This window comes from Gottfriedia sp. NPDC057991, from assembly GCF_042886615.1.
Lineage (GTDB): Bacteria > Bacillota > Bacilli > Bacillales > Bacillaceae_G > Gottfriedia.
This window is the reverse complement of the sequence record NZ_JBHVQN010000004.1, coordinates 328,240-385,910: the sequence shown is the minus strand read 5'-3', so window position 1 is coordinate 385,910 and position 57,671 is coordinate 328,240. Positions and strand designations below refer to the sequence as shown.

Below are 57,671 nucleotides of genomic sequence, written 5' to 3'. Positions count from 1 at the left end.
TTATATGTGAGTAGCGAGATTGAGAAAGCCAATTATCCTCGCTACTATCGTGTTATGTCAGAAAAATTAGCAAAAGCACAACGCATTCTTTCTAAGCGTAAAAAAGGTTCTGCACGCTGGAATAAGCAATGTCTAGTAGTGGCTAAGTTTCATGAGAAAGTAGCGAACCAACGCAAAAATTTCCTTCACCATAAGTCAAATGAATTAGCTTCTAACTTTGATGCTGTCGTGATAGAGGACTTGAACATGAAAGGAATGTCTCAAGCCCTTCACTTTGGTAAAAGCGTTCACGACAATGCTTGGGGCATGTTCACTGCTTTCTTAGCGTACAAACTAAAAGAACAAGGAAAACAGCTTGTGAAAATTGATAAGTGGTTTCCTTCCACTAAGAAGTGTTCTTGTTGTGGTTCAGAAAAACTGATGCAACTATCTGAACGCACCTACCATTGTTCATGCGGCTATGCGACAGATCGTGACTACAATTCAGCAGTCAATATCAAAAATGAAGGCATTCGTCTATTAGTATTAGCATAGAAACAAAAACTCATGGAACATGAGGGTTAGCTCGGTCAGTTTTCGTTGGCTAGTAAAAGCAACAATAAGTCGAGAAGCCCCCACTTCAAGTAGACCGGAAGGTTAACTAAGCGGTGGGTAGTTCACTTTGGGATTGTATTCGGATATGATCATGATTGGTGCTCGAAATTGAGTAATGAGGAGGGAAATGATGGGTATAGTGTTACTGTTTTTTATCCTAGGAAAACTTTTGCTAGTTCAGTCTATGTTACATAGTCGAATTACTTTGTTAGGATTATTATTTAGTATTTTTATTGTTGTTTTGCTATATTTACTTCCAATCTTTTTAGAATTCAATAAAAGAGAACGATCTATTGGTTATAGTTTTACTTCATTAGTGGTAGGAACTATATTTTTAATCTGTACTGTTTATGAAAGATATGCTGTTTTTGTATTTTCTAGTCTTGATCAAACTGCAGCAATCTCCAATTCAATATCCTCTTTTTTTATGATAGGGGACTTACTTTTCATTTTTGACTTTCTATTACTATTGTATCTCTTACTATTCAAAGTACTTAAAATAAGGGCAACACAATTAATTTTTGGAAAAGAAATCAGGACAAATAAAAGAGCAATAAAAAGGAATGTATATACATATTCACCTCTTAAAAACATTACGCTTAATGAAGATTAAGGAATAACTGATTGTAATGATGAAAGCGTACGGAAAACCTCACTTTTGAAGTGAGGTTTTTTTTGCGCTTTCAATATGTTCATCATTTTACTAAGGAGCAGTAAATTGGGCAATTGAAACGGTAACATTGCCCAAGTCCTCAACATATTTTGTTGTTGAGAGTCTGCATTTTAGTAGATTCAAATTAAGGAATCGTATTTATTTTATTTAAGTGCGGTATGTTTTATTCGCTTTCAAATTTTATGTCGGAGGTTATAAAAATGTATGATTTTCAAAGAGATCTTCAACAATTAAACGTTGGTCAGTTTCAATCTAGTCAATTAGTTCCATGGGATTATAATCAGTATGACAATTACGATGTTAGAATGTGCTTTGGTTTCTTTCCATTTTTTAGTTGTTTTGGTTGTGGAGGCTGCGGCGGTTGTGGAGGCTGCTTCCGTTGCGGAGGTTTCCGTTGTGGAGGCTGCGGTCGCTGTCACCGTTAATTGTAATGTTTCATAAAAACTATTTGTCCATTTAGACAATCAGCCCCTACTAATCTTTGTAGGGGCTATCAACAGTCGATGTTTGGCAAAATTGAGCATGATGAACAGGGAAGAAAACATTAATTTATAGATTTTTATAAGTTTTTGGCAACGGTTTACTAGTTATGTTATGACATAAGGAATACATAAAATACATAGGATTATGAAGAAAGTATTTATGTTATTCAATGAACAACTCACTGTATCGAAGGGGTTGAAAAGGATGTCAAAATTGAATCCATCTGCATGTTTAAAGGTTAATCGAGATACTTTTTTTGTACCTGATTCGAATGGAGGTGTCTATTTTAGGAATAACTTAAGCTCATTTCGAATGGAAGGTGCATCTGTTTACCAGTGGATTGAAAAGTTACTTCCTATGTTTAACGGTGAACACTCATTAGATAATTTAACAAATGGTTTGCCTGACGAATACCGGGAAAGAGTATATGAAATAGGTGAGATTTTATATAAAAATGGCTTTGCACGGAATGTAAGTAAGGATCATCCACATCAATTATCTAAAGATATTTTAAATAAGTATGCAAGTCAAATTGAGTTTTTAAATTGTTTTGGAGATTCTGGTTCATATCGCTTTCAAACCTATCGGCAATCCAAGATATTGGCAATTGGCTCTGGAACAATTGTCACTTCACTAGTTTCAGCATTATTAGAATCGGGATTAGCGAAATTCCATCTTTTAATAACGAATACGGAAAATACTGATAAAAAACGAATAAAAGAAATTGTAGACAACGCACGGAGGACGGATCGTGAAGTCGAAGTTGAATTAATGAAGAGAGAGAAGCTTTCCTTACAAGAGATTGTATCGACTTTTGATTCGATTTTATATGTATCAGAAGATGACCGTGTTTATGAGCTTAAAATGCTTAATGAGATTTGTAAAAGAGAGAAAAAGAGATTTATCCCAGCAATTTCTTCACAAAAGATCTGCATGACCGGACCACTAGTGACTTCAAATTCGGAAGCTTGCTTCGAGTCAGCGTGGAGAAGCGTGCATCAAAACATACTCCGTGAAGAAGAAACCAACCAACCATTGTCTTCGATTACTTCAGCAATGTTGGCAAATATAATGGTGTTCGAGTTATTTAAGGATATTACAAAATCACGCGAAACAGTAAAGAATAATCAAGTTTATATTATTAATCAAGAGACGCTAGAGGGCAGTTGGCACATATTCTCTCCTCATCCACTAGTGACTGGGAAAGCCAAAGCTAAAATAGTTCATAATTTTGAGGAAAAGTTAGAACAAAACAAACCTGGGGGAGATCAAAGTAAGTTAATAACTTACTTAGGTCAGTTCAATTCACAAGAAACTGGATTATTTCACGTTTGGGATGAGGGTGAACTAAATCAACTTCCATTAGCTCAGTGTCGGATACAAGTAGTAGATCCTCTTACAGAAGGCCCAGTAAAACTACTAACGAGTACGATTTGTACTGAATTAACTCATGAAGAAGCAAGAAGAGAGGCGGGACTTACTGGAGTTGAAATGTATGTATCTCAAATAGCCAGTCAACTTATTATGAATTCAGAGTCCGATGTTGTAGAGAGTATGGAACCTGGGGAATACATCGCAATAGCTACTGGTCAAACTTTTTCAGAAAGTATTTGTAGAGCCCTACAAAAATATTTATCTGAAGAGCTTAATAAACAAACGAGTGATCATAAAAGTCATATTCAGGAAATAAAAGCGTTAAAAATTGAAGATGATTGTGCTCAATTTTATTTACAAACATTAAATACAATACATGAATCTCCAAAAATAGCATTAGGGAAAGAGATTTGTGGATTTCCAGTAGTTTGGATTGGTACACAAAAAGGCTGGTATAGAAGTGTTGGTTTAAATATAACTATGGCCCTACAAGATGCACTAAAACAAGTACTTAAAGAGTCACAAAATAAGACTCAATTACTTGCATCAACAGCTATTCAAAGTTCATTAGTTTTAGTGGAAGAAAAGCAAATACCCGAAATTATTATTCCTCAATCTAATCGTGCTCATCATACTGATTTATTAGTCTCGGCTATAGATATTTTAAAACAGAAAAATATGGAATTACTAACATTGGAGTTTATGCTTGAATCGATTAATGTAGATGAACTAGCGGGAGTTTATGGTGTCTTGTTAAGAGAGGTGAGCTCAATTTGAATTCAACGGTTACCATTTTTGGAGAGGGATTATTAAGTAAGTACACATCTGAAATCCTTTTAAATAAATATAAGATCGTTCAACAGAAAGATTTAGAGTCGAAGGTTTCTGAGGATACTAGTTTAATACTTATTTTAGATGACGCATGGAACCCTAAGATTTATGAAAAAGCAGATGAAATCTTGAGAATGGGAACTGTTCCATGGCTACGTGCTTGTGTTTCATTTGGGGAAGGTGTAATCGGCCCATTAGTACATCCAGGGCAAAAAGGATGCATAAAGTGTGCCGATTTTAGACGTTTAATGGCTGGTAGAGAGCGCAAAGAAATGCTAGAAATAGATTATCAGTTATTAGAAGGTGATGGAATATCAGATGATGTATGGGGTACAAGAACGGGACTTTTACAAATGGCTTACTTAATTGCAGCTGAAGTAGATAAATTTATGAACGGTAAAGAAACTCGTCTAGAGGAACGAATTTTTTTATTAAATATGAAAACATTCAAGAGCTCAAATCACTTTTTTTTACCGAATCCTTTATGTCCAATTTGTGGTGAATTAGAAGATGATACTTCTGATTCAGCGATTATTTCACTTGAGCCTAGTATGAAAGTTTCTCCAACTAGTTATCGTAGTCGCTCAATGGATGAATTAAAAAAAGTGTTAGTTAATGACTATTTAGGTCAAAAGACAGGTTTTTTAAATGGAAAGGCATATGATCTAACCACGCCATTTGCAGATGTAGTTGTAAACCTACCGTTACTTCAAGGGGATGAAGGAACTGCAGGACGTACACTCTCATATGAATCTAGTGAATTAACGGCCATTTTGGAAGGGTTAGAAAGGTATTGTGGCCTTACTCCAAGAGGAAAAAGAACGGTAGTACATGATAGTTATAACAACGTAAAAGATTATGCAATTAATCCTGAAATTGTCGGTACTCATTCGAAAGAGCAATATGCTCTGCCGCGTTTTCCATTTAAGGCGTTTAATCCTAAACGGAAGATTGATTGGGTATGGGGCTATTCATTTTTGAAGGAGGAGCCGATTCTTGTACCAGAGTTGCTTTCATACTATAGTCTAGGATGCGGACACGGTTATGTGTATGAAACTTCCAATGGATGTGCATTAGGGGGCAGCCTAGAAGAAGCTATATTCTACGGTATTTTGGAAATTGTTGAACGGGATTCATTTTTAATGACTTGGTATGCTCAGTTGTCTCTTCCTCGACTTGATCCAAAATCAGCAAAGGACCAAGAACTCGATTTAATGATTGAGCGAATGCGCTTGGTTGGAGGATATGATCTGCATCTATTTAATTCGACAATGGAGAATGGAATTCCAAGTATTGTTGCCATTGCAAAAAATCGAAAAGAAAATGGTTTAAATCTCATTTGTGCAGCAGGCGCTCATCTTGATCCGGTTCGGGCGGTTAAAAGCGCAGTGCATGAGTTAGCTGGGATGATGTTAACATTGGATAAAAAGTTTGAAGAAAATTATGCTAAAAATATGAAAATGCTTTTAGACAATACTCTCGTTAAACAAATGGATGATCATGGGATGTTATATGGTTTACGTCAAGCAGAGGAGCGTCTGAAATTTTTATTAGATGATAACCGCCCATTAAAGACTTTTGAGGAAGAATTTAAATGGAATACAAACCATCTGGATTTGACGAATGATTTAAAGGATATTCTACAAGTATTTAAAAAATTAAATCTTGATGTGATCGTAGTCGATCAAACTACACCTGAAATCAAAAGAAATGGTTTATCTTGTGTAAAAGTCTTAATTCCAGGGATGTTGCCTATGACATTCGGCAACCATCTAAAACGATTGAATGGACTTGATCGAGTGTTAAAAGTTCCTGTTAAATTGGGCTATACGAAGAAACCGCTAAAGCCGGAGCAGCTCAATCCATATCCGCACCCGTTCCCATAGGTGGTGTTTTAGGAGGTTTTTGGATGAGTTTACAAACATTTCTACACAATCTTCATTTTGATATTGAAAAGGCAAATCAATCGGGTTGGGAAGTAGATTGGGAGGATGCGCCACTAACTTATAAGATTTATAAAGATTTACCTACTATTCCACTTTCTCTTAATGTTCCATTATCCTTAAAAGAAAAAAAGGATGCAATTGAGCCGAATTTAGACGAAATAGGCTATTTTCTATGGTATGTATATGGATTAACTCAAGTTGCTCAAACAGCAATTACTTCCGGTTCCAACGAAATGGTTAATATGATGTCTTTAAACCGAAGATTCATCCCCTCTGGTGGAGGATTATATCCGAATGAATTGTATTTATATCTTAAGTCCGATCGAGTCTCTTCGGGGATTTATCATTACGATGTTGCTAGACATTGCTTAGTTTTATTAAGAGAAGGAAATTTTGATTCTTATGTATCAAGGGCTTTAGGAAATAGATGTGATCTTCCAAAGTGTTTTGGTACTATTTTTATTTCAACAATGTTTTGGAAAAATTTCTTTAAGTACAATAATTTTTCTTATCGTCTTCAAGGGTTAGATTGCGGCGTGTTAATTGGACAGATTTTAGAGATGGCTAAACGCTTTGGATTTAAAGCAGGAGTGTATTACCAGTTTCTAGATCAAGCAATCAACCATTTAATCGGCATACACGAACGAGAGGAAAGCGTGTACGGTGTAATTCCGCTTTCTATTGAAGAATCTGCCTTGATTCCACATGATAATGTAAAGAGTAAAAATTACAATTCAATCGATCTAAGTAAAGAGTTACAAGCAGTTTCACATAAATATTTAGTAAAATCGAAAAAGATTAGAGAGTTCCCGATGCTAATTAAACTGAATAAAGTATCGATGATCGAATCGACCCAAACATTTAGAAAAGTTGATGAAACCGTTGAAGCTTTAGATAAACGGCATCGAATAATATTACCTAAGGTGGAGCGGCTATCCTATGATTCAGCCACCATATGTAAAGAACGCTTTTCACCTGAACTTGACTTTGTTCTACGCTCTATTAGTCAAAAAAACCTAGCGACACTACTTAAAGAGGCGACAGCATCCTTCTCATATTTAAATGATTTAGATGGATCCTTTGAAACTAACAATAACCGACCCAAATTATATTTATGTTTGTATAATGTTGAAGGGATTAACAATGGTGCTTATTATTATGATGATCATACCCATACGCTAGTGCAAACTAAATTAGGCGATCAACGAATGCAGCTCCAAACAGGAATGAGTGCCCCCACCGTTAATTTATTCCAAGTGCCAATCTGTATACATGTCGTGGGGAATAAGGAACATATAAAATCGACACATAGTTATAGAGGCTACCGGATTCAACAGATGGAAGCTGGCATTATGGTTCAGCGTTTACTAATAGCCGCATCAGCATTAGGATTGGGTGGGCATCCACTACTTGGATATAATGTAAAATTATGCGATGAGTTATACCAATTAGAAGAAATAGGAAAAACAAGTTTAATTCAAATTCCAATAGGTCATTATCGGAATCGACCTTGGTTAAAAGGAAATTTGCATAGTTGATCAATACAATTTTTATGATCGCCATTTAACAGTTTTTAGAACTTAAAAAGTTCAAAACTAAAAACAAGGATACTTTTGAGTATTCTTGTTTTTTTGTTCCAGTTATAACATATTTAAGATAATTGAATCCACAAAACCCAATGGTGGCACAGGTTAAATGCTCAATCGATATCTATTCGACATACAAAAGTCTCGAAAATTAGAACGAATAGTTCTTTTGAACTAAAATTTTATAGTATAATTAAATTAGATATTATTTAAATATAAAATAAAAAACCTTCCAAAAGAAGGTTTTTTTATTTTTGAAAATATTTAGCGTAAATATCCCCAAAGAATAATTGGCGTAATTAAGAAAGTATAAAGCAAAAACTGAAGTATAATAATCGGTGCAATTCCTTTAAAATTTTCAGCCCAAAACTTAGCAATACCAGCAGTTATATCAACTTATAATAAGGGGCCAAAACAAATTATCCATTTCATATTTTTGTTTTCCTGTATATAGATTCTTAGATGTATTAGTCTTTTTAGACAAAATTCTTCCTAAAAATTATTTGAAAAATAGGTTTTATTTCTACCAATAAAATTATATTAACACAATTTTAAAATTGTTATAAATACAATTTATTAAAATAACATATAATTAAAAAAAATGTCAGATTATAAAACTTTTTGTATAATTAAATCGTCTAATTTTAGTAAAACAAATTTAACTATTTTTATGGTTAGCTTTAAACGTTGATTATTAGTAGTTTGATTAAAAGAATTCGTGACGATACTAGAGTGAAAATAACTTTATTAATCATCCACCAAATTCCTACGACAACAACCAATTAAAAAAACGATAAAAAAGTATAGAAATTATAGGAGGAGAAAACCATTGTCCAGAAGTATGAAAAATCGTAGAAAAAAACCTATTATAGGGATTGCTATTTCTTTAGTTTTAGTAGGCGGTGTTGCAGGTACTCTTTATGAACAAAATAAAGAACCTAAATCGATTGTTATTAAGAAGAATGACAAAGTTAAAAATGACATTGTACTTAATTTTCCAGATTATTATGAAACTACAAAAGAAGATGAATCTGGATTATTAGAAGTGTTAAACGCTGATTCAAATTTAGTCTTAGTTAATAAAGATCGAAAGTTACCAGATGGTTATGAACCAAACGACCTTATCTACCCATCAATTCCTTTAAATGGGGCAGTAAAAGAAAAAACTAGAATGAGAAGTGAAGCTGGACATGCATTAGAGAAGTTATTTGCTGGTGCATCTGCGGATGGTTTTACATTAACAGCAATTTCTGGATACCGTTCGTACGATCGACAAGTTTCTTTATACAATAATTATATTTCTGTCCACGGTGAGGCATGGACTAAAGCATACAGTGCATATCCAGGAACGAGTGAGCATCAGACTGGACTAGCGATGGATGTTTCATCACCTGCATTTGGTAATGCGTTAGAAGTAGGGTTTGCCAAAACGCCTGAAGGAACATGGTTAGCAGAGCACGCACATGAATACGGCTTTATTATTCGTTACCCAGAAGATAAATTAGATATAACAAATTATCACTATGAACCATGGCATATTCGATACGTTGGAAAAGAATACGCTACTTATTTATATACGAATCATCTTGCACTTGAAGAAGCGATGCCAGCTAAAAAATAATAATAACAAAAAGGCATGTCTCATACTAATGAGACATGCCTTTTACTATCTACTGATTTATTAATGTATTCGCCATACTTAGTGCTTTACGGGTTTGTTTGCGATTAAAATAATAGTTAAACAATTCTTTTTCCGAATGATTGATTAGATAAGCGAATCCTAGTTTTTTAAAAAATGGTAATGAATGTTCCGCCAAATATTGGTGATATTCTTGTTCTTTTCCTAAGATTAAAAAGTCTAATAAGATGAATAAGTTGATAAAAAGTTTGTCATTTTTTTTGGAAGCAATATCAAACCCTTTACCTACATACTGTAGTAATTCACCTTTAGGTAATAGTTCTCCATAATAGGAACTTCGTATATATCCTTCTAGGGAAAGTAAATATGGTATAGAATTAGAATCCTTCAATTTCATAGACTCAAAATAGTATTTTTTTGCTAGCTCATAATTTTTTCTTCGGTAATATTCAAAGGCTAAATTATGATATACCCTTGCTTTTCGGTCTGATGATCTACAAATTTCACAGCTTTGGATTAAGTTTTCAAATCCTTTAATCGTCTCTGAAAATTCTTCATTATCCTTAACTTGTATTAACATAAGCATTTCGGAGTCGATTACTCGAAGATAGGAATTAATACTTTTGAAATACTGACGGGCTTTATCAGCATAAAAGTAAGCCATAACAGGTAAATCGTTCGAATGGTAAGCAGAAGCTAAATGATAATAATATTCCTCATTTGCATATTCTTCCTTATTAATTTTCTTTAAAACTTGAATGGCAAGTAAAGGTTCATGGTTCGTTAAGTGATAAATACCTTGCACATGTCTAAAAAGATTTATTTCATAAGGTGACAATTTGTGCTTTATTTTTTTTATTTTATCAATGAGCTCTTTTGCTTCATTCATTAAATTACGCATTAATAAATATCTGACGCGTAGTAATTGATATTGATTAATATAATTTGAAATTTGAATTAACTCTTCTTGCTCAAGTTCTAAGTTGATCTCTTCTATTTCGTCAAATAGCTGCATGACAATAGACTGCTGCCAACTATTTATACGCATTTTAATATTTTTTAATTTTAAAATCTCATTTTCGATTTTTATTCCAAGTCGATCCGATAGTAGGGCTATAATTTCATTTGCATATTCAGTTTGAGATCTTTCTATTTTACTAATATGCGTACTAGAACAAATTCCTTTCCCTAGCTGTTCTTGTGTCATCTGAGATTTCTCTCGATAATATTTTATGATTTTCCCCTCATACATAACAAATTTCTCCCTTTTGTAAACCTTTTTATTAATAGTTTGAGTAGTAGAAAACCATTGATTCCCCCAAGTTAATAATAAAAATTTCTATTGAACTTTAATGACTTTCTTTCCAAACACAATCTATACATCAATAAATTTAGTAAAATATGAGACTTTAATTCTAAAAAGGAAAATTAATTATGATAATTAATGTTAAAAAAAGGATTTCAAATGAAAATTCGGACTGAAATAACCCCCATTTACCAAGAAAAATAGCTAAATTACAATCAAATTATTAGATTTGTCTAACTATTCTAACTCTAATTTTACATCATTTTTTTAATTGGAGGAATGAAATAGGGTTAGTTAATTTAATCATTTTTTCATGCAGTAAACTATTTTTTACTTAATTTAACTTAAGCTAGTAGAAGGAGCGCATCGAAATGAAGATTAGAAATAAGAAAATGCTAAACGTAATGGTAACAAGTGTATTAACTACAAGCTTTTTTACATCTTATTTAATGCCACAAAAAAAATCCTATGCAACTTCGAACTCTGTAGAATCAATCTTAAAGGGACTGACAGATGAGCAAAGACAATCGATTAAGCGTTTGAACCCTCAAGAAGGCTTTATTATTGATCCTAGTTTACTATCATTAAAGGATAAGACAGCGCATGTCATCGTTGAACTAAAAACATCGCCACTAGAGGAGAACCAACTATCAAAATCAAAAGCTTTACCAAAAGAAAAAAAGCAAAAAGTAAGAGGCGAACAAGCGTTTTTTAAACAGCGATTAACTGAACTTTTCAATGAGAAGGCATCCAAACAAAAATCAAGCCAAGCATCAAGCAAAACTTTCAACCAACAAGCCTTCCAATTTGATATTAAACAAACATATGAGAATGTATTTAATGGAATGGCAATGACAATTCCTACGAATCAAATTAATACACTTCTACAAACAGGTGTTGTTAAACGAATTTGGAAAGATAATGAGGTCCGCTTGCCAAAAAATGAGTTATCGACATTAGATAAATCTGCAGGAAAAGCAATACCACCAGCTCTTCCGCATATTGGCGTTGATCGATTACACAGTGAAGACATAAAAGGACAGGGCATAAAAGTAGGTGTTCTTGATACAGGGATTGACTATAATCACCCTGATTTAAAAGATTCATATAAAGGTGGATATGATTTTGTAGACAATGACGCTGATCCAATGGAATCAACTCCTGCAGATCAAAAAGCATCAGAAATGCCCGAATCTATAGATGGAATTCCGTTTGTAACTGAACATGGAACACATGTTGCAGGTACAATTGCATCTAATCCAAATAATAATGTGGAATATGCGATGACTGGTGTAGCTCCAAAGGTAGATTTATATGCTTATCGAGTATTAGGTCCATATGGATCAGGTTCAGATTCAAGTGTTATTGCAGGGATAGAGAGAGCCGTAGAAGACGGAATGGATGTTATTAATCTATCTTTAGGTAATGGAAATAACAATTCTCTTGATGCAACATCTGTTGCAATTAATAATGCAGCTTTACAGGGTGTAGTACCAGTTATAGCAGGAGGAAATGCTGGACCTACGTCAGGTACAATTGGATCACCGGGGGCATCTCCCCTAGCAATTACTGTAGGTGCAAGCGATGTACCAACTGATATTCCAACAGTAAAAACAAGTTTAGGTGATGTTTCAGTCCAAAGTACATTAATGGGACATGGATTAGGTAAGGATTACTTAAATGTGATAGATAAGGATTATCATGTTGCTGATGTTGGAAACGGTTACGAGGAAGATTATGCTGGGAAAGATTTAAATGGAAAAGTGGCTTTAATTGCCCGTGGAGATATATCGTTTGACGAAAAAATTAGACGTGCACATGAAAAAGGCGCAGTAGCTGTCTTAATTTACAATAATGTAGACGGTGAAATTCCATATTTCTTAGGTGAAAACTATAGCTATGTTCCTTCATTTAAAATGTTGCGAGCAGATGGAGCAAAACTTGTGGATCGTTTAAAAGCGAATCCAACGGAAACTATTAAACTATCAGATTTCCATTCAAATATGACTAGTGGCGACGTATTAGCTGATTTTAGTTCTCGTGGACCGGTGAGTAATAATTTTGATATTAAGCCAGATGTTGTTGCACCTGGTGTATCAATACTTTCAACGGTACCTGAATATATTAACAGCCCTGGAGATGGAGTAGATTATTCTCATAGCTATGCAAGTTTAAGTGGAACATCGATGGCAACACCACATGTTGCTGGGGGTGTAGCTTTACTACTACAATCACACCCAGATTATACAGTAGCCGATGTTAAAGCAGCTCTTATGAATACAGCTGATCCATTAAAAGGAAGAACATACAACGTAAACGAAGTTGGAGCTGGACGCGTGGATGCTTATGAAGCAATTCATAATACAACATTGATTGAAGTGCAAAACAAAACAATTACACTTGATCAAGATGGCTTCCGAAAACAAATTGATGATATATCAGGATCACTACCGTTTGGAAGTATTGCACAATCAAGCGGGGATCAAACTAGAAAAACTTCGATTAATATTAAAAATATGAGTAAGAAACTAGAAACGTATCATACAAGTGTAGAATTTTTAACAATTGATGGTGTATCAAAGGATGCTAGTAAAAGTGGTGTTAAATTAGAATTACCATCTACAATTGAAGTAAATGGAAATGAAAATAAAAATATTGATGCAAACTTAAAGATCCCAAAAAATGCCGATTTAGGTATTTATGAAGGTTATATTCACATTGAAAATGAATCGAACACTGAGGAATATCAAATTCCTTTCCACGTACGCTACTCAACTAGTGGTTTCGAAAATGTGACATTTTATAAACATGCTGTAACGAACGATCTAAGTAACTTCCATCCATATATAGAGCCGTTTGTACCTGTTTCATTTAAAATGAATAGTGGAATGAAATCGATGGATGTAATCGTTAGTGACTTAAACGGCAAACCAATTGGATATTATGGAACGTATACTGGTATGGAAAATCTTAGTCTTGATACTGAGTACTATATCATATTCGGTTTCACTGGTTCAGTAAAACTTTTTACAGGTGATCCGAATAATCCTTTATCTCGTGAATATGAAGACTTAAAAGAAGGTAAGTATATTGTTTCATATATTGGTACAGGTGTAGACGGAAAAACGTATAAAGTCGATAATGACATGGTTATCGATAATACACCTCCGAAAGTAGTTTTTGATAAGAAAACAGGAGTAAATGAAATATCAAATGATGATTTAACAACGGAAAATAGCCCTGTGGATGGCAAGGATTACAATGCTTATTGGGTACATGGTAATGTTTATGATGATACGATTGATTATTTGAAGAGCAGAGGACATGACATTACACAAGAGGCAAATACAGTATATGCGTATCAAGATTCTTATTGGCCGACTGCACAGTTTTTCCCTACAACTGATGGGGATTTCAAATTTGGCGTATTGCCAGAAGAATATGCAAATTATCCGACGAATATAAGAATTTATACTTATGATCACGGAACTGCTGGAAATCCGACTTTCCCAGAATTTACGATTATTAACAAAGGTGATAAGTATGCAACTGTAAATACAAATACAAATGGGTTAAGTCTTGGTTCTGAGTTTGTTAATACATTTAGGGTGAAAAACGCGAAAGATTTAACAAGCGCTAATGTTACAATCGATCTTCCACATTATTATAAAGTTGATAGCGTTAAAGCATCAAAACAGTTAGAAGACTTAGCGATAAAAAATAATTGGACGATTCGTGTTGCTAAGCCAAGCATAAAAGAAGATTATTGGTCAGATATCATTACATTTGCTGTAGACATTACCGACAAAAAGACGAAATTACCAGTTTCAATTAATGGCGATATGAATTTACTAGATATAAATTTAAAAGTCATTGATGATCTAAATTATTTGGTAGAAAGCGGATTCTATTCTCAAGAATCATCTTACCAAACAAATGATGGAACTAAGTTTACTTTACCTACCTATGCTGATAAATTTAAATTCATTTCTCAGCACTCAATGTTGGAAGGCTATTACCATGGTGAAGCAGTAAATTTAGATAATTATGATCTGGATTATTCAAAGATTGGTACAAAGGCTTATGTTGTTGATAAAAAAGGTAAAAAATATAATGCATCAATTCAAGAAAATGGATGGATGACAATTACTGATATTCCTGCAACTGCAGATGATTATACCTTAGTCATTAATATTCCTGGGCATTTCTTATACACTAAAAAAATCAAATTAAGTAAAACGATTGATGGAAAAGTACAAGGAATGTATTACGACTTGTATCCTGATACTGCTGCTGCCGGTGATGTAAATAGAGATAATGTAATCGATATTTATGATGCGAAACTAGTTGCAAATAGTGCAGGGGAAACAGGAGTTAACCTAAAAGCAGATCTTAATAAAGATGGTGTTGTGGATATTGTAGACTTCAACTATGTTGTAAAGAATTTCATGTCGATCAATCCGTATTTTCCAACTTCAATTAAACCAGTTGAAAAAGCAGGTAAATTAACGTTAGATGAATTGAAAAAGAGCTTTAACTAAAATAAGAGGGTGCCTTATATGGCATCCTCTTTTTTACTTCCAAGATTCAATTGCATTTATTAGTAATGACGCAAATACTTTTGCACCATTCGGTTTTAAATGAACACCATCTGGAGAAAAATATGAATTATGATTGGCGCTAGCACTATACCAGTCTACAACCCTAGTATTTGGATATTTACTTGAACCTTCCCTTACAGTTTTATTAACAAATGATTCCCAAGGTCTTGGTACACGTGTGTTAACAAATAAAATTTTTCGATCTTTTCCAATTAACTCTATAAGAGAAGACATTTGTTTTACGGTAAACGGACCGTTTGTACCTAGCTCTATGACAACAATATTCCCAAGCGAATTTGTGTTTTTTGCTTGTTGAATAATTGCAGATGCTTCAGTAAATTGTCTTCCAATTTTAGCATTTACCGAAAGAGATGAATATGTTTTTTCGAGTTCAGGAATTGAATTAATAACGATAGAATCTCCTATAATAAATACACTATTTTTTGAAACAACCGGCTTATTCGTTTCAGCAGGTTTATTATTATTATCATTATTATTTGGAGTTTGATTGTTATTTACACCTGGCTTAGGAACTTCATTTGTTTGACCATTATTATTTTGCTTACTTGTATTGTCAGTAACTGGTTTTTCATCTTTATTTTCTGTTTTTACTTCATTCTTTACTGTTTTTTCGTCATCATTTTGCTGAATTGGTTTAGTTACCTGTTTATCGTGATCAACTATAGTTGTTGAAGGAGGTTTTTTAGTATCGTTTTCAACCGTTTCAGATGATTGCTTTGATACCGATTGAACCGATTCAATTTCTGAGCTTGCTTTTACACCTTTAGCATCAGGAAGAACAGATAGTCCAAAGCTTGCGATACCAGATAGTAAAATAAACGTGCTTATGATAACAATATGTTTATAAAAGAATTCTTTTAAATTAATATTTCCAGCGAGGAAGTTCTTCCAAAGTATACCTAGTTTACCTTTTCTAATTGGATCTTCAATATAGTGATAGGATAGTGCTGCAAGAACAAATATTAAAATAATTTGACAGATTGCTCTAAAAAGTGAAATATCGCCAGTGTTAACCTTAGGGGATAATAAAATAATGACAGGGTACTGCCATAAATAGATTCCATATGAACGTAATCCGATCCATTTCAATGGTCTCATTGCTAGGAATCTACCAATCTTACTTGTAGGGTGAGCGAGTGCTGCAATTAGCATTGCAGCAGAAATAGACAATAAGAACATTCCTCCGCGATAAAGGAAACTATCATATTGATTTGTTTTACCGACCATAAGTAGAAAAATGAGTAAACCAGTAATCCCAACTAGATCAATTAAAATCTTTCCAGAGGTTGTAACGTTATTTGTAAGTTTTCGGCTAGGCCATACTAATGCTAATGAAGCTCCTATTAATAAAGAAAAAGCTCTCGTATCAGTACCGTAATAGACCCTACTAGGATCACTACCCGGATGGAATAATACAGCCATCAATAATGCAGAAACGATTGCACCAACTAATGTATACAAAAATAGACGATCTTTATTTTTAATATATTTTAAGCCTAATAAAGTAAGGATTGGCCAAATAATATAAAATTGCTCTTCAACTGCTAACGACCAAAAATGATTTAAGATTGATGGATTTGCATAAGACTCAAAGTACGAAAGATGATGGAAAATATACCACCAATTACTGTAATAAAATATTGCAGCTACTGAATCTTGTTTTAAATTTCCAATCATTGATGATTTGAATAAAGAAACAAATGCAATGACTATTAGTAATAAGGTGAACATTCCCGGTAAAAGTCTTTTTGCGCGACGGTACCAAAAACTTTTTAAGTCGATCCTTTGATTTGTACTCCACTCGGCAATTAATAAATCAGTAATCAAATAACCTGAAAGTACAAAGAAAACTGTTACTCCTAGGAACCCACCAGAAGCCCAAGAAAAATTTAAGTGATATGCAATGACCGATAAAACTGCTAAAGCTCTAAGCCCGTCTAATCCAGCCATATAACGAAACTGTTTATTTTTATTAGACATAGTAATAGCCTCTTCGTTTAAACACCTCATAAACGATTTCTTTTTCGAATAAATGTTGGGCTCGTATAAAATTTAATTTCTTAACCGGTTGAACCGCGAAGTTCATTACTAATTTCCCCTTCCCCTAATTTAACTATTTATGTCAGCCTTCTTTATATATTTGGCTATTTGTTTAATGTATTTGTTTTCTTAAAAGAGAGCCAAATCTAATAAATTAGAAGTGGCTCTTTTATTCGTTTGATTAAAAGTTATCTAATATAATGATGTCCAACTAAAACTTTTGAAAGAACGTCAGTTGGAATCGTGAATTCAACAACACCCATATAACCAGGGGCAACTTCATATTTATCAAATGAAATAACAAGCTTATGATCTTTATTTATATAGAAATTTTGATTTTCTTTAATGCTTACGAAAGGATCAATTGAATAGTCAAGATTTGCCTCAGGTATCCAGTATACCTTACTTTCATCCTCTTTCATCTGATCTTTCATTTGTTCTTTAATGTTTTCGCTAATTATTTTTACATATGATTTATCTTTAAAAAGAATAGGTAATGACAATAAAATTTCCTTTTTCTTGTCAATTGTGTCAAATTTCATAGTTGTTGAAGAGGAAGCAGCAGTATTAACAACATATCTTTCAATGGATAATATGTCCTCATTATCTGTTTTAACTTCATAACCACTATCAAATCCTAAGTGTGCACCAGAATCTTTTTTTACAGATTCTGTTTCTTTCATAAACTGATCATATAGCTTCTTATTTTCGTCTAAGTATTTTTTGTTCAAGCTTTGCTCTAAATCTTTATTTTTTAAATTATTAACCGCAGGGACTTTTAAATTTGCCTTATAGGTTGGCTCATCTACAGTATATTCAGTAAAAGTTAGTACATTAACAACATTTCCAAGTATTGGAACATTTGATAAAGTCTTTGCAAAAGTCGAACTAGTATTTATTGATAAAACAAATAGTGCAGCGGTAACAAAACCTGTAATTGACTTTAGAGGGAATCTTTTTTGTATGGAACGTTTAATTGCTTTTTTAACAATAATGTCCAAATTATCAGGGATAGGGACATTTTTATAGTCCGATCTTAATTTTTCTAATTTTTTATCCAACTAATTGGCCTCCCAAAAATAAATTCATTTCATTTTAATCCGGAGTATTTCTAAAGCTTTATATAAACGAGTTTTTATTGTATTTGGACTCTCCTGTAAAATTTCAGCAACTTCTTCAATCTTTAAGTCTTCGAAATACCTGAGGACAATTACAGCCCGATATTTAGTTGGTAAAGATTCTAATGATCTTTCTAAATCAATATCTGTATAATTATCATCCTGTCCTGAAGAATATAACTCAATTGTTTCTTCATCCATTACAGTTACTTTTTTTTGTTTTCTTAAAAAATCTAATGATGTATTTACTACAATTCTATAAAACCAACTTTTTAAAGATTGTTCATTTTTTAATTTATCTTTTGAGGAAATGGCTTTATGAATAGAATCTTGTAATATATCCACCGCATCTTCTGAATTTTTAACGTAGCTATAAGCTAACCGATAAAAATCGTCTTTATTATTAATAATAAAATCTACAAGTTCCTTTTCTAAGTTAGATTTTCCCTTCATTTAAAGAGCTCCTTTTTTGAGATACGTATCTAAGAAGGTACACATTATAAAAGACGTATACCTATTCGAAAAAGTTTTATAAAAAGTAAAAAATATTTTAGGAAATTTTTACTAAAAACCAGCCACCCAGTTTAATGGGAATTTGGCCTAAATTAGTAGTATACAGATGGCATACCTATTCGTAAACAAACTATAGACAATTAATCAAAAAAAAGAGCCAAGGAGTACTTCTGTTCCAATCAACTGGCGTTTTATAGCATAAAAAGAACAGAAACAAAAAAGCAAGAATCTTAAAATCTTGCTCTTTAATAGTCGTTTTATTTGAAATTGCTGATAGTACAAATGAGTTAAATGGTTAAAATAGCTATCTATTTACAGATTGAGATTATAGATAATAGAAATAAGAGTCTGCAAACTGTACTAATTTTAGTTGGAGGATATATGATTAAAGAACACGATAGTTTTAACCCATTTCCAAAAATAGACACGAACCGATTAGTTTTAAGACAAATGAATAATGGAGATCAATATGAAATATTTGCATTACGATCAAATAAAATGGTGTCCCAATATATTAACAGACCGATTGCAAAAGAAGTCGATGAAGCACTTCAATATATAAAAATGATTAATGAAGGAATTGAACGTAATGATTGGGTTCTTTGGGCAATTACTTTTAAAGAAAGTGATCAATTAATTGGTACAATATGCTTGTGGAATTTTTCGGTCGAGCAATCGAAAGGGGAAGTTGGATATGAACTTTCACCAGAACTTCAAGGAAAAGGAATCATGCAAGAGGCAGTAAAAGCAGTGTTAGCATATGGATTTAATACACTCCAATTACAAGTTATTGAAGGAATTGTTCAGTCAGAAAATAAAAAATCAATCCAAATTTTAGAGAGAAATAAATTTATTAATAAAGGCATAGTAAATAGGGAATCGACTAATGAAGAAGACATACATTCATGCATTTTTGAGTTAACGAATGAAAGGTATTACTCTAAATAGAATCGAATGGAACTTTTATTTTTTTATGAAATAAAGGATTTTAAAGTTTAAACAAACGTTTGAATAAAAAAATAGTCGCTAATAGCGACTATTTTTTAATTTAAACCAACAATTTTTAAATTTTTTGATTGAAGATATTCAATAATTTGTGGTAAAGCATCTAAAGAAGGTTTAGTTTCGTGAAGTAGAATGATACTTCCAGTTTCAGTGTGGCTTTTAACGTAATTTATAATTGTATTTGTATTACGGTTCTTCCAATCTTCAGTATCTTTATCCCATAAAACCATTTTAAATTGATGTTTTTGCATTAATTCAATAGTTGCTTGGTTTTTTGCACCGTAGGGTGGTCTAAAGAGGATTGTGTCTTGTTTTGTAATATTTTTTATTAAGTTACTTGTTCTAACCATATCATCTTCTTGATTTTTATAAGATAGTTTTAAGAAGTCATCGTGGTGCATGGAGTGGCTTCCAACTGAGTACCCGTTAGAATATGCGTATTGTACACAATCAGGATATCTTTGAACGTTATCTCCGATGTAGAAAAAAGTACCGCCAACTTTATATTTTTTTAAAACATTTACTATTTCCTTCGAATACTTTGAGGGACCATCATCAAAAGTAAGGGCTACACTACCTTGTGGGATACTATAGTTAACTACATTGTTTAATTTTACAGTCGGATAAATTGATTGGACAGGTTTATTAGGTTCTTGCTTAATTGCATATCTAACATCTGGCTCATTTGTGTGCACATTCGGTTGAGATATGTTTTTAATAGCAGTTTTATTTGGATCTTGTTTATCCGGATTTGTTTTTATTTGTTTCTCTGGAGTTTTTATATTTTGTGCTTTTGAAACACTTTCAGCTTTTGCAGGTTTTTTTCCGCAAAATAAAGTTTCTGATTTACAAGTTTGACTCTTATAACCTATTAAAATAATCGATAGAATACTAATAGCAGCAACAGTAAGCCAACCATAAAGTTTATATCGTTTCGAATTACCCTTTTCTTTTTTGGAACTGGATCGACTAATTGATAAATAAGGTAGATCAATTAAAATCCTAAGATCCTTCATATTTTTTATGGAATGAAGTTGAAGATGAAACTCTTCTGAACAAGAAAAGTAGATTTTTTCACTCTCATTATTGTTTGATTTAGTTACAAAACTAGTAAACTGATTTTTATCCTCTTCCCAAGTACTACATAAAGAAAGGCTAAACTTATCGTTTTCATCAAAAATAATTTTTGATTTCATAAGATTGGCCGTTTCGTTGTCAATTTCCCAATGAAGTTCTATTTCTTGATTAAATAATAGTTTTATATGCAAAAAGGATTTATCGAATTTTTGTTCGATTGATAAAAGCTCAATAAGTTTTTCATTGTAAATTGACATAACTTCCCCCTATCTTATAAAGAAATCACCCATTTGCTTTTATTTTAAGACATTAAAGACTGACCTAAATATATATCTTTTGTCATAATTATTTCTACTGTCTTCCTTAAAATATATTAGTCTATAAGGAAAATAATAAGTAAAGATTTTCCCTATTGAGAACAGGTTTTTTATTTACATTAAAATGTGTCGAATATTAAATTTACCTTACAATTTAATTGTAAAGTACTGTAAGAAATTGTCAATTGGAGATTTGAAATTAGTCCCTTTGGAATAAGAGAATATCGTTGAAAAGGATAGAAAGTACCGTTTAATAATTTTTAATCGATTGAAATGGCGTCTCGTTAGGAAGAAAGTACCTTTGAGACGCTTTTTTTTGTAAATTATGAATTCAAACATCTTAAGAGGTCTTTTGAGGCATCCTTTTATTATCAAATATGTAAGAATAAACAACTTGAGTATTTGTTTAGTAAAATTGACATTTTGCAAACAATAACATATTATGTTTGTAAATTAATAAACATTTTATAAAATTGTTTGTTGGATAATAAACGAAAAAGGGTTGTGTTTGTTAAATGGAAAATTTAGACGTTTTTTGGAATGCCGATATAGAAGAATTAAAACAAGGATATATCGAAGAGGAAAATCATTATTTATGTTTACTCTGTAGTAAAAAAATTGAAAAAGGAATTATCTATCAAGATTCAGGAATTTTATATGAAGCCGAAAAATACATGAAAGTTCATATAGAAAAAAGTCATGACTCTGTTTTCGATTATTTAATTCAACTGGATAAAAAGCTAACAGGATTAACAGAACATCAAAATCATCTTTTACGTCTTTTTTATCAAGGTAAGAGTGATACAGATATTCAAAAAGAAGCTGGTATCGGTAGCGCCTCTACGATTAGGAATCATCGCTTTGTTTTAAAGGAAAAAGAAAGACAAGCAAAATTATTTCTTGTCATGATGGAGCTTTTAAAAGAAAAGGATCAGCATGCGCCAAGTTTTTTACCACTTCATAAAACAGCAAAAATGGTCGATGAGCGCTATAACATTACAGAGGATGAAATGGAAAAAAACTTAAAAAAATACTTTCCAGAAGGCATAGATGGACCATTAAAAAAATTTCCATTAAAGGAAAAGCAAAAGCTTGTTGTTCTGAAAGAAATCGTTAAAAGATTTTCACCAAATAAGACATATACAGAAATAGAGATAAATGAAGTACTGACAGCTATTTATCCTGATTATGTCGTATTAAGAAGATACTTAGTTGAATATGGCTTTATAGATCGAAAGTCGGATGGAAGTAGTTATTGGTTAAAAGCTTAGTAAAAGAAAGGTTGGTAAAAATGAGTAGAAAAAAAGAATTAAAAATGCAATATAAAGAAACGAAAGTGCAAGCAGGTATTTATAAAATTAAAAACTTAATAAATCAAAAAATATTTATATTAAGTACTAAAAATTTAAAAACGATTAATGGAAAGAAATTTGAATTAGAGGCAGGGTCTTGTACAAATAAAATTCTTCAACAAGAATGGAATGAATATGGTAAAGAGTCATTTGTATTTGAGGAATTAGAAATTTTAAAGGAAGAAGATATTAGTCCATTAGGTATCAAAGGAGATCTAAAGAGACTCGAGGAAAAATGGTTAGAAAAACTTCAACCTTATGGTGAACGAGGATATAACACAGACAGTAGCAAGGGTGATCAAACTTGATTACATCAGAGATTAATCCTCAGGAGCAAAAAAAAGTAAAGTTTACTTTATTACGCCCTATGATTTTGTTTCTAATTCCATTACTTTTAAGTAATATTATGCAATCAATTGGCCAGGTTATTAGCATGATTATAGTAGGAAAATGGTTAGGGGAAAATGCTTTAGCTGCAATTTCAGCTTTCTTTCCAATATTTTTCTTCTTAGTATCATTTATTATTGGAATTGGCTCTGGCAGTTCCATTTTAATTGGTCAGGCACATGGTGCAAAGCTTGAAGAAAGAGTAAAAGCTATTGTAGGTACGACTCTTACTTTTACTCTTTTCCTCGCGGTAGTGCTTGCGATATTCGGTAATATTTTTATTGAAAAACTATTGAGATTAATAGGAACTCCAGAAAATATACTTCATGTTAGTACACATTATGCTTCCATTTTATTTTGGTCGATTCCCGTGCTATTTATCTATATGGTTTATACAACTTTAATGAGAGGTATTGGGGACTCGAAAACACCTTTTTATTTTCTTATATTAAGTACAGTTTTAAATGTTGCACTTTTACCACCATTAGTATTTGGTTGGGTAGGCATACCGAAGCTAGGAATTTATGGGGCAGTCTATGCATCAGTAGGCTCAACAGTTTTAACATGTATAGTTCTATTCATATACTTACACAAAACGAATCATCCCCTACGCTTTGACGCTTCAATGAGAAATTATTTGAAGATGGATCCTGAACTTTTAAAACTAATATTAAAACTAGGTATTCCAACGAGTATTAATATGGTATTTCTCTCGATTTCTGAGATTGCCGTTATTACTTTTGTTAATCAATATGGATCAAATGCCACTGCATCCTATGGGGTAGTAAATCAGCTAGTAAGTTATGTTCAAATGCCATCAATTTGTATTGGAATCGCAGTATCAATTTTTGTTGCTCAGTCAATAGGAGCCAATCAGGTTGAACGATTAAACCAAGTTATTAAAATAGGTTTATTACTTAACTATGTGTTAGGTGGCATAGTAGTATTACTCACTTATCTTTTCTCAAAGCCTATTCTAAATTTATTTCTAACGAATGATAGTACTGTACAAATAGCGAATAGTTTATTGATGATTACGTTATGGGGATATTTAATACTCGGACATTCGTTTATTTTATCGTCTACAATGCGTGCCAGTGGAGCTGTACTGTGGCCAACGCTCATGAGTATATTCGTAATATGGTGTATTGAAGTACCTGTAGCCTATCTTTTATCTCATTACACGAGTCTTGGAATGAAAGGAATTTGGGTCGGATATCCGGCAGCTTTTATAGTTGGACTTGGATTAAACTTTTTATATTATAAATTTTCATGGAGAAAGAAACGTATAGTCCGTTTAGTGAATTAGTTTGAAATTCATAAGATCAGTCTGAAAATCAAAGAAACATTGTCTAAACACTGAAACCACAAGGTTTATCCTTGTGGTTTTTTGTTTTACCACTCACTTTCTATGGACTTAAGATTCCCCGTATACCTTTATTGTTATAGGAACATACTTTTATAGATACAAATAAAAATGCAATTTTACTGATTGCGTTCATAAAATCGTAACATTATCGGTCATTTGATTAGAATAATTAAATTCATTGGACAATAAGATATTACATTATAGGGGGGATTTCGGATGGAGTTGGATAATGTCACACTCAGTAGATTACTAACAAGTATGACACTAATATTTCACATTATTTTTGCAACAATTGGTGTAGGAATACCCTTAATGATCGCAATAGCAGAAGGGTTAGGAATCTTAAAAAAGGATCCACATTACACGCTTATGGCAAGAAGATGGGCCAGAGGTTACACAATTACTGTTGCAGTGGGAGTAGTAACTGGTACTTGTATTGGTCTACAACTATCCTTATTATGGCCGAGCTTTATGAGAATCGCGGGTCAAGCAATTAGTTTTCCATTGTTTATGGAAACATTCGCTTTCTTTTTTGAAGCGATATTCCTAGGGATCTATTTATATACTTGGGACCGTTTTAAAAAACCTATTTATCATTGGTTGATCATTTTACCTGTAATATTAGGTTCAACTTTGTCAGCATTTTTTATCACTACGGTAAATGCGTTTATGAATACGCCACAAGGTTTTACTTTGAAAAATGGAATAATTAAAACGGTCGATCCAATTGCCGCAATGTTTAATCCAGCAGCACCTTCTAAAACTTTACATGTAATTGTTACTGCATATGTTGCATCCGCTCTTATATTAACGTCGATCGCTGCTATTCAATTATTAAGAGGAATGAATACGGAATACACACGAAAAGGGCTTCGATTAGTAGCTACACTAGGATTAATTTTTGCCGTTTTAACAGGTATCACAGGAGATGTTTCAGCAAAATTCCTAGCTAAATACCAACCGGAAAAACTAGCAGCAATTGAGTGGCATTTTGAGACAGAAAGAGGGGCAGATTTTGTCTTATTCGGAACGCTAGATGATAAAACACATGAAGTAAAATATGAAATTCGAATTCCTAAACTGCTAAGCTTTTTATCTTTCTCAGACTTTAATGCACCAGTAACTGGATTAAATGAATTTCCAGTAGATGAGAGGCCACCTTTGTTCATACATTATTTATTTGATATTAAGATGACCTTTGTTGGCTTAATTATATCGATGACCTTCCTATTTGTTGTGTTTTCTATTAAGAAGAAAAATTGGATGCATAATAAGTGGCTCTTACGTGGACTAGCGCTGACGGGACCATTAGCGATGATTAATATCGAACTTGGATGGATGATTGCCGAAATTGGCCGTCAACCATGGATATTAAGAGGATATATGAAGGTTTCAGAGGGAGCCACAACTGCCAAAGGACTAGGCGGTATGTTTTGGTTGTTTTTTGTATTGTATGTATTTTTAGGAGTCTTTTGTACAATCGTTATTCGAAAAATGTTCATTCATAATCCACCCGAAGATGAACTTAAATATCGTTTTAAAAAATAGGCTCTGTTAAAAATTCAATCAAAAAACTCTCGGTAAGTTACGAATAAGTAAATCTTGTAGCTTGAAAGAGTATTACTGGAAATTGAGACAAAGCCAATGAATAGGAGGGTGAACATTGAATATTGAGTTATTAGGAATAATCGTTTTATGGATATTTCTATATGGATATATCATTATTGCGTCAATTGACTTCGGTGCGGGATTCTTTGCTTATTACGGAAAAGTAACGAAAAAGGATCACTTAATAAATAATTTAATAAGTAGATATTTATCGCCAGTTTGGGAGATAACAAATGTATTTTTTGTATTTTTCTTTGTTGGCATTATAGGTTTCTTTCCAAGTGTTGCATTTTACTATGGAACGGCCCTTTTAATCCCAGGAAGTATTTCACTAGTCTTAATGGCAATTAGAGGCTCGTTTTATGCCTTTTCTAATTATGGATCCAAGGACAACAAAGTTTATTTATTCTTATATGGAGCGACTGGTCTATTGATTCCGGCTTCACTTTGTACGGTTCTGACCATTTCTGGAGGAGGTTATATTGTTGAAAAAAACGGAGTCGTTCAATTTTTAGCTAAAAACTTATTAACAAGTATTTACTCCTGGAGTGTTGTAATTATTGCAATCATTTCAGTCTTGTATATTAGCGCAACATTTTTAACCTATTACGCAAGTAAAGCGAAAGATGAAAGTGCGCTAGCAATATTAAGACAATATGCTTTGTTTTGGACCGTTCCAACGATCCTATCAAGCTTTCTTATATTTGTAGGATTAAGAGATAATAATGTTAGATTTTATGAAAATATAGTTAATCATTATTGGTGGATGTTTTTATTATCATTAATTTGTTTTCTAATAGCATCATCATTAATTTTACTAAAACGGAATTACGGAACAGCCTTTATATTTGTAATGCTCCAATTCTTCTTCGCTTTTTTCGGCTATGGAGCAGCGCACTTGCCATATATATTAGATCCATATATTACGATCTACAATGGATACACCAATCAAACATCCGGTACTATGTTAGTAACTGTATTTGTCTTAGGGTTACTACTGTTAGTTCCATCGCTATTGTTCTTATTTAAACTATTTTTATTTGATGCCGAATATGTTCAAGGGAAAAAGTAAAGTGGGGGAGATGAAATGCACTCTTCTAATAAACATGAAAAGCGGCTTGTGCTTCTATGTTTTATTGTAGCTTTTATAATGGGCTTATCATTTATTAGTAAGTTTTTTCATTGAATAATGTGTAGGGAGAGGCGCCAGTAATATTGTGGCGTCTTTTTTTTATTGTGACTTTAGTTAAATAGACTGGAACTGAATTAAGGATGAGATTGCAAGGGGTGCAAATAAATTGGTGGAACTTCAGTAAAGCGACGGGAGTGCAAATAAATCAGGTGAAACTGCAAATAAATTGATGGATCTGCAAATAAAAAAGGTGAATCTGCAATTAACATGCTAAATTCACCTGAAATAACGTTCATATTATTTAGTTTTATAGAAAAAAGGGGGAATTTAAGTCTAGTTTCCTCTACATTCACGCACTTTCTAAAACTTTTCCTTCTTTTACAAGTAGCGTACGAGTCGAAACATTACTTGCAAATTCCATATCATGCGTAATGACAAGAATGCTCATTCCGTCTTTTGCTAATTTTTTCATAATCTCAGCAATTCCGTTCGTTAGTTCAGGATCTAGTGCTGAAGTAGGTTCATCAAAGCAAAGAATTTTTGGCTGTAGTGCACATGCTCTAGCGATTGCTACACGTTGCTGCTGGCCACCTGATAACTCGTTTGGTAATGAATTTGCTTTGTCACTTAGACCAACTTGTTCTAACAAATCCATTGCCCTCTTTGTAGCTTCTTCTTTATTCATACCTAGTACTAGAGTTGGTGCTTCAATAATGTTTTCAATTACTGTTTTGTGTGGGAATAAATTATAGTTTTGAAAAACAAGACCAACATTTTTTCTTACTTTTAAAAGATCTTTTTTAGATTCAATCGTTTGGCCATCTATTTCAATTGATCCACCATCGAAGCTTTCTAAACCATTAATACAACGAAGGATTGTCGTTTTACCAGCTCCTGATTGTCCTAATAGAGTAACGATTTCTCCTTTATTAACTTCAAAAGAGACTTCATTTAATACGGTTTGTTTATTAAACTGCTTTGTTAAGTTATTTACTTTTAACATTTTTAGTCTCTCCTTATTTATAATATGAATATCGATTTTCTAATCGTTTAAATAAATTCGTTAATATTGCTGTTAGTAGTAGATAAATAATACCAACAAAAACAAGAGGAAGTAGAGATGCGCTAGTATTTGATGCGATTTTAGCTACTCGAAGCATATCATCAAGTCCAACTACATATACAAGAGCTGAATCTTTTACTAAAGTAATTACTTCGTTTGAAACAGGAGGTAAAACTTTTTTTGTCATTTGAGGCAGAATAATTCTTTTAAATGTTTGACTGCGACTCAAGCCTAAAACCTCTGCTGCTTCAAATTGACCTTTATCAACCGATTGGATACCAGCTCTGAATATTTCCCCAAAATAAGCTGCATAGTTAAGTACAAATGCGATAATAACTGTTGTAAAACGGTCAAAGACAATTCCGACTAATGGTAAACCAAAAAAGATAAAGATTAATTGTAAAAGTAGAGGTGTACCACGCATTAATAAAATATAAGAACTAATAATTGATTTGATTGCTGTAATATTCGAAAGTCTTCCAAGTGCAATGATGATTCCAAGTGGAATTGCTAACGCTAGAGTTATTACGAAAACCTCTAGCGTTACTTTTAATCCATCAAGCATGGAAGGTAATAAAGATATAATTTGTTCCATGATCGTAAGCTCCTTTTTATTTCAATGTACCGAACCATTTTTTATAAATTTTGTCGTAAGTACCATCTTTTTTTATAGCACCAATTTGTTTGTTAATTTTTTTAAGTAAAGCAGTATCATCTTTTCTAACGCCAATTCCATACTCTTCTTCACCAAAGTTATCTTTTAAAATTTTGTATTTGTTTTGGCCTCGTTTGTTCATGTAGTATCTAGCTAATGTTTCATCTGCTACAACCACATCAACACGTTTTGATTCTAAGTCCATTAAAGCTTGGTTGTTATTTTCATATAATACAGGTTTGCTACCGTTAAACGATTTTACTAATTTTTTATCTTTATTAACTGCATCTAATGAACTTGATCCTTCTTGAATCCCAACATTTTTACCTTTTAAATCTGCTTTTGTTTTTATATTTGAATTTGCTAAAGTGATAATAACTTGTCTATTTTTTAAATATGCATCTGAGAAATTTACTTTTTTCTTACGCTCATCGGTAATTGAATAGCCGTTCCAAATTGCATCAATATTTCCTGATTTTAATTCAGTCTCTTTCATTGACCAATCAATTGGTTGGAAAGTTACTTTCATGTTTTCACGTTTAAATACTTCTTTTGCTAAATCAATATCAAAACCAACAACTTTACCTTTATCATCTTTAAAACCCATTGGTACAAAAGTATCATCTAATCCAACGACTACTTCGTTTGCATTTCGTTTTTCTTTTCCACAACCAGTTACAACTAATATTGAAATCATACAAATGATCATTGCTGACATTAATTTTTTATTCATTTTACTCTCTCCCTTAAAAAATTCTTGAAAAACAAAAAACTCCCGCCCTCTAGCTATATGAATAGCTAGAGGACGGGAGTAATACTCACGTGGTTCCACCTCTATTTTATTGATACCTCACGATACCAACCTCTTCAAGTGCAGCAATTAAGCTATACTTTAGCACGATAACGGGTGCAGGGAATCCGGAAACAGTCTACTACCAAAAAGGGGTTCGGTGCTCAGCTCAGAGATGTGTTCAAAATATTGTCTTACGCCCCTCGCACCAACCGGGAACTCTCTGTTTAAGAACTTAATACTTTTACTATTTCTCATCAATGCTTTTAAAATTAAATTTTCAATTATGTTAAATACTGCAGTTTTTTTAAATTCAAACTAGTTTGTTTTGCGATGAACAAATAATATTACAGATTACAAACAACTGTCAACAAATTTTATTTTAAAAAACGTTGATTTTGTCAAAACTTGGGTAGGAAATTTCTCGGGAAATATGGAAAATTGTCGATTAAATGCTGATAAAACTGATTGGGATTGTCAAACTTTATCAATTCACAAAAATAACATAGACTATATAAATTTACGATTAAAAAATATAAATTATCATTAATAGCGAGAGGGAAATCACTCGTTCTTGGCAACTAAATAAGCCGAGATGGTTTTATCTAAGTAATTCAAAGAAGTAGCCCATGCCGTGCAAAAGCATAGGGGCTATTTCTTTTTTGTTGCGTTGAACATACTAACTACTAATTGAATCAATACAACGACAAAGGTCATTGCGATGATAATTTCTTTATATTTAACAAAAAATTCATGCGCTCAAAGTATATCTAAAGAATCGTATGATATACTAAACATATATTAAAAAAGAACGAGTGCGCTAACACTCGTTCCAGGCAACTAAATAAGCCGAGATGGTTTTATCAATGTATTTTTTCTAAGAAGTAGCCCATGCACTGCGAAGCATAGGGGGCTATTTCTTTTTTGTTGCGTTGATCATACTAACGACTAATTGGATCAATGCGACGACAAAGGTCATTGCGATGAAGATTAGAGTAAGTATTTCAAGTATTTGCATTGGCAGCACCGTTGCCATCAACCTAAAAAAACTATAAATTGATGTTTGCTTCCCTGTTCTATGTGTCTGATTTTGCCGAAGCTACTTTCGTTTGGTCTAACACTTCGAGGGTGTAAATTCGGATATAACGAATCCTACATAGTTGAGTGATCGGTTACTTGATTATTCTCAACCTTATTAATGATTGACTTGGTTTTCGTCTTTTTTTAAACCCACTCACTATCATGGTTCTACCCAATGCCGAAGTCACTTTCGCGACATCCTAGATTCACAGTAGGTTTATTAATTATATCATGATAATTATGATTAAACTGAAGCTATAATTATAAAATTTAAACAATTTCTTGAAGTTTTAGAATGATTACAATTCTGTTCGGTTGGTAAAAATTGAACAGAGTGTTGAAATATTAATATCTTAAAAATTATTGTATGATAGGATTATAGTTTTTTTAGAGCGAAAAATATGGATATAGATAATGAAAAGTAGGAGAGTAGAATGAGAAAATTTAAGAAAGTTTATATAGAAATTACAAATATATGTAATTTGAAGTGTAATTTTTGTCCGAGCCCAACGTTGGAGAGACCGTTGAAGTTTTTGGATGAGAAAGCATTTACTCATGTTGTAAATTCGGTTAAACCTTATACGGATCATATTTATTTTCATTTGATGGGTGAGCCGTTTTTAAATACAAAACTCGGTAGATTTTTGGATATTAGTCACGAAAATGGTTTGAAGGTTAATTTAACTACGAATGGTACGTTAATTAATAAAGTAAAGGATTTATTAATTGCATCTAAAGGTTTAAGACAAATCAATTTTTCACTTCATAGTTTTGAGGCGAATGATTTAACGAAGGATTTGCATGATTACGTTGAAAATATTACGAATTTCATTAATGAAGCGAATGAAAAAAGCGATATGATCTGTGCAATTAGGCTTTGGAATATGGATAGTGAAGAGTTAAGAGCAAGTAATTCATTGAATATTGCTATATTAAATTTACTTGAAGAAAAACTAAACTTAGACTTTTCTTTAAGTGAAAGACTTCAGGAAACACATAATATTAAACTGCGCGATAAAATTTATTTAAATATGGCAGAAAAGTTCCAATGGCCAGATATGGGTAATGATATCATCGATGAAAATGTATTCTGCTATGGTTTAAGGGATCAAATCGGAGTATTAGTTGATGGAACAGTTGTACCATGTTGCTTAGATAGTGAAGGTAAGATTCCATTAGGGAATATTTATGAGACATCACTAGAAGATATTTTAAATTCTGAACGTGCAAGAGCGATTTATGATGGTTTCTCAAGACGATGTGCAGTGGAAGAATTATGCAAAAGATGCGGTTATGCAAAACGACATAAAAAGTAATTTTTGGTAAAAAGCGCTTTCTTTTTAAAAGAAAGTGCTTTCATATTTAAAAGAGAAAAAAAGTTATATTAATCCTCGAAATTTTATTGTAGTATAGTTTAGTCTGTTTAAAATTTTAGGAGGATTTACATCAATGAAAGACGTACAACAAATTAAAATAACTACTGCAGATCCATCTGCAATTGGTTTATTCGGTTTAGCGATGGTAACGCTTGTTGCCTCAACACAAAAATTAGGATTTACTGATGGTGTTTCATTAATTTTACCATGGGCGATTTTTTTAGGTGCTATTGCACAATTATTTGCGAGTATCCAGGATTTTAAACATAATAATGTTTTTGGCGCAACAGCGTTTGGAGCATATGCTTTCTTTTGGTTAGCTGTTGGTACTACTTGGTTAATCCAATTAGGTGTTTTTGGTGAAGCATTAATGAAAGCAGCTGATGTTAAACAACTTGGTTTTGCTTTTGTAGGATATTTAATTTTTACAATTTTTATGACAATCGGTGCAATGGAAACTCATAAGGTATTATTTATTATTTTTGTATTAATTGATTGTTTATTTATTGGATTATCATTAAGCACATTAGGCTTTATGGAAGAAGCTACGCATACTTTTGCAGCATATAGTGAATTAGGAATTGCAATTATGTCATTTTATGGATCGGCTGCAGCTGTATTAAATAGTCACTTTGGAAGAGAATTTTTACCTGTAGGGAAACCTTTTGGGATTTTTAAAGCGAAATAATTAAAATCAAGTTTTCGGACTTTGTCTATACAAAAAAACCTTTACCATTAGAGTAAAGGTTTTTTTTATAAATATTTGTATTGTTTGGCTAGTAATGACAGATGATAATATCGTGCTTCTTATAAGGTAAAGATAGTTTGGACATTTAAATTGAAAGGTGGAATTTCGTTTGACAACATTATTGTATATCACAGCACATCCACACGATAAGTCTACTTCATACAGTATGGCGGTTGGTGATGCATTTATCGAGAGTTATAAAGCTGCACATCCTAATGACCAAGTAGTACATATTGACCTTTATAATGAAAAGATTCCTCATATTGATGCTGAAGTGTTTGCAGGGTGGGGAAAACTTCAATCTGGAGGATCTTTTGACACACTTTCTTCAGGTGAGCAATCAAAAGTAGGAAGATTAAATGAGATTGTAACCCAATTTGCTGAAGCAGATAAATATGTCTTTGTAACACCTTTATGGAACTTTTTATTCCCTCCAATTATGAAAAACTATATTGATGCGATTTGCGTTGCTGGTAAAACTTTCCAATATACTTCTAATGGCCCTCAAGGATTATTAGGTGGTAAAAAAGCTTTGCATATCCAGGCACGTGGTGGAGTTTATTCAGAAGGTCCAGCTGCAGGTCTTGAAATGGGGCATCGTTATATTGGAGTAATCATGAGCTTCTTAGGTGTTCAAGATTTTAATGGAATCTTTGTAGAAGGTCAAAATCAATTCCCGGACCGTGCACAAGAAATTAAAGAGCAAGCAATTCAAAAAGCTAAGGAAACTGCAAAAGACTTTTAATTTGCAACAAAAAAACTCACACTATTGTGAGTTTTTTTTGCGAAAATTATGTTGGTTTTCTTCATTCATTTTCAAATTGCCAAATCGGTAAATAAATCCGGAATATGGATCCTTCGTTTTCCTTACTACTTACTTTAATTTTACCTTTAAATTTTTCGATGATATTAAAGCAGACGGTTAACCCAATCCCTGTGCCTCTTTCTTTTAGTGAGTAGAAGGGAGTGCCTAGCTTTTCAATAGTTTCTTGAGACATTCCAATTCCTGTGTCTATTATTTCAATAAGTGCATATTCATTTTCTAGTAAGAGATTGATTGTTATAAAACCGGCATCGTGCATTGATTCGATTGCATTTTTCATCAAGTTAACGAGAACTTGTTTAAATTCAATCGGATTTATTTTCGTATAAAGTATTTGATTTAAGTTTAAATGGAAACCGATGCATTGGCTATTTGCCATCGAGGCAAGTAAATCAGTTACATTTAATATTTCTTTATTTACTTCTACGACTTGCAGCGTTTCAGTTTGAGGCTTTGCTAGTGATAAATAATCATTAATAATAATTTGAGCGTAGTCTAATTCTTTTAGCATCGTATCAACATAGTATGTTTCTTCTGCGTTCATTGTTTTTGTTTTTTGAAAAAGTTGTGCAAAACCTTTTACGACAGTTATTGGATTACGAATTTCATGTGCAATCGTTGCAGCTAGTTGACCAATCGAATTTAATTGTTTGGCCTGTTGTATTTCCTTGTGATTGGCTTCTAAAGCTATGACCTTCGTCTCTGTTTGTAAAAATACAAATAAGAGTATTAATTGAATTGATAGGAATTCTAATATATTACCGACAGGGTCTAATGCTATATAAGAATATTTTTCTTTTAGATTGGTGAATGTGATTATTAATACAAAAGTAGGACCAATTAGTATATTACATGCCCAACCAATATAAAATGCTATGCGATTATATAAAAAGATCGTAAAGATAGGGATGATTGCTACAAAACTATACATTGTTGATGTGTCTGGGTAGGTCCAAAATTTAATATACACATATAGTGAAGAAATGGTCGTAAACAATACTTTTGAAAATGTGTTATCTTTTTTAACAAAATTAAATAAAGCAAAAATAACAATGAACATTAAGATAACTTGAGTAATCAGTTCAATTGGATGATCCTTAAAAGTTAAAGGAGAAAGTGTAATTCCTACTAATAATAAAGAAGTAAGTGAAGCCATAAAAAAAATATATATTCGACGGCTCCTTTTGTTGTAGTACTCTGTATTTTTCATGCTTCAATCTCCGTTCTGAAAAGAAACTCTCAATAATATTTTACACTTTTCAGAAAACTATTTATAGATAAATTATGAGATTAATAAAAAAGAGACCAAAAAAATGTTTTTTGGTCTCTTCATAAGTTTAATTATTAAATGAAACAGTAATCGTTACAATCTCAGAAGGGTTACCTGTTCTGATTGGAGGTCCCCAAGTTCCAAATCCTGATGAAACGACAAAGTGTGAGCGTTCTTTTTGTAAATAGCCCCAATCAACTTCATAAAGTCGACGGGTAATTAAGTGATTTGGCATAAACTGGCCGCGATGCGTATGGCCAGACACTTGTAAATCTACGCCTAATTGAGTTGGAATTTCTAAATGATAGGGCTGATGATCAAGTAAGATAATTGGTTTTGTATGATCGATTCCTTCAAGTAGTTCATGTAATTCTAGGCGCTTTTTACTTGCAAGGTCTTTACGACCAACGATATAGAAATTGTGATCAACGAGTTCTTTCTCATCTAATAAAATATGAATACCAGCATCCTTTAAATGCCGGGCAAGTATATCTAAATGTCCACCGTAATAATCATGATTACCAGGGACCGCGTATGTACCAATCTTTGGCTTTAACTTTTTCAATGTTTGGATCATATTTTCCTCAACAAAAGGAGTAATATCTTCATCAATAATATCTCCAGCAATTAAGACCAAATCAGGAGCAAGCTTATTAATCTTTTCAACAAGAAACTCTAATCTTTTATTCGTGACTAATGTGCTTAAATGTAAATCCGAAACAAGTACAATGGATAGTTCCTTATACTTTTCATTTGTTTTTGCAACATTGATGTCATAATGAACAATCTGTGTGTCTAGTGCACTTTTTCTACCTTTTGCGATAAGGCTTGTGACACATAATATGACAATTGTTCCAAGTATCACAGTTATACTACTTGTTTTGAAAGATGTAAATTCTCTTAAAATCAGTCCAATCAAATCAGCAATGATGACAAAGAAAATTAAATAATAAAAGATGGCTAACCAGTATGCTCCAATTTTATGGATTGGTTTAAAGAATGTAGTAGGAAGCTTACTCTTTAAAACTCTTGAAAGAATGTACGCAAAAGTTATTAATAGAAATACGATCCAATAGATTGTTTTTATTGTTGGATTCGTCCACCTACTTAGCAATGCATTAATATAAATCCATCCATTAAGACCTATGTAAAAATTAATTAAGAAAAAGAAAATCATAACCAAAATAATATTTAATACTATTCTTTTATTCATAGTGATTCCTTTCATGCGATAGTGGTAAGGTACTTCTAGTATAAATGTTTAAACTTATAAACGCACTTAATTCACTGTTTAATAAAGTGAAAAATAACATAAAAATATTAATCGACAGAAAATCAAAAATAGTGGGAGTTAATAGGGTAAAATAAAGGATTTTTGGAAGTTTTGTCGTATTATATTTATGTTAATTATATTTCGAAAATTTCGAGCCTAGTGAGGATAAAAACGTGTTAATCGAAAAACTTTTGCTACATGTTTTAATCATATTAAGTCCAATATTAATATACAGTATTATCTATGAAAGGCATGGCTATAAAGATAAAATTTATCTTTTTGGCATGTTTCAGGCTGTAGCAGGTTTTTTTTGTATGGCCTTTCCATATCCAGCATATGGGTTATTTTGGGATTTAAGATATATCCCTCTAACAATTGCGTTTCTTTATTGCGGCTATCGCTGGGGAATCGTGACTTTTTTAGCAATCCTATTAGCTAGAATAATTTTAGGTGGAGACGCTATCATTTTTGGTATGGTCAGTATTACCTTATCCTCACTAGGGTCTTTAATTTTATTTAAATGGTTTTGGACATTTAAGCCTAAACAGAGAATATTTGCTACAGCACTTATTAGTTTATGGCCTGCTTTAGTTCAATTAGGGATCTTATTTACTTTTTTATTTGTAAATAAGATTAGTTTTAAAAGCGATTACAGACTATTTGGGTTAATTTTTATCTTTATTGTAATAGAGTTAGTCGCAATTACTTTAGGAGCAAAACTGATTGAAACACTAATTGAAAACAAAATACTGCATAAAGAAATCCAAAGAGCTGAGAAACTTAATACGCTAAGTGAAATGGCAGCTTCTATTGCCCACGAAGTTAGGAATCCACTTACAGTTGTTAAAGGTTTCCTACAATTAATGCAAGAAAACAAAGACAATCAATCGATGGAATATTTGCCTTTAGTATTAAGTGAATTAGGTAGAGCAGAAGGAATCATTAATGATTATCTAAACTTTGCCAAACCACAATTTGAAAAAGTGGAAACGTTTAATTTAAAGCAATGCGTTTCAGATGTAGTCACCTTATTAGTTCCTCTAGCTTTAAAGCAAAACGTTAAATTAAAAGGTGATACAGAAGTAGAAACATTTATAAATACAGATAAAAATCAATTTAAACAAGCATTAATAAACCTAATTAAAAACGCAATTGAGGCAACTAGCTCGGGTGGATTTGTACATACGAAGCTGCACGAAGAAAAAGATAAAACGGTCATTACGATTAGAGATAATGGAAAAGGAATGACGAAAGAACAGCTTTCACGTATTGGTACGCTTTTCTATTCAACTAAAGAAAAGGGAACTGGCGTCGGAACAACAGTTTCTGTTCGAATCATTGAAGCAATGAACGGAACAATCACTTTCGAGAGTAGCGTTGATGAAGGAACAAAAGTAACCATTAAACTACCAAAAGTTGAGCCTAAGGATCATAAAGTGAATGGATAATTGGTTGGCCTTGAATGGGAAATGAAAAAACGCTTAGAAATTAGACTAAGCGTTTCGTTTAATGTGAGTAGTGTCTATATTATTATTTCTTTCTAGCAAAAAAAACTGTCCAACAGTCTTTTTCAATAATAGAAGATTGATGCTGAAGTTTATTTTCGATGAATTTTACTAATTGATGTAGCTCTTCATCAGTGAGTTCATGAAGAATTGAACGGCCTGTTCTAAGCAATAAATCACTCCGAAGTGATTCTAAGTTAGTATAGGTACGTCTTGTTTCCCAAAGTTTTACAGTGTTTTCTACATGGAACCCAGCTGACTCTAATGCTGAGCGCATTTCTTGTGTATCATATCTTCTAGATATTTCTTTCGTTTTCAATTTTGGGTATAGGTCAAAAAAATAACCCCGTATATGGCTGTCGTCTCCAGGAAGTAAACAATCTTCTGGCGTCCGGTCTTGTACGATTAATATTCCATTCTTTTTTAGTAAACGATTTGCCTCATTGAAACAGGCATTTAAATTATCTAAATGATGTACTAAAGCTCTTTCCAATACTACATCATAATTTGAAGATGGAAGTTTAGTATTATATGCATCTCCTTTACTAAAAGAAATGTTACTGTAGTCTTTACAATTTTCAGCAGCACCTTTTAGCATTTCCTCTGAAAAATCTACCGCCGTAACGTGGTTTACTTTTAACTTAGTGAGAGCTTTCGAATAAATCCCTCCGCCACAACCTATATCAACGGCGTCTTTTCCAAACAAATCAATATTATCCCTCATTAACTGAAACCAAGATTGATCAGCCTCTCTAGTTGTATAAGTTTTATTATTTTGTTCATCGTGGAAGTTGATGGCCATTCGATTACCTCCCCAAATTTAATTTAGGTGCGTCTATATTATTAGTATAGACGATGATATTACACTGAATAATATCAATAAGTTATTGGCATCAATAAGATATTTTTATTAAGAAAAGCGTCAGATAAAAAGGAATGGTGAAAATGGAAGGTACAATAGAAAGATTTGAAAGCTTAAGAACTGAACTAATCAATCATTATGAAGCATCGAAAGGAAGTATCTTTGGACATAAAGGATTGAAAATACAAGGTAAGGTTTTTGTGTTTTATAATGAACCAAATATTGTTGTAAAGCTAAAGCCAGAAGATGTTGCAACAGCTTTAATATTAAACGGAGCAAAAAACTTTGACCCTATGGGTGGGAAACCTATGAGAGAATGGGTTGAAATTCCATACGGGGATCAACAATGGTTTGATTATGCAATAAAAGGTATGACATACGTTAAAAGTTTACTAAAAAATTAATAACTAAAAATTTGTTTGTTATAAAGAATGGATAGAAATTTAATCATTTCTATCGCTTTCATTTTAAGGGAGAATGAGATAAGTGAACAATCGTAAAGTAGCAGTTTCTTGGAGTGGTGGGAAGGATTGTTGTTTAGCATTAGATTTACTAATTAAAAATAAATATGAAGTGGCATGTCTAGTATCAATGGTATCGAAAAAAGATGAAAGGAATCATGCGCACGGGACTCCGCTTAAATTTTTACAAATGCAAGCAGACGCAATTGGAATTCCTCTTGTCATGATTGACTCAGCAGGTAAATATGAGGAGTCAATGATTAATGGACTAAAAACAATAAAAGAGCAATTTGACCTTTCTGCGATTGCATTTGGTACATTATATGTCGAGGAAGATCGACAATGGAATGAACTAGTTGCAACTAAGGTAGGACTTGAACCGATTTTCCCAGTATGGATTAAGAAAAGTGAGACTACTAATTTACTAGACCAATGGCTTGAGACTGGATATGATGCAATGATTTGTAGGGCAAGAGAGAATATTTTTGATTCTACGATCGTAGGAAAGATCCTAAATAAAGATTTAAAAGAACTATTCATTAGCAAGGAAATTTGTTTAATGGGCGAGAGTGGAGAATATCATACGTTTGTAATTGATGGACCATTATTCAAAGAACGCTTAACTATTATAGATGCAGATACTATTCTAAATAGTGGATTATGGTCTTTAAATATTAAAGAAATTCAAACAACTATTAAATAGATTTCTACTGAGTTTTTTATAGAGATAATATAGTTTGAGATTGCTATTAACATTGCTTTTAGAGAAATTAACATATTAGAGGAGTTTGCATGATGAAGCATTATGCTGCAATTGATTTAGGAGGATCGGCAATAAAGTTTGCATTAATCAACATCATTTACCAGATTCAAGTTAGGCCAATCAAAAACAAGCTAAAATCACTTAAATACAATAAATTTAGGTGACTTTAGCTTGTTTTTAGTTTGTCTTACTTTCAATCAATTGTAGTTAAGTACCAATCAGCATAACGATTAATACCTTCACTAATTGATACTTTAGGTTCATAGTTTAAATCACTTTTGATTTTTTCAATATTTAGCGTATAGTCATAGCTTAAGAAATTGGCAATATGCTTGGAAACTTTAGGTGGTTTGTTAGTAATCCTCGCAATTATTTCCGAATTCAACGCGATAAATGACAGTAGTTTTGGTGAGATATTTTTTGTATTCAACTCTTTATTTAAGGCAAAGAAGAGTTGTTTAAGCACATCAATTAAATAAATAGGTTGATCGTTTGTAATATTGTAGTACTCACCATTTAAGGCATTATCTGCATTCATACAAGCTAAGATCATATCAACAACATTATCGATATAAGTAAAATCCATTAGAACTTGTCCTTTATGAACTAATGGAATTCCTCCATTTTCATTTATCTGTATAAATCTCCCGAAAATCGTATGATCGAAAGGACCAAAAATTTGTCTAGGTCTTAGTGAGATTGCAGGTAGCCCTTTTTCAATTGCATCTTCAATAATTAAATCTGCCATATGCTTTGTTTTAGCATAGTAATTAGAGTGTTTTGATGGCAGTGAATCACTTTCTTTAACATTTTTACGACTCTCACTAGTAAAGTACACACTCGGGGTCGAAATATTAATAAACTTTTTTAAATCTGTTGAAAGTGAAGCATTAACAATATTCTTTGTCCCTTCAACATTTGTTTTCTCAAATTCAGAAAAATGTCCAAAAGGTGCTGCAAGTGCAGCACAATGGATTACATAATCTACATTTTTTATATTTTCTTCTAATAGGACAGAGTCATTCAAATCTCCTTTGACAAAGGTGACATTTTCCATCCTGTTGAAAAATTTAGCTGCTTCCTCATTTCTTCCAAAAGCTATAACGGAATAGCCCATTTCACTTAATTTTTTAGTAGTATGTTTTCCTAAAAAACCTGTGGCACCACTAATGAAAACATTCATTATTCCACCCCAAAAAGAAATTATTGTCGCTCAAAGTTTATGAATCTCGTTCCTTGGAAAGTTAGTTTTCCTGTATCATTTTCTACTAATTGACCATAAATGAACCCATCAATTTGAAATTCAATTCTGTCTCCAGATTCGACCTCAAGTGTAACATAATAATGTGTAGAGGAATGAGTGAACTGGTTCGTATTAGCACGCTGAATATAATCTATTCTTTTAGTAACTATTTTTGCTGTGACAATTAATTTGAGTTGTTTATTATTGAAATTCCATTGCTTTAATCCTTTTACTAGTGCAAAAAATATACCTGCAAAAACGAAGACGAAAATGATTGGAAATACAAAAGCAATAATTTTAAAAATATCAAAACCTGCATCAAACCCTGACATTATTAAGACCCCCTTTAATTAAATTGTAAGGCTCTCACTTCTTAATCCTCTTTAAGTCGAATTGGACTATATCTATATTTTATTAAATTTTCTGAAAGTAATAAACTTATTTCTTTCAACTAGCAAATAAAGTTGGAGATGTAATGTAAACATATAAAATATTTTAGTGAATTTTATTTCCTTTATTATTTAAATATAATTCTAAAAACAATCTAATTAGTAAAAAATGTAAAAAAATTACTATTAATAATCTAATAGAACTACTATCCGAAAAGCTTTAAATTAAGCAATGATACCGTTGTTTGACTTATATGAACATTAATTGTGACAGAATAAAAAACTAAGTAAAAAATCCTCTCATTTTAGTAAATTTTAATTGAATAATTATTGACCAATAATATCCATGAGAGTAGGATACTCTTAATAGAACCCTTTTTTCTCTTTATAATGTTCCTTTGCCAAGGTAATAGTTTTTAAAAATAGTAAGGTGATCAGTGCTAGTAAGATTGTTATCTACTAATTGTAAGAATTGAAATAAGGCTAGCGAGGGGAAATAGGGTTAGATGATTTAAATGTTTGGTTTAAATTATTTCTATCTGATTAAATAGCGGGTAGGACATCATGGGAAATTAGTTATAGGAGTGATTAGGAAATGAATGTTAAAGATTTAATATCAGTTTACAATCAGTATTACAGTCATTCTAATTTACGCGTTTTTTTTGTATCAGGCCATACTGACGAAATCGAAGAAATTACGGACTTTGATGGAAATGGTCACAATACTTCACAATCATTCGGCATTTATGTGATTTTGTCTAGAACAGAGACGCAATTAATTAAATTAGTATCCTTAAACTTTGAAGATTTAGGAATCATTGAAATTTCTTTAAATGATTTAGGCGACGAAATAAAGCATGACTGGGCTAGCTACTTAAAGAAAGTGATAAGTTATTTAAAACAAGCAGGGTATCGTATTAATAGGGGGATGGATATACTGATTTACAGTAATCTTCCAAATGAAGTAGGGCTATCCTCAACCAAGTCAGTTGAAGCTTTAACAGATACAATGTTAAAAACTTTATACGAATAGAATTAAGAAACCACATCTATGTTTTCAAGAATTAAAAAACAGTTAAGTTTACTCCAGAAAAATTAAATTCTCCTCTTGTAAATTATAATATTTCAAATTTGCATAAATAAAACTTAATTATCCAATCTTGATTTAAAGAAAATAAAATATGTAAAAAATTCTCCATATTTAATGAATATACGTACAACCTTCAACTGTTAAAATTAAAGTAATAGTTTCGAAAACAATTCAGATTGGAAGGTTATGAGGAGAGTTGTAATGACTACAATTAAAGATATTGCCGAAAAAGCAGGGGTATCGATTGCTACTGTATCAAGAGTGCTTAATTATGACCCTGCACTATCAGTAAGTGACGATACAAAACAAAGAATTTTTGAAACAGCAGAAAAGCTTTCATATAGGAAAAAATCAAAAGTAAAAAAGAATATCGCTAAAATCGCACTTGTTAAAGGTGATCATGGACATGAAGAATTAAGTGATCTCTTTTATATGCTAATTCGTTTTGGAATTGAAAATAAGTGTGAACAACATTCCCTGCACATTTCTACTTTTTTTCGTGGGAATGAAAAGGGGATGTTGGATGAGCAAATACTTGGTGTGATTGCATTAGGTAAGTTTGACAATCAACAAATTAGCTCATTGAAAAAAGTATCAAAAAATATAGTTTTTGTTGATTTTTCACCAGATGAAGAGCAATTTGATTCTGTTGTTACAGATTATGAGAATGCTATTATAAAAGTTTTAGATCATTTTATATCGCATGGACATCAAAAAATCGGTTATATTGGTGGACGCGAGTATGATAAGAAGCAAGGTCAAAAAATTAATTCTCGGGTGAAAACATATAAGAACTATTTAGAGGAAAAGGGACTCTTTAGAAAAGAGAATCTGTACTTAAGTGAATTTACAGCTGAAGCAGGGTTTAATTTAATGAACAAGGCAATTCGAGAACATGGTGGGGAATTACCAACAGCATTTTTAATTGGCTGTGATACGATGGCTGTCGGATGTCTAAGAGCACTTCATGAAGCGAAAATATCTGTGCCAGAGCGTGTAAATTTAATCGGAATGAATGATTTTGTGTTTTCGAAATATCTTTTTCCTAGCTTGAGTACTTTGAAGGTATACACTGAATTAATGGGTGAATCTGCGGTGGATTTATTAATGGAAAGACTTTTAGGTAGGAAAGTAGCCAAAAAAGTGATTGTTCCTACGACATTAAAGATTCGTCAAAGTAGCCTGTAAAACAGATATTTGCAAAATTTGTAAGATAATTGCTAAAAATTAAACATTTTACTTTTAATCTTAACTCTTTTTAGTATAATTAAAAATTAAAAGGAGTGGGAACGTGAAGGTTGGGTATTTAGGTCCTGAGGCGACTTTTACACATGTTGCTGTTCGGTCTGTTTTTAAGAATGATGAACATATTGCTTATTCTAGTATTCCAGTTTGTATGGATAATGTAGCTGAAGGTGAAGTTGATTTAGTTGTCGTACCAATAGAGAATTCGGTTGAAGGATCTGTGACTACAACTATTGATTATCTTGTACATGAGCAGCCATTAAAAATGGTTGGTGAAATTATCATACCGATTAGACAACATTTATTGATGGCAAAAGGACAAGCACATCGAGTAAAGGATATTGAGGTGATCTATTCTCATTCTCATGCGTTAGCTCAGTGTCACACATTTTTGCATAATCAATATAAATATACAAAGTTAGAACCGGTTACTTCTACAAGTGCTGCAGCTAAAATGGTTAGTGAGCAATCTAATGTTTGTATAGCTGCGATCGCTAATGAATTTGCTGCAAAGAAATATGGATTAGAAATTGTTGCTTCAGATATTCACTCTAACTCGTATAACCACACGAGATTTGTTGTTTTACAAAGACAAGATGCAGAATTAGAAACAAGTTATTTTCAATCTAAACATACTAAAGCAACTCTAGTTATTAACATGCCAGAGAATCATGCTGGTGCGCTTCACCAAGTGCTTTCTGCATTTGCATGGAGACAGATTGACCTTTCAAAAATTGAGTCACGCCCGACGAAAACTGGATTAGGAAATTACTTTTTCATTATTGATGTTGAGATGGGCTATGATGAAGTATTATTACCTGGAGTAAAGCAAGAATTGGAAGCTTTGGGCTTTTCAGTAGATCTTATAGGAAGTTATTCAACAATATCACTATAAAAAAAGAGAAGGTTTATATAAAATGTACCCTATAGAGTAGACACTTAAAAAAAGTGACCTCTATAGGGTACTTTTGTTTATAATTAGAAAAAACGGGATCGGGGAAATATTAGATGAGCGATAAAATATTTACAGATAAAGAAATTAATCTACTTTCCAAAAACCAACACGTAAAGTCAGTTAGTACGAAAGGGATCACTTACACCCATGAGTTCAAGCGTATTTTTATTTCGGAAAATAAGAAAGGAAAATTACCGAGACAAATATTTGAAGAGTGTGGATTTGATATAGAAGTGATTGGAATGAAAAGAGTTCAAGCTGCTGGTAATAGATGGCGTACTGCGTATAGAGAAAATGGTGAACTTGGTCTTCGTGACACGAGATCCAATAGCTCAGGGAGACCTTTAAAAAGAGAACTAACTTTGGAGGAAAAGAACGCTCGTTTAGAAGCAGAAATTAATCTACTTAAAGCTGAAAATGAACTATTAAAAAAGATTCGTTTCTTAGAGGGGAGGATGAAGTAGTCGTTATTTCTCCTAGTCAAAAATATACTCTAATACGTTCCATAATTGAAAAGTTTGAATTAAAACATATAGTAACTTACCTTTGTAAGATAGCTGGCGTATCAAGAAGTGGCTATTATAATTACTTTTCTATTAAGTCACAAGAACGAAGAAAGCAACAAGATGAAAAGGATGAAATTTTAAGGGTAAATATATTAAAGGCTTATCGCTTTAAACGGTATAAAAAAGGGGCACGTCAAATCAAGAATACATTGGCGGGTCAATTTAAGATTGTCTACAATTTGAAACGTATACGAAGAATCATGAAAAAATACGGTATAGTTTGCCCAATTAGAAAGGCAAATCCCTACAGACGAATGATGAAGGCTACAAAAGAACATAGGGTTGTTCCTAACCGATTGAATCGTCAATTTAAACAAGAAGTACCTGGGAAAGCTCTTCTAACAGATATAACCTATTTAAAATACGGTAAAGGTCAGAAAGCATATTTATCAACAATCCTAGATAGTTCAACAAATGAAATACTGGCATACCATGTTTCAGACCGAATAACAATGGAGTTAGCTACAGATACTCTTCGAAAGTTAAAAAGGAATCGTAACTTTAAGAAAGTAGAAGGTTCACTTATTCATTCAGATCAAGGAACACATTATACACACCCAGACTTTCAAAAACTAGTAAAAAAACTAGGTTTAATTCAATCAATGTCTAGACGTGGAAACTGTTGGGATAACGCTCCACAAGAATCATTTTTTGGCCATTTTAAAGATGAAGCCTCTATTAAGTCATGTCAAAATTTAGATGAGCTTAATAAAGAAATAAAACATTATATGAACTATTACAATCATTATAGATATCAGTGGAATTTAAAGAAGATGACCCCTGTACAATACAGAAATCATCTTCTTAAAACTGCATAGTCTTTTTTTCAATGTCCTTTACAAAGGGTACATTTTAATAAGCCTTCTCTTTTATATTTTTTATTTTTACATGTTTAGTAGTAATAAGGGGGAGGACAATAGTATCCTGGTGGGCAATAGTAGTAAGGATAGCCATAACCATAACCACCCCAAAAAAATGGAAAAAATGGGAAAAATGGACGAAAGAACGGACGTCCAAAACCAAATCCAGGTCTACCGAATCCAAATCCGGGTCTACCAAAACCAAATCCAGGTCTACCAAATCCACCCATTCCACCGTGAAAGCCTCCCATCCCACCATGGAAGCCACCACCAAACGGACGATAATCTTGTTCATTTTGCATACAATCAAACCTCCTTTACGTATAAGTCTTACATATTCAAAATATGCAGGACAAATGCTGAAGGTTTGGGCATATTACATTTTAAATCGTATTGGAAACATTGAATTAGTTACTATTTAATATTAATAAAACTTAATCATTTGATAAATTAAACTTGCGAATTCGATATTGTAAGTTTTGTCTACTGATGCCTAATTTTTTTGCAGCCTGTGTAATATTGCCGTTATGCTCATTTAAAACATTTATAATATACTGTTTTTCATTGTTTAATAAAGTATTTTTCAAATTTGATTTGTCCTCTGTTAATTCCGATTGATTTATTTTAACTTCTCTATTTTGTTGAGCAATCGGTGCTGCGCTTGTATTCCTTTTTTCATTAAAAAATCTTGATGGCAAATGTGTAGTAGATATAATTGTTTCATCTTCTATTAAGTTCATTGCACCTTCAATCATATGTTCAAGTTCGCGTATATTACCTGGCCAATTATGATTCAGGAAGAAATTTGCTACATTTTCATCTAAATTAGTTACCCGATGGCCGAAAAGACGATTATATTTTTGAATAAAGAAGTTTGCTAACAACAATATATCTTCGAAGCGTTCACGTAGTGGTGGTAGAAATAATGAAACGACACTTAGACGGTAATATAAGTCTTTACGTAAATGGTTATTCGCGATTGCTTCAATAGGGTCTTCGTTTATCGTAGCGATAATTCGGACATCTAATTCTTTTTCGTTAATTTCACCAATTCTTCTAACTTTACGTTCTTGAATAACCCTTAAAAGTTTAGCTTGTAAGTTTGGGCTAAGCGAATTAATTTCATCTAATAATAATGTTCCACCATTTGCTTCTTCAAATAGTCCAGGCTTATCAATTGCCCCAGTAAATGCTCCTTTTTTTGTCCCAAAAAGAATACTTTCAATTAAGGATTCTGGAAGTGCGGCGCAATTTTGAGAAATGAATGGCTTTGTTGCTCTTTTGCTAGCATTATGAATACTTTGGGCGAATAGTTCTTTACCTGTTCCAGTTTCGCCTACAATTAAAACGGATGATGAAGTTTTGGCAGATCTTTTTGCATCTTCAATTATGCTTTTGAATGAACCGGATGTTCCGATTAATTGTTCAAATGTATAACGTGTATTTCGATTTTGAAGAATACCTTCCTGCACAGATTGCTTTAATTCCGTCACGTCGCGAACCATTTCAATTGCTCCAATAATTTTATTTTCTTTCATTATTGGGTAAGTATCATTGATTGTCGTAACTTCTTTACCTTTATTATTAAAATAAGATTGTTTTATATTTTTTCGTACTTTACCTTTTTGGAGTGCTTCAAGTAAGGTGCTCGATTGGTTTTTTTGAAACGTGAAGACATCTAAAAGATTTTTATGTAAGACATCCTCTTCATTCATCATTTCGATTTCCATCATTTTGCGGTTATACACCATTGTATTTGCATCTTGATCAACTACATGTATACCGATATCTATTTCTTCTAATATTAATTGTAACAATTCATCAACAGCTAAAAAGTTTTGTTTATCATTTTTCATATAATTCTCTCTTTTCATTATAACAATAGAAAAAATTTGCACTTCTAACTATTTTTGGTAAGATAAAAAGGCAGTTTTTTTCCGGATGTGCTAATTTTCTTTGTTAATCGTTTTTTTGCTGCAAATATTCTATGCATATTTTAATTAATTTTGCGCCTGAATGCAAAAATATTTTGCAGTAAATTGAAAACGGTATCATGCATAAGGATGAATAACGCTTAGAATAAGTACATTTTGTGAATTTTAATTTATTTAACATGTTTGGCACGGAAATTGCTTATTCTTTTAGTAAGAAACTAAAAATTAATCAATAATATTGGGGGAACTCAAATGACAACTAATTCTCAAAAGATCATTGACCAAACAAATCAATATGGCGCAAATAACTATCATCCACTTCCAGTAGTAATCGCTAAAGCTGAAGGTATTTGGGTTACAGACCCTGAGGGTAACAGATATTTAGATATGTTAAGCGCATATTCTTCTGTAAACCAAGGACATCGTCATCCGAAAATTATTCAAGCTTTAAAAGATCAAGCTGACAAAGTTACATTAACTTCTCGTGCTTTCTATAGTGAAAACATGGGTGAGTGGTTTGAAAAGGTAGCAAAAGTTACTAACAAAGATATGATTTTACCTATGAACACTGGTGCTGAAGCTGTTGAGACTGCTATTAAAGCTGCTAGAAGATGGGCTTATGATGTTAAGGGTGTAGAAGAAAACCAAGCAGAAATTATTGCTTGTGTTGGAAACTTCCACGGACGTACGATGGCTGCAGTTTCTTTATCATCAGAAAAAGATTATCAACGTGGATTTGGACCATTCTTACCAGGAATTAAGTTAATTCCTTATGGCGATATTGAAGCATTAAAAGCTGCAATTACGCCTAATACTGCTGCATTCTTAATCGAACCAATTCAAGGTGAAGCTGGAATTAACATTCCTAAAGAGGGATTCTTACCTGAAGTAGCTGAAGTTTGTAAAAATGAAAATGTATTATTTATTGCAGATGAAATTCAAACAGGTTTATGTAGAACTGGTAAAACTTTTGCATGTGATTGGGATGGAGTAATTCCTGACATGTACATTTTAGGTAAAGCACTTGGTGGCGGAGTATTCCCAATTTCATGTGTTGCTGCAGATCGTTCAATCTTAGGCGTATTTGAGCCAGGTTCTCACGGATCTACATTTGGTGGAAATCCATTAGCTTGTGCAGTTTCTGTAGCTGCTCTAGAAGTTCTTGAAGAAGAGAAGTTAGCTGAGCGTTCAAATGAGCTTGGAAACTACTTTATGGAAAAATTAAAAGAAATCGACCATCCTCATATTAAAGAAGTTAGAGGACGTGGATTATTTATTGGTGTTGAACTTCATGTACCAGCACGTGTTTATTGTGAAGCATTAAAGAAACAAGGTTTATTATGTAAAGAAACACATGATACAGTAATTCGTTTTGCACCACCATTAATTATTTCAAAAGAAGATTTAGACTGGTCAATTCAACAAATTAACGAAGTATTTAGCCAATATAAAGCAACTGTATAAATGGAGCGATAAAAATGACAACTACAATCCCACAAAATGAAGTACAAAACAAAATCAAAGAAGAAGGCAGAGAATTAATTGAGTCTACTCAAGAAGTAATCTCAGAAGCACTTCATAAACTTGGTTATTCAAAAGAACTTTATGAGTTATTAAAAGAACCATTACGATTTTTAACAGTTCAAATTCCGGTAAGAATGGATGATGGCTCAGTGAAAATTTTCACTGGCTATCGTTCACAACATAATGATGCTGTAGGTCCAACAAAGGGTGGAATTCGTTTCCATCCTGAGGTTAATGAGGACGAAGTAAAAGCTTTATCAATGTGGATGAGCTTAAAATGCGGTATCGTTGATTTACCATACGGTGGGGGAAAAGGCGGTATCATTTGTGATCCAAGAAAAATGTCAATTTATGAGTTAGAGCGTTTAAGTAGAGGATATGTTCGTGCGATTAGCCAAATCGTTGGACCAACAAAGGATATTCCTGCTCCAGACGTATATACTAACCCACAAATTATGGCTTGGATGATGGATGAATATAGTAGAATTCAAGAATTTGATTCTCCTGGATTTATTACTGGTAAACCTCTAGTATTGGGTGGATCAGAAGGACGTGAAACAGCTACAGCTCAAGGTGTTACAATTTGTATCGAAGAGGCTGCTAAACGTAAGGGAATCGATTTAAAGGGTGCTAGTGTCATTGTTCAAGGATTCGGAAATGCGGGTAGCTTCTTAGCGAAGTTCATGGTTGAAGCAGGTGCAAAGGTAGTCGGTATTTCTGATGCACTTGGCGCATTATACGATCCAGACGGTTTAGATATTCATAGCTTACTAGAAAAAAGAGATAGCTTCGGAACAGTAACTAACTTATTTACTGATGTAATTTCGAATAAAGAATTACTTGAAAAACCTTGTGATATTTTAGTTCCAGCTGCAATTTCAAACCAAATTACAATTGAAAATGCTCACAATATTAAAGCATCAATCGTAGTTGAAGCTGCAAATGGTCCTACTACTCTAGAAGCTACTAAAATATTAACAGAGCGTGGAATTTTACTAGTTCCAGACGTACTAGCAAGTGCTGGTGGAGTTTCTGTTTCTTATTTTGAGTGGGTTCAAAATAACCAAGGTTACTACTGGTCTGATGAAGAAGTTGCTCAAAAACTTCGTGATAAAATGGTTCGTTCATTTGATAGTGTTTACCAAACTTCACTTAATCGCAAAGTAAATATGAGATTAGCTGCCTATATGGTTGGTATTCGCAAAATGGCGGAAGCATCTCGTTTCCGTGGATGGGTTTAATAGATTAATAGGTTTGCTCCAGATGGAAATTTCATCTGGAGCACTTATATTGTATTGACAGATAATAAACTCTATTTTTATAATTAAGTATTATTCAAATACAATGATTTGTATACGTTTTCAATTATTATCTGAAAATTTAGTCTTGAAATATGTTGATTTAAAGCGCTTTAGTGTTCATTATGGGATTCGGGGGAGTCCATATTCTGTTATATCAGAATATTTTAACTTATGCGCGCAATTTACATCTAGAGGAGGGACTTTCATGAAACAACAAGAACAGGGGTTAAAGAAAGAGCTTAAAAGTAGACACTTGTTTATGATTGCTCTTGGGGGAGTAATTGGGACAGGTTTGTTTATGGGATCAGGCTATACAATTAGTGAAGCTGGTCCAGGTGGAGCAATATTAGCCTACTTAGTAGGTGGATTCGTAATGTATTTAACAATGCTATGTTTAGGAGAATTAGCAGTTAATTTACCAGATGCTGGTTCTTATCAAACTTATGCAACTAAATATATCTCACCAGCGTCAGGCTATGTAGTTGGATGGATGGCATGGTTAAACTGGTCGGTAACAATCGGTTTAGAATTAATTACAGTTAGTATGTTAATGAAAAGATGGTTTCCAGATGTACCGACTTGGATTTGGTGTGTAGTATTCGGGGTAATATTATTCGCAATAAATGCACTTTCAACTAGAAGTTTTGCTGAAGTTGAGTTTTGGTTTGCAAGTATTAAATTAGTAACAATTGTTCTTTTTATTATTTTAGGTGGAGCAGTAATGTTTGGCATTGTACCAATGGAAGGGACAAAGGCTCCAATGCTTTCTAACTTTACAGACCACGGCGGACTTTTCCCGAATGGCTTTTTAGCGATTATGGTCACAATGGTTGCAGTTAACTTCTCATTCCAGGGAAGTGAATTAGTAGGGATTGCAGCTGGTGAAAGTGAAGATCCAGCAAAAGCTGTACCTAAAGCAATTAATAACACTGTATGGCGAATTCTAGTATTCTTTATTTTATCAATATTTGTTTTAGCAGGCTTATTCCCTTGGGAGAAAGCTGGCTTAGTAGATAGTCCATTCGTAGTAGTATTTGATAACATCGGTATTCCATATGCAGCAGATATTATGAACTTTGTTATTATTACAGCAGTTCTATCAGTTGCTAACTCGGGTTTATACGCAACATCACGTATGATGTATTCAATGGCTCAAAAAGGAATGGTAAGTTCGAAATTAGGAAAATTAACTAAAAAAGGTGTACCTTTAAACGCTTTAACTTTTAGTATGTTTTTTGGATGTTTATCTCTATTAAGTGGTATTTACGCAGAAGACACGGTTTATCTATGGTTATTATCAATTGCAGGATTTGGCTGCTTATTTGTTTGGGCAAGCATTGCCTTATCAAATCTTTTAGGTAGAAAGAAATACATTGCAGAAGGTGGAAAATTAGAGGATTTAAAATATAAAACGCCTCTTTATCCAATCGTTCCAATCGTTGCATTTGTTTTAAATGTGGCTGTTATTATTAGCCTTGCATTTATTCCAGACCAACGTATTGCATTATACTGTGGTGTTCCATTTATGATTGCATGTTTAATCTATTATCATTTCTCTGCAAAGCATAAGATTGAAAAACACGAGCAAGAAGAGAGTAAAAAAGTAAGTTAATAATTGTTTTGAGATGGTCTCAAAAATTTGTGAAAACTCGCTAGTAAGTTACTACTAGCGAGTTTTTCGTGTTTTCTTGAATTTTGGTTTTGTTGTTGATCACGTTTAGCAAAAATTGAGATTTATTTAGTAAGCGAAGCTCATAACTTTATCAACAATGTCCACATATCGTTTATGCTTGTTTAAGATTGAATCTACTTATTTCAGCCCATAGACCCCAACATTAAATCGTTCCAACAAATTTTGTGAATAAGAATTACTGCTTTATTAACAAAGTTCACAATTTTATCAACAGTGTGCATATTTTCGTTCATATTTTTTTGATTTTGAAGGGGAGAGAGGTTACTTATCCACTGTTTTGATGAACGTATTACTGTTTTTAACTGATCCTACATTAAATATCAACAAATGTTCGCAAGTTTTGTTAATAACCTTTCAGTATTTCAGTACAGAAGGGAAGGGGGGAGTTACTTATCCACATTTTAACTGTTATGGCTATCTATTCTTTCGAATCAGGTATGAGTTATACACAAAAAAGAACTGTCCCAAAAGTACATTGACTTAAGGGACAGCTACATTTTTACTGCTTATTTATTTTTTTCAGACTCTTTACTTGTTACAGTGATATCTTGTAAGTGACCTTGGAAGCCTTGACCAGCTGTTAAGTCGTAACCTTTAACGCGCTTATTAACTCCATCTAAACCGAAGCGGAATAGAGTAGGGATAACTGGCACTTCGTCATTTACAAGCTCTTGCCATTTATCGTATACATCTTGACGGTATTTTTCATCAAATGCTTTTGCCGAAATACCTTCTTTTAATAGTTTATCATTGTCGTTATTTACCCAACGGACGTAGTTGAATGGTGCATTTTTAGCCCAAATTCCAGATGGGTCTGGGTCAGAACCTGTTCCCCAAGCTGCTGCGAAAATATCGATTTTTGGATTATCTTTTTCTACCATATCGTAGAATGAGTTGAACTCATGTAAACGTCCATCTAATAATTGAACATCTAAGCCAACTTCTTTCCAAGATTGTAAGTAGAATTGAGCTAATGGTTCAGCGATATCGCCACCACTCATAGAAGCGAAGTTGATTTTAAATGGTTTTCCGTTTGGATCTTCACGTAAACCATCTCCAGTTACATCTTTGTAACCAGCTTCGTCTAGTAATTTTTTAGCTTTTTCAGGATCATGAGTATATCCTTTTAATGCTTTATCAAAGTATTTAGGGAATGATGGTGGAATTACAGAAGTTGCAGGCACTCGTAATCCTTTGTATAATTTTTCCCCAACTGCTTTATTATCAAGAGCATAAGCCATTGCTTGACGTACACGCTTATCTTGGAATTTTGGATTATCCATTACGTTTACACCATTTTTCGCATCGTAATGACCTAATTTAAATCCGATGTAAGAGTAAGCTAACTCTGTTTTACCGATTAATTGGATATTTTTTAATTTTTTAGCTTGATCGAATTGGTCAGCTGAAACAGAAGCGATATCGATATCTCCGTTTGCTAGAGAAGATGTAGCAATAGTTGGGTTAACAACTTTTAAAAGTACACCGTCAAGTTTTGGAGCACCGTTCCAGTAATCTTTATTCGCTTCAAATTCTACAGCTTCACCTGGAGTGATCTTTTTAATTTTAAATGGTCCAAAGCCGATAGGAGCTTTACGAATTTGATCTGATGATGCTAATTTATCAATTGGAACATTGCCTAAGTATTTTTTAGGTAGTGGGTTAGTCCATAAGCCAGTAAGTACAGAAGGGTTAGCTTCTTTAAAGGTAATTGAAATTGTTTTAGGATCAATTACTTTAACTCCGGAAATATTTTTTGCCTTTCCGTTATGATAGTCTTCCATACCTTCGATCATAGACATTTGTGAGTCATAACGTACACCTGTATATTTTGGATTACCAATTACAAGATAAGCATATTCTAAATCCTCTGCTGTAACTGGATCTCCATTAGTCCAATTTACATTATCGCGAATTTTTAATGTGATTGTCTTTTTGTCGTCGCTTAATTTATATGTAGCAGCACCATCTTGGTCATAAATATAGTTTTCATCTGTTGAAAGAAGTGCTTCATCAAAGAATTGAAGAACTTGAGAATCTGGATCGCCTTCATAGAAAATTGTATTTAAGATACCTTCAAATGGCGTATCTGAAACTAAACCATATTTTAAAATGCCACCTGAAACCGATTTTTTGTTATTTGATACTTTGATCGGAAAAGCAGCTTGATCGACTTGTTTAGTAGTAGTCGCAGTCTTCGTGTCGCCGCCTTTACATGCTGAAAGAATCATCATAGATACTGCCATTGCGCTTAATACTTTAGTAAAGCTTTTTGCATTTTTCATATTTCCACTCTCCTTAATTTTTAATTATCCTCTTCTTTGTCTAGCATCAGCTGCACGCTTTAGCGCTTCACCGATGAAATTTATACTCAGCATGAGCACTAAAATCATGCACGATGCAGGTAACCATATCCACAGCTTATTTTGTAAAACATCAGGATTTGTTGCATAACTAACTAGTGTTCCTAAACTTGGTGTACTTTCTGGTAAACCAAATCCAAGGAAGGTTAGACCAGATTCGATTCCAATATTTCCTGCTAAGTTTAAAGTGAATGCAACGATAATTAATGAACTTACATTTGGTAAAACGTGTGAGATAATGATTTTCCAATTCGGCGTGCCAATTGCTTTAGCTGCTGCCACATAATCTAATTCGCTCTCTGATAAAACTTTTGAACGAATTAATCTTGCTTTACCTGTCCATAAAAATAGGCTCATAATAAGGACAAAATTTATGATAGAGAATTTAGGTACAACTGTTACGAATACAATAATTAACATTAATGTTGGTAAGGATAGGAAAAAGTCAATAATACGCATAACGACACTGTCTACCCAACCACCGAAATAGCCAGCTATTAAACCTAATGCTAGGCCTAGTAGATTTGTAATAATTGTGATAAAAAATCCAATCGTAAAGGAATTTCTCGTCCCAATTATTAGTTGTCCAAATATATCGCGTCCCCCGTAGTCAGTACCTAACCAATGAGTAGAGGAAGGGGGCTGATAGATTGATAGAAAGTCAACTTTAACAATTTGATTTTGATCTAGAATAAGAGAAGTAGCATACACACCTATTATTATTAGGCCAAGTACGATAAGAGAACCTAAAGCTAACTTATCTCGTCTAAATTCTGCCCAAATGACACTAAATCCAGATGGACTTTTTCGTTGCTCTGTAATATGAGTTTGATTTTCGATTTTTAATTCCATAAATTTCACCTACCCTATTCAATCCGTATACGTGGATCTACGATGCTTAGAATAATATCTGAGATTAATGTTCCGAAAAGTGTTGCAAGACATGTCATTAAAACAAGCGCATTTACAACGGTAAAATCACGTAACATAACGGATTTAACGAACAGTTGCCCAATTCCTGGATATCCAAAAATTGATTCTAAAAATACAGAACCAGCTATTAAACCAGTAATCTCATAACCTAAAAATGCAGCGATTGGTAAAAATGAATTTCGTAAAACGTGTCGAGAATAAACCTTTGATTCTGGAACACCTTTTGATCTAGCTGTTCTTACAAAATCTTTTACTTTTGTATCAATAATTTCACTACGCAAATATTGAGAAATTCCAACAGTTGAAATAAGTGCACCTGATAAAGTTGGTAAAACAAGATGATCTAATTTGCTTACGTAATAAGCGAAAGTTCCGTCAGCAATCGTAGGGTCTACGCTACCGCCCGTTGGGAAAAGATCAAAATAAAATCCAAAAATAAACAGCATAACAATTCCAAAAATAAATAAAGGGGTAGCAAAACCTAAATAGTTATATCCGGTTATCAGCTTATCCGCCCAGGTGTCGCTATAGCGTCCACTAATAATACCAAGTGGAATTGCCAGTAAATAAGTTACAATAAACACGCAGAGGGCAAGTAATACAGTATTTCCAATACGGTCACCAATAACATCAACTACATTGATTTTATGTGTATAGGAAACACCAAAATCTCCTTTTGCAACATTTTTAATCCAATGATAATACTGAACATAAGCAGGATCATTTAAACCCATTTCTTCACGAATTTTTTCAATTTCTTGTGGATTAGCTTTTGGGTTAATCGATCGTCCCGTTAGTGCATCACCTGGCATTGCTTTAGCTAGTGCAAAGATTAGTATACTCAAGATAAGAAGTTGAGGAATCATGATGAGTATACGGCGAATGACAAATTTTAACATATTCGTTACTCCTTTCTAGGGTAATGCTACTCGATGAGTATCTGAGATTGGTTTTAAATCAAATGGTCGACCGTTTTCATCAAAGTAAGAAGAAGCATTTTGTTGATATTCTTGTCTAACTGCTTGTCTTTCTTTAATTTTTTCTTCTCGAACTTCTGGACGAATATCTGGTATTGCCGCAATTAAGCGTTTAGTGTATATATGTTGTGGGTTGTTTAAGATATCTTCCGTAGTGCCTTCCTCAACAAGTCTCCCTCTATACATAACACCAATTCGATCACATAAATGGCGAATAACGCCTAAGTCATGGCCGATAAATAAATAAGTTAGTTTGAATTCTTCTTGTAAATCTTGTAAAAAATTAAGTACTTGTGCTTGTACTGAAACATCCAAAGCAGAAACAGGCTCATCTGCAACAATTAACTTTGGCTGTAATGTTAAAGCTCTAGCAATCCCAATTCGTTGACGTTGCCCACCAGAAAATTCATGTGGATACTTATATAGTGATTCTGGAGATAATCCAACTTTATCAAGGTAGTAAAGTACTCTTTCACGTTCTTCTTCAGCAGTTAAAGTTTCATAGTTTCTTAGAGGTTCTGCAACTAAATCAATAATTCTCTTTTTTGGATTTAAAGAAGAGTATGGGTCTTGAAATATCATTTGAATCTCTTGTCGAAATGCTCGCAATTGCTTTTTGCTTAGGGTTATTAAGTCATTGTCTAAAAACTGAATACTTCCATTCGTAGCCTTTGCTAATTGAAGAATTGCCTTACCTGCAGTAGATTTACCACTACCTGATTCTCCAATTAGGCCATATGTTTCGCCTTCGTTTAGTTCAAATGAAATTCCATCAACAGCTCGAACATGATCTACAACTGTTCGAAAAATACCACCACGGATAGGGTAATGTACTTTTAAATTATCAACCTTTAATAGAGACATTTATGATCGGTGCTCCTTTCTCGTTCTTGAAATGGAAATGCTTATAACAAGAACAACGTACATAATGATTTGGTGTAACTTCGTGCAAGATAG

General features: G+C 32.8%; 48 protein-coding genes and 1 other annotated feature (2 of these 49 only partly in view). Of the genes, 28 read left to right on the top strand and 20 right to left on the bottom strand.

Annotated features, from left to right (window positions below):
* From ACFVR2_RS16065 to ACFVR2_RS16035, 7 genes are all read left to right on the top strand, one after another.
* Positions 1 to 534 carry the 3' end of an RNA-guided endonuclease TnpB family protein gene (locus ACFVR2_RS16065; RefSeq protein ID WP_387363600.1) on the top strand. The gene continues 579 nt to the left of window position 1, outside the view, so only the last 534 of its 1,113 coding nucleotides appear in the window; its start codon lies off the left edge, out of view; its stop codon occupies positions 532 to 534.
* A gap of 190 nt (positions 535 to 724) precedes the next feature.
* Positions 725 to 1,207 carry a hypothetical protein gene (locus tag ACFVR2_RS16060; RefSeq protein ID WP_387363597.1) on the top strand — a complete coding sequence of 161 codons (483 nt, stop codon included), beginning with the start codon at positions 725 to 727 and terminating at the stop codon, positions 1,205 to 1,207.
* A gap of 260 nt (positions 1,208 to 1,467) precedes the next feature.
* Complete coding sequence (locus ACFVR2_RS16055) at positions 1,468 to 1,692, top strand: heterocycloanthracin/sonorensin family bacteriocin (RefSeq protein ID WP_387363594.1); 225 nt, start codon at positions 1,468 to 1,470, stop codon at positions 1,690 to 1,692.
* A gap of 262 nt (positions 1,693 to 1,954) precedes the next feature.
* A complete protein-coding gene (locus ACFVR2_RS16050) occupies positions 1,955 to 3,901 on the top strand; it encodes a putative thiazole-containing bacteriocin maturation protein (protein WP_387363591.1) in 1,947 nt (648 codons plus the stop codon).
* On the top strand, positions 3,898 to 5,841 hold the full coding sequence (locus ACFVR2_RS16045; protein WP_387363588.1) for a TOMM precursor leader peptide-binding protein: 1,944 nt from the start codon (positions 3,898 to 3,900) through the stop codon (positions 5,839 to 5,841). The genes ACFVR2_RS16050 and ACFVR2_RS16045 overlap by 4 nt, the downstream gene beginning before the upstream one ends.
* 23 nt (positions 5,842 to 5,864) lie before the next feature.
* Entirely contained in the window at positions 5,865 to 7,439 is a 1,575-nt protein-coding gene (locus tag ACFVR2_RS16040) for a SagB family peptide dehydrogenase (RefSeq protein ID WP_387363585.1), read from the top strand.
* Between the two features lie 889 nt (positions 7,440 to 8,328).
* A complete protein-coding gene (locus ACFVR2_RS16035) occupies positions 8,329 to 9,108 on the top strand; it encodes a M15 family metallopeptidase (protein WP_387363886.1) in 780 nt (259 codons plus the stop codon).
* A gap of 49 nt (positions 9,109 to 9,157) precedes the next feature.
* On the opposite strand, the gene ACFVR2_RS16030 is transcribed toward ACFVR2_RS16035, so the two are convergent.
* Positions 9,158 to 10,378: a helix-turn-helix domain-containing protein gene (locus tag ACFVR2_RS16030; RefSeq protein ID WP_387363582.1), complete on the bottom strand. Its 1,221-nt coding sequence runs from the start codon at positions 10,376 to 10,378 to the stop codon at positions 9,158 to 9,160.
* Positions 10,379 to 10,803: 425 nt separating this feature from the next.
* Between ACFVR2_RS16030 and ACFVR2_RS16025 the strand changes: the two genes are divergently transcribed.
* A complete protein-coding gene (locus ACFVR2_RS16025; protein WP_387363579.1) occupies positions 10,804 to 14,973 on the top strand; it encodes a S8 family serine peptidase in 4,170 nt (1,389 codons plus the stop codon).
* A gap of 33 nt (positions 14,974 to 15,006) precedes the next feature.
* Here ACFVR2_RS16025 and ACFVR2_RS16020 read toward each other — a convergent pair whose 3' ends face one another.
* From ACFVR2_RS16020 to ACFVR2_RS16010, 3 genes are all read right to left on the bottom strand, one after another.
* Positions 15,007 to 17,034: an acyltransferase family protein gene (locus ACFVR2_RS16020; protein WP_387363576.1), complete on the bottom strand. Its 2,028-nt coding sequence runs from the start codon at positions 17,032 to 17,034 to the stop codon at positions 15,007 to 15,009.
* 248 nt (positions 17,035 to 17,282) lie between these two features.
* Positions 17,283 to 18,155, bottom strand: a complete 873-nt coding sequence (rsiV, locus tag ACFVR2_RS16015) for an anti-sigma-V factor RsiV (RefSeq protein ID WP_387363573.1) — start codon at positions 18,153 to 18,155, stop codon at positions 17,283 to 17,285.
* A gap of 24 nt (positions 18,156 to 18,179) precedes the next feature.
* Positions 18,180 to 18,665: an RNA polymerase sigma factor SigV gene (locus tag ACFVR2_RS16010; protein ID WP_029715399.1), complete on the bottom strand. Its 486-nt coding sequence runs from the start codon at positions 18,663 to 18,665 to the stop codon at positions 18,180 to 18,182.
* A 441-nt stretch (positions 18,666 to 19,106) separates the two neighbouring features.
* Between ACFVR2_RS16010 and ACFVR2_RS16005 the strand changes: the two genes are divergently transcribed.
* Positions 19,107 to 19,673, top strand: coding sequence for a GNAT family N-acetyltransferase (locus tag ACFVR2_RS16005; RefSeq protein WP_387363569.1), 567 nt, complete (start codon positions 19,107 to 19,109; stop codon positions 19,671 to 19,673).
* A 95-nt stretch (positions 19,674 to 19,768) separates the two neighbouring features.
* Here the strand turns inward: ACFVR2_RS16005 and ACFVR2_RS16000 are convergent, their stop codons facing one another.
* Positions 19,769 to 21,064 (bottom strand): polysaccharide deacetylase family protein, encoded by a 1,296-nt coding sequence (locus ACFVR2_RS16000; RefSeq protein WP_387363566.1) that lies wholly within the window; start codon positions 21,062 to 21,064, stop codon positions 19,769 to 19,771.
* A gap of 575 nt (positions 21,065 to 21,639) precedes the next feature.
* Between ACFVR2_RS16000 and ACFVR2_RS15995 the strand changes: the two genes are divergently transcribed.
* The 5 genes from ACFVR2_RS15995 (at position 21,640) to ACFVR2_RS15975 (ending at position 26,912) form a co-directional block, all read left to right on the top strand.
* Positions 21,640 to 22,395 (top strand): DUF2087 domain-containing protein, encoded by a 756-nt coding sequence (locus ACFVR2_RS15995; protein WP_387363563.1) that lies wholly within the window; start codon positions 21,640 to 21,642, stop codon positions 22,393 to 22,395.
* A gap of 20 nt (positions 22,396 to 22,415) precedes the next feature.
* The gene (locus tag ACFVR2_RS15990; protein WP_387363560.1) at positions 22,416 to 22,784 is read left to right on the top strand and encodes a GIY-YIG nuclease family protein; all 369 of its coding nucleotides are present in this window, start codon (positions 22,416 to 22,418) and stop codon (positions 22,782 to 22,784) included.
* 59 nt (positions 22,785 to 22,843) lie between these two features.
* Positions 22,844 to 24,172 (top strand): MATE family efflux transporter, encoded by a 1,329-nt coding sequence (locus ACFVR2_RS15985; protein WP_387363883.1) that lies wholly within the window; start codon positions 22,844 to 22,846, stop codon positions 24,170 to 24,172.
* A 276-nt stretch (positions 24,173 to 24,448) separates the two neighbouring features.
* Positions 24,449 to 25,780: a cytochrome ubiquinol oxidase subunit I gene (locus ACFVR2_RS15980; RefSeq protein ID WP_387363557.1), complete on the top strand. Its 1,332-nt coding sequence runs from the start codon at positions 24,449 to 24,451 to the stop codon at positions 25,778 to 25,780.
* Positions 25,781 to 25,895: 115 nt separating this feature from the next.
* On the top strand, positions 25,896 to 26,912 hold the full coding sequence (locus ACFVR2_RS15975) for a cytochrome d ubiquinol oxidase subunit II (protein WP_387363554.1): 1,017 nt from the start codon (positions 25,896 to 25,898) through the stop codon (positions 26,910 to 26,912).
* A 409-nt stretch (positions 26,913 to 27,321) separates the two neighbouring features.
* Here ACFVR2_RS15975 and ACFVR2_RS15970 read toward each other — a convergent pair whose 3' ends face one another.
* From ACFVR2_RS15970 to ACFVR2_RS15960, 3 genes are read right to left on the bottom strand one after another with little or no spacing between them, the layout of a single operon-like run.
* Complete coding sequence (locus tag ACFVR2_RS15970; RefSeq protein ID WP_387363551.1) at positions 27,322 to 27,975, bottom strand: amino acid ABC transporter ATP-binding protein; 654 nt, start codon at positions 27,973 to 27,975, stop codon at positions 27,322 to 27,324.
* Positions 27,976 to 27,988: 13 nt separating this feature from the next.
* Complete coding sequence (locus tag ACFVR2_RS15965; protein ID WP_387363548.1) at positions 27,989 to 28,630, bottom strand: amino acid ABC transporter permease; 642 nt, start codon at positions 28,628 to 28,630, stop codon at positions 27,989 to 27,991.
* A gap of 16 nt (positions 28,631 to 28,646) precedes the next feature.
* On the bottom strand, positions 28,647 to 29,423 hold the full coding sequence (locus ACFVR2_RS15960) for an amino acid ABC transporter substrate-binding protein (protein WP_387363545.1): 777 nt from the start codon (positions 29,421 to 29,423) through the stop codon (positions 28,647 to 28,649).
* A 65-nt stretch (positions 29,424 to 29,488) separates the two neighbouring features.
* Positions 29,489 to 29,750 (bottom strand) — a binding site (T-box leader).
* Between the two features lie 1,244 nt (positions 29,751 to 30,994).
* Here ACFVR2_RS15960 and ACFVR2_RS15955 point away from each other — a divergent pair.
* The 3 genes from ACFVR2_RS15955 to ACFVR2_RS15945 all read left to right on the top strand — a co-directional run bounded on the left by ACFVR2_RS15955 (position 30,995) and on the right by ACFVR2_RS15945 (position 33,429).
* A complete protein-coding gene (locus ACFVR2_RS15955; protein ID WP_387363542.1) occupies positions 30,995 to 31,876 on the top strand; it encodes a radical SAM/SPASM domain-containing protein in 882 nt (293 codons plus the stop codon).
* Positions 31,877 to 32,009: 133 nt separating this feature from the next.
* Positions 32,010 to 32,624 (top strand): acetate uptake transporter, encoded by a 615-nt coding sequence (locus ACFVR2_RS15950; RefSeq protein ID WP_387363539.1) that lies wholly within the window; start codon positions 32,010 to 32,012, stop codon positions 32,622 to 32,624.
* Positions 32,625 to 32,793: 169 nt separating this feature from the next.
* Positions 32,794 to 33,429 (top strand): FMN-dependent NADH-azoreductase, encoded by a 636-nt coding sequence (locus ACFVR2_RS15945; RefSeq protein ID WP_387363537.1) that lies wholly within the window; start codon positions 32,794 to 32,796, stop codon positions 33,427 to 33,429.
* A 61-nt stretch (positions 33,430 to 33,490) separates the two neighbouring features.
* Here the strand turns inward: ACFVR2_RS15945 and ACFVR2_RS15940 are convergent, their stop codons facing one another.
* Positions 33,491 to 34,717 carry an ATP-binding protein gene (locus tag ACFVR2_RS15940; protein ID WP_387363535.1) on the bottom strand — a complete coding sequence of 409 codons (1,227 nt, stop codon included), beginning with the start codon at positions 34,715 to 34,717 and terminating at the stop codon, positions 33,491 to 33,493.
* Between the two features lie 127 nt (positions 34,718 to 34,844).
* On the bottom strand, positions 34,845 to 35,990 hold the full coding sequence (locus ACFVR2_RS15935; protein WP_387363532.1) for a metallophosphoesterase: 1,146 nt from the start codon (positions 35,988 to 35,990) through the stop codon (positions 34,845 to 34,847).
* A 233-nt stretch (positions 35,991 to 36,223) separates the two neighbouring features.
* Between ACFVR2_RS15935 and ACFVR2_RS15930 the strand changes: the two genes are divergently transcribed.
* On the top strand, positions 36,224 to 37,498 hold the full coding sequence (locus ACFVR2_RS15930) for an ATP-binding protein (protein WP_387363529.1): 1,275 nt from the start codon (positions 36,224 to 36,226) through the stop codon (positions 37,496 to 37,498).
* Between the two features lie 82 nt (positions 37,499 to 37,580).
* Here ACFVR2_RS15930 and ACFVR2_RS15925 read toward each other — a convergent pair whose 3' ends face one another.
* Entirely contained in the window at positions 37,581 to 38,357 is a 777-nt protein-coding gene (locus ACFVR2_RS15925; protein WP_387363525.1) for a class I SAM-dependent methyltransferase, read from the bottom strand.
* Between the two features lie 143 nt (positions 38,358 to 38,500).
* On the opposite strand from ACFVR2_RS15925, the gene ACFVR2_RS15920 reads away from it, so the two are divergent.
* The 3 genes from ACFVR2_RS15920 to ACFVR2_RS15910 all read left to right on the top strand — a co-directional run bounded on the left by ACFVR2_RS15920 (position 38,501) and on the right by ACFVR2_RS15910 (position 39,805).
* Positions 38,501 to 38,821 (top strand): hypothetical protein, encoded by a 321-nt coding sequence (locus ACFVR2_RS15920; RefSeq protein WP_387363522.1) that lies wholly within the window; start codon positions 38,501 to 38,503, stop codon positions 38,819 to 38,821.
* An 82-nt stretch (positions 38,822 to 38,903) separates the two neighbouring features.
* Positions 38,904 to 39,581, top strand: coding sequence for a Dph6-related ATP pyrophosphatase (locus ACFVR2_RS15915; RefSeq protein ID WP_387363519.1), 678 nt, complete (start codon positions 38,904 to 38,906; stop codon positions 39,579 to 39,581).
* 92 nt (positions 39,582 to 39,673) lie between these two features.
* Positions 39,674 to 39,805, top strand: coding sequence for a hypothetical protein (locus tag ACFVR2_RS15910; RefSeq protein WP_387363516.1), 132 nt, complete (start codon positions 39,674 to 39,676; stop codon positions 39,803 to 39,805).
* A 29-nt stretch (positions 39,806 to 39,834) separates the two neighbouring features.
* Here ACFVR2_RS15910 and ACFVR2_RS15905 read toward each other — a convergent pair whose 3' ends face one another.
* Both ACFVR2_RS15905 and ACFVR2_RS15900 read right to left on the bottom strand, forming a co-directional pair.
* The gene (locus ACFVR2_RS15905) at positions 39,835 to 40,824 is read right to left on the bottom strand and encodes an NAD-dependent epimerase/dehydratase family protein (protein WP_387363514.1); all 990 of its coding nucleotides are present in this window, start codon (positions 40,822 to 40,824) and stop codon (positions 39,835 to 39,837) included.
* Between the two features lie 20 nt (positions 40,825 to 40,844).
* Positions 40,845 to 41,216 carry a DUF2500 domain-containing protein gene (locus ACFVR2_RS15900; RefSeq protein ID WP_387363511.1) on the bottom strand — a complete coding sequence of 124 codons (372 nt, stop codon included), beginning with the start codon at positions 41,214 to 41,216 and terminating at the stop codon, positions 40,845 to 40,847.
* A 652-nt stretch (positions 41,217 to 41,868) separates the two neighbouring features.
* On the opposite strand from ACFVR2_RS15900, the gene ACFVR2_RS15895 reads away from it, so the two are divergent.
* From ACFVR2_RS15895 to ACFVR2_RS15880, 4 genes are all read left to right on the top strand, one after another.
* Positions 41,869 to 42,306, top strand: coding sequence for a galactokinase (locus tag ACFVR2_RS15895; RefSeq protein WP_387363508.1), 438 nt, complete (start codon positions 41,869 to 41,871; stop codon positions 42,304 to 42,306).
* 258 nt (positions 42,307 to 42,564) lie between these two features.
* Positions 42,565 to 43,551 (top strand): LacI family DNA-binding transcriptional regulator, encoded by a 987-nt coding sequence (locus ACFVR2_RS15890; protein WP_387363505.1) that lies wholly within the window; start codon positions 42,565 to 42,567, stop codon positions 43,549 to 43,551.
* Positions 43,552 to 43,654: 103 nt separating this feature from the next.
* Positions 43,655 to 44,503 carry a prephenate dehydratase gene (gene pheA / locus ACFVR2_RS15885; RefSeq protein ID WP_387363502.1) on the top strand — a complete coding sequence of 283 codons (849 nt, stop codon included), beginning with the start codon at positions 43,655 to 43,657 and terminating at the stop codon, positions 44,501 to 44,503.
* Between the two features lie 113 nt (positions 44,504 to 44,616).
* Positions 44,617 to 45,947 (top strand): IS3 family transposase gene (locus ACFVR2_RS15880; RefSeq protein WP_387363499.1). Its coding sequence is split into 2 segments (ribosomal slippage): positions 44,617 to 44,998 and positions 44,998 to 45,947, totalling 1,332 coding nucleotides; the frame shifts between segments, so codons are not numbered across the junction.
* Between the two features lie 74 nt (positions 45,948 to 46,021).
* Here the strand turns inward: ACFVR2_RS15880 and ACFVR2_RS15875 are convergent.
* Both ACFVR2_RS15875 and ACFVR2_RS15870 read right to left on the bottom strand, forming a co-directional pair.
* Positions 46,022 to 46,291: a hypothetical protein gene (locus ACFVR2_RS15875; protein ID WP_387363496.1), complete on the bottom strand. Its 270-nt coding sequence runs from the start codon at positions 46,289 to 46,291 to the stop codon at positions 46,022 to 46,024.
* A 132-nt stretch (positions 46,292 to 46,423) separates the two neighbouring features.
* Positions 46,424 to 47,845 (bottom strand): sigma-54 interaction domain-containing protein, encoded by a 1,422-nt coding sequence (locus ACFVR2_RS15870; protein WP_387363493.1) that lies wholly within the window; start codon positions 47,843 to 47,845, stop codon positions 46,424 to 46,426.
* A gap of 330 nt (positions 47,846 to 48,175) precedes the next feature.
* Between ACFVR2_RS15870 and ACFVR2_RS15865 the strand changes: the two genes are divergently transcribed.
* From ACFVR2_RS15865 to ACFVR2_RS15855, 3 genes are all read left to right on the top strand, one after another.
* The gene (locus tag ACFVR2_RS15865) at positions 48,176 to 49,387 is read left to right on the top strand and encodes an ornithine--oxo-acid transaminase (protein ID WP_387363490.1); all 1,212 of its coding nucleotides are present in this window, start codon (positions 48,176 to 48,178) and stop codon (positions 49,385 to 49,387) included.
* A 14-nt stretch (positions 49,388 to 49,401) separates the two neighbouring features.
* Positions 49,402 to 50,688 (top strand): Glu/Leu/Phe/Val family dehydrogenase, encoded by a 1,287-nt coding sequence (locus ACFVR2_RS15860; protein ID WP_387363487.1) that lies wholly within the window; start codon positions 49,402 to 49,404, stop codon positions 50,686 to 50,688.
* 265 nt (positions 50,689 to 50,953) lie between these two features.
* Entirely contained in the window at positions 50,954 to 52,360 is a 1,407-nt protein-coding gene (locus ACFVR2_RS15855) for an amino acid permease (protein ID WP_387363485.1), read from the top strand.
* 587 nt (positions 52,361 to 52,947) lie between these two features.
* Here ACFVR2_RS15855 and opp4A read toward each other — a convergent pair.
* The 5 genes in view from opp4A to ACFVR2_RS15830 are tightly spaced (at most 24 nt apart) and all read right to left on the bottom strand, a layout consistent with a single transcriptional unit that may run on beyond the window.
* Positions 52,948 to 54,726 carry an oligopeptide ABC transporter substrate-binding protein gene (opp4A, locus tag ACFVR2_RS15850; protein WP_387363482.1) on the bottom strand — a complete coding sequence of 593 codons (1,779 nt, stop codon included), beginning with the start codon at positions 54,724 to 54,726 and terminating at the stop codon, positions 52,948 to 52,950.
* 24 nt (positions 54,727 to 54,750) lie between these two features.
* Positions 54,751 to 55,656, bottom strand: a complete 906-nt coding sequence (locus ACFVR2_RS15845) for an ABC transporter permease (RefSeq protein WP_098428191.1) — start codon at positions 55,654 to 55,656, stop codon at positions 54,751 to 54,753.
* 14 nt (positions 55,657 to 55,670) lie between these two features.
* A complete protein-coding gene (gene opp4B, locus ACFVR2_RS15840) occupies positions 55,671 to 56,636 on the bottom strand; it encodes an oligopeptide ABC transporter permease (protein WP_387363479.1) in 966 nt (321 codons plus the stop codon).
* 15 nt (positions 56,637 to 56,651) lie between these two features.
* Positions 56,652 to 57,578 (bottom strand): ABC transporter ATP-binding protein, encoded by a 927-nt coding sequence (locus tag ACFVR2_RS15835; RefSeq protein WP_387363477.1) that lies wholly within the window; start codon positions 57,576 to 57,578, stop codon positions 56,652 to 56,654.
* A protein-coding gene (locus ACFVR2_RS15830) for an ABC transporter ATP-binding protein (RefSeq protein WP_387363475.1) crosses the window boundary here: on the bottom strand, positions 57,559 to 57,671 show its 3' portion. Its footprint extends 913 nt past the window's final position; the window shows 113 of its 1,026 coding nt (coding positions 914-1,026); the start codon falls outside the window, past its right edge; its stop codon occupies positions 57,559 to 57,561. Before ACFVR2_RS15830 ends, ACFVR2_RS15835 begins: the two co-directional genes overlap by 20 nt.

Coding starts and splice junctions, on each gene's coding strand:
- ACFVR2_RS16060 (WP_387363597.1), top strand. CDS start 725: ATGGGTATAGTGTTACTGTTTTTTATCCTAGGAAAACTTTTGCTAGTT.
- ACFVR2_RS16055 (WP_387363594.1), top strand. CDS start 1,468: ATGTATGATTTTCAAAGAGATCTTCAACAATTAAACGTTGGTCAGTTT.
- ACFVR2_RS16050 (WP_387363591.1), top strand. CDS start 1,955: ATGTCAAAATTGAATCCATCTGCATGTTTAAAGGTTAATCGAGATACT.
- ACFVR2_RS16040 (WP_387363585.1), top strand. CDS start 5,865: ATGAGTTTACAAACATTTCTACACAATCTTCATTTTGATATTGAAAAG.
- ACFVR2_RS16035 (WP_387363886.1), top strand. CDS start 8,329: ATGAAAAATCGTAGAAAAAAACCTATTATAGGGATTGCTATTTCTTTA.
- ACFVR2_RS16030 (WP_387363582.1), bottom strand. CDS start 10,378: ATGTATGAGGGGAAAATCATAAAATATTATCGAGAGAAATCTCAGATG.
- ACFVR2_RS16025 (WP_387363579.1), top strand. CDS start 10,804: ATGAAGATTAGAAATAAGAAAATGCTAAACGTAATGGTAACAAGTGTA.
- ACFVR2_RS16020 (WP_387363576.1), bottom strand. CDS start 17,034: ATGTCTAATAAAAATAAACAGTTTCGTTATATGGCTGGATTAGACGGG.
- ACFVR2_RS16010 (WP_029715399.1), bottom strand. CDS start 18,665: ATGAAGGGAAAATCTAACTTAGAAAAGGAACTTGTAGATTTTATTATT.
- ACFVR2_RS16005 (WP_387363569.1), top strand. CDS start 19,107: ATGATTAAAGAACACGATAGTTTTAACCCATTTCCAAAAATAGACACG.
- ACFVR2_RS16000 (WP_387363566.1), bottom strand. CDS start 21,064: ATGTCAATTTACAATGAAAAACTTATTGAGCTTTTATCAATCGAACAA.
- ACFVR2_RS15995 (WP_387363563.1), top strand. CDS start 21,640: ATGGAAAATTTAGACGTTTTTTGGAATGCCGATATAGAAGAATTAAAA.
- ACFVR2_RS15990 (WP_387363560.1), top strand. CDS start 22,416: ATGAGTAGAAAAAAAGAATTAAAAATGCAATATAAAGAAACGAAAGTG.
- ACFVR2_RS15985 (WP_387363883.1), top strand. CDS start 22,844: ATGATTTTGTTTCTAATTCCATTACTTTTAAGTAATATTATGCAATCA.
- ACFVR2_RS15980 (WP_387363557.1), top strand. CDS start 24,449: ATGGAGTTGGATAATGTCACACTCAGTAGATTACTAACAAGTATGACA.
- ACFVR2_RS15970 (WP_387363551.1), bottom strand. CDS start 27,975: ATGTTAAAAGTAAATAACTTAACAAAGCAGTTTAATAAACAAACCGTA.
- ACFVR2_RS15965 (WP_387363548.1), bottom strand. CDS start 28,630: ATGGAACAAATTATATCTTTATTACCTTCCATGCTTGATGGATTAAAA.
- ACFVR2_RS15960 (WP_387363545.1), bottom strand. CDS start 29,423: ATGAATAAAAAATTAATGTCAGCAATGATCATTTGTATGATTTCAATA.
- ACFVR2_RS15955 (WP_387363542.1), top strand. CDS start 30,995: ATGAGAAAATTTAAGAAAGTTTATATAGAAATTACAAATATATGTAAT.
- ACFVR2_RS15950 (WP_387363539.1), top strand. CDS start 32,010: ATGAAAGACGTACAACAAATTAAAATAACTACTGCAGATCCATCTGCA.
- ACFVR2_RS15940 (WP_387363535.1), bottom strand. CDS start 34,717: ATGAAAAATACAGAGTACTACAACAAAAGGAGCCGTCGAATATATATT.
- ACFVR2_RS15935 (WP_387363532.1), bottom strand. CDS start 35,990: ATGAATAAAAGAATAGTATTAAATATTATTTTGGTTATGATTTTCTTT.
- ACFVR2_RS15925 (WP_387363525.1), bottom strand. CDS start 38,357: ATGGCCATCAACTTCCACGATGAACAAAATAATAAAACTTATACAACT.
- ACFVR2_RS15920 (WP_387363522.1), top strand. CDS start 38,501: ATGGAAGGTACAATAGAAAGATTTGAAAGCTTAAGAACTGAACTAATC.
- ACFVR2_RS15910 (WP_387363516.1), top strand. CDS start 39,674: ATGAAGCATTATGCTGCAATTGATTTAGGAGGATCGGCAATAAAGTTT.
- ACFVR2_RS15905 (WP_387363514.1), bottom strand. CDS start 40,824: ATGAATGTTTTCATTAGTGGTGCCACAGGTTTTTTAGGAAAACATACT.
- ACFVR2_RS15900 (WP_387363511.1), bottom strand. CDS start 41,216: ATGTCAGGGTTTGATGCAGGTTTTGATATTTTTAAAATTATTGCTTTT.
- ACFVR2_RS15895 (WP_387363508.1), top strand. CDS start 41,869: ATGAATGTTAAAGATTTAATATCAGTTTACAATCAGTATTACAGTCAT.
- ACFVR2_RS15890 (WP_387363505.1), top strand. CDS start 42,565: ATGACTACAATTAAAGATATTGCCGAAAAAGCAGGGGTATCGATTGCT.
- ACFVR2_RS15875 (WP_387363496.1), bottom strand. CDS start 46,291: ATGCAAAATGAACAAGATTATCGTCCGTTTGGTGGTGGCTTCCATGGT.
- ACFVR2_RS15870 (WP_387363493.1), bottom strand. CDS start 47,845: ATGAAAAATGATAAACAAAACTTTTTAGCTGTTGATGAATTGTTACAA.
- ACFVR2_RS15865 (WP_387363490.1), top strand. CDS start 48,176: ATGACAACTAATTCTCAAAAGATCATTGACCAAACAAATCAATATGGC.
- ACFVR2_RS15860 (WP_387363487.1), top strand. CDS start 49,402: ATGACAACTACAATCCCACAAAATGAAGTACAAAACAAAATCAAAGAA.
- ACFVR2_RS15855 (WP_387363485.1), top strand. CDS start 50,954: ATGAAACAACAAGAACAGGGGTTAAAGAAAGAGCTTAAAAGTAGACAC.
- opp4A (WP_387363482.1), bottom strand. CDS start 54,726: ATGAAAAATGCAAAAAGCTTTACTAAAGTATTAAGCGCAATGGCAGTA.
- ACFVR2_RS15845 (WP_098428191.1), bottom strand. CDS start 55,656: ATGGAATTAAAAATCGAAAATCAAACTCATATTACAGAGCAACGAAAA.
- opp4B (WP_387363479.1), bottom strand. CDS start 56,636: ATGTTAAAATTTGTCATTCGCCGTATACTCATCATGATTCCTCAACTT.
- ACFVR2_RS15835 (WP_387363477.1), bottom strand. CDS start 57,578: ATGTCTCTATTAAAGGTTGATAATTTAAAAGTACATTACCCTATCCGT.